The sequence below is a fragment of the Aureibaculum sp. 2308TA14-22 genome, assembly GCF_040538665.1.
GTDB lineage: Bacteria > Bacteroidota > Bacteroidia > Flavobacteriales > Flavobacteriaceae > Aureibaculum.
In genome coordinates, this window is record NZ_JBEWXT010000001.1 from 3,485,393 (window position 1) to 3,543,063 (window position 57,671).

Here is a 57,671-nt window from a genome sequence, read left to right on the forward strand (position 1 = left end):
TAATGTGGGTAAACCTACGGTGTCAGATACATATTGTTGCAAATCTATCTTTTGAAGTAAATCGGAATTTCCAATCAAGTCTTCAACATTCTTTGTTACTTCTTTTGCCATTTTTGTAACAATACCATAACTTTCAGGATGAACTGCTGAATCATCCAAAGGGTTTTTAGCATTTTTAATGCGTAGAAACCCTGCTCCTTGTTCAAAGGCTTTATCCCCTAATCGAGAAACTTTTTTAATTTCGTTTCGTGATTTAAATGCACCATTTTCATCGCGATAAGCGACAATGTTTTCTGCCAATTTTGGACCGATTCCTGAAACATAGCTTAGCAAAGGTTCACTTGCGGTGTTTATGTTTACACCAATGGTATTTACACAACTTTCTACGACGGTATCTAAACTGTTTTTTAGTTTGGTCTGATCCACATCATGTTGGTATTGACCTACACCTATGGATTTCGCATCAATTTTTACCAATTCTGCCAAAGGGTCGGCCAATCTTCTACCAATAGAAACCGCACCACGCACGGTAACATCATAATTCGGAAATTCATCACGGGCAATTTTAGAGGCTGAATAGATAGAAGCACCCGCTTCACTTACCACAAAGACCTGAATGTCTTTGTTGAATCTTATTTTACGAATCAATCGCTCCGTTTCTCTTGAGGCGGTTCCATTTCCTATGGCAATGGCTTCTATCTTATAAGCATCAACCAACGAACTTATCTTTTTAATAGCACCAATGCTGTCGTTTTGGGGAGCATGCGGATAAATGGTTTCGTTGTGCACCAATCCGCCTTGAGCGTTTAAACACACAACTTTACAACCCGTTCTAAAGCCTGGGTCAATGGCTAAAATATTCTTTTCACCTAACGGTGCACCTAATAATAATTGTTTTAGGTTTTTAGCAAAAACCTGTATGGCATTATCATCTGCTTTTTCTTTGGCGATGTTTAGAATTTCATTGGACAAGGTTGGAAAAAGCAAACGCTTATAACTATCTTGAATGGCTAATTGTATTTGTTCTGCAGATTCACCATCAGAACGAACAATTCTGTTTTCAATGTTAGACAATACTTTATCATTGTCAATTTCAATTTTTACACGGATAAAACCTTCTTTTTCAGCTCTTAAAATTGCTAATAAACGATGTGAAGGGCATCGACTCAAACTCTCTGACCAATCAAAATAATCTCTAAATTTTTGAGCTTTTTCATCCTCTTTTTTGGCTGAAATTACTTTGGTCGAAAGCTGGGCGTGACGCTCCAGTTGACGACGGAGGTTGTTCCGTATATCCGTACGTTCGTTGATCCATTCGGCAATGATATGCCGTGCTCCCCTCAAAGCATCTTCAACTGATGACACTTCATTATTTAGGTAGTTGCGGGCGATGGATTCAATATCTGTTGCCCGCTGGCCCATGATGATTTTTGCCAAAGGTTCCAGTCCATTTTTTCTGGCGGTTTCCGCTTTGGTTTTTCGTTTCTTTTTAAAAGGTAAATAGAGGTCTTCTAAAGTAGTTAAGTCCTTGGCGGATTCAATTTTTTGTTTGAGTTCGTCGGTCAAAACCTCTTGTTCTTCTAACGACTTTAGTATGGAAAGTTTACGTTTTTCAAGCGTTTCGAACTGTTCTTTATACTTGACAATTTCGCCTATTTGAACTTCGTCCAAATTGCCCGTGGCTTCTTTTCTGTAACGCGAAATAAACGGGATGGTGCAATCTTGATTTAGTAATTCAATCGTGTTTTTAATGCCTTTTTCAGGAAGATTAATGTGAGATTCTATATACGTTAACATTGAATAGTTTAAGGACGTGCAATATAAAAACTATCTAGCAGAAAAGTGGTTATTCGTAGAAGTTATGCCACTTCTTTGAGCAAATCAAAACAAGGACATTTTTTGCAACGCTTCTGCTCTCCTTTTTTATATTTTTTACAGCAATCATTTTTTACTTTTTCAGGAATCAACCCTAACTTTTGTAATTTTTTAATTGCTTTCTTTTTCTTCTTTTTACCCAAAACGTTAGATGATAAAATAACGGGATAAATTTAGTTATTTTTATTCAATCTAAATAAGAATTGATGCAATTTTTTTTGATAATTAATACTTCATTCAAAATAAGCTACCTCAAACTTAGCCAAAGGTGCCATTTTCGCTTTATTCAACATCAAGGTTTCACCATCCAAAGAATAATTATCAGCTTTACTGAGAACTTCTAAAAATTGTTTTTCGGTTTCCATGTTTGAGCAATACATTTTGGTAGCACCTAGTTGCGAAAAAGTAATTTGATTACCTTCTTTAAGTTCAAAAGTACCGAAGAAGCGATTACAACCCGCATTCCCATAAACCTTGTTTTCTTCATCGGGTCTTAGTATAAGATAAGGTTGATTACCCTTTTTCTTATCGTACGCTACTTTTTTACCATTTAGTTCTACCAATTTCCAATGGCGGTCGGTGAGTTGAATTTGTTGTTTATTAAAAATATAGTTTTGGGCTAAATCACCAGTAATTTTATAGCCATCTTTATCCAATTTCCAAATCCTATTTTCCCCGATAAAATATTGTTGTGATTTATCGTTATTAAGCATTATCACTTGCCCATTACCCGCCCAAGCAAATTTTCCTTCAATTTTAAAAACAGTATCTTTTTTTTCTAAGTGTTTCGATTTTTTAGTAAATGTTAAATCGTCATTAATCTTAAGAATTGTTTTAATACCCTCACAGTCTGAGCAGGGTAAAGTAGCTTGATACGTACCGTTCCAATCCAACGCATTCATACTGTTATGCATATCAACTACTGTTTCATTGGCTTTTTCAGCATTATTGTTATTTTTTTTCTTTGTTTTACAGCTAAATAGAACAATAGCAAGTAAGATTATTAGATGTGTTGATTTCATATTTTTTTTATTAATAATAAATCCCCTTCCCTTTGGGAAGGGCTAGTCCTGATAGCTATCGGGAGGGCTTTCCTAACTAACTTTCCCACCATTCTCAACCTCTCCATCATGCTCGATAAAACTTAACTTTCCATCAGGTGTATCGCACATTAAAATCATACCTTGACTTTCTACACCACGAATGGTTCTTGGAGCTAAATTGGTCAATACCGTAACTTTCTGTCCAATAACTTCCTCGGGGCTAAAACTCTCTGCAATGCCCGAAACTATGGTACGCACATCTATGCCAACATCTACTTTTAATTTTAACAGTTTTTTTGTTTTCGGGACTTTTACAGCTTCTAAAATTGTGCCAATTCTAATGTCTAATTTGGTAAAATCCTCAAAGGCTATCGTATCTTTTTGAGGTTCAACGGCTTTATTTTCTTGTTCATTAGCTTTTTTGGAAGCAGCTAGTTTGTCCAACTGTTTTTGAATTTCAGCATCTTCAACTTTGTTGAATAATAATTCCGCTTTGCCTATTTGGTGACCCGTTGGAAGAAGAACTTCTTTTTTAGAAACATCTTTCCAAAACATCTCTTCGGAGCCTGTGCCGAGCGGAGTCGAGGTGCTCGATGTGACATTCAGTATAGCTTTCAATCTATTGGAAGTAAAAGGCAAAAACGGTTCAGATAGAACGGCCAATCCTGTTGCAATTTGAAGTGCAACAAACATAATCGTTTTTACACGTTCTTCATCTTGTTTGATGACTTTCCAAGGTTCTTCATCCGCCAAATATTTATTACCCAAACGAGCCAAATTCATCAATTCCATTTGAGCTTCACGAAAGCGGTATCTTTCAATTGATTTTGATATGATTTGCGGATATTTTTTTAGCATCATTAGCGTATCCTCATCAACTTCCGAGAATTTTCCTGCCGCTGGTACTTGTCCATCATAATATTTATGGGTTAACACCACAACACGGTTTATAAAATTTCCAAAAATGGCAACCAGTTCATTGTTGTTCCTTGCTTGAAAATCTTTCCAAGTAAAGTCATTATCTTTAGTTTCTGGGGCATTTGCGGTTAATGTATAACGCAATACATCTTGCTTGTCAGGAAACTCTTCTAAATATTCGTGTAACCAAACCGCCCAATTTTTTGAGGTAGAAAGTTTATTTCCTTCTAAGTTTAAAAACTCATTTGCTGGGACATTTTCAGGTAAAATATAAGAACCTTCCGCCTTGAGCATGCTCGGAAAAATAATACAGTGAAACACAATATTATCCTTGCCAATAAAATGTAATAATTTAGTGTCTTTATCTTTCCAATACGGTTGCCAATCCTTGCCTGTTCGTTCTGCCCATTCTTTGGTGGATGAGATATATCCAATAGGGGCATCAAACCAAACATAAAGCACTTTACCTTCGCCACCATCAACTGGTACGGGAATTCCCCAATCCAAATCACGGGTAACCGCTCTGGGTCGCAATCCGTCATCTAACCATGATTTTACTTGCCCTAATACATTAGGTTTCCAGTCCTGGGCATGTCCTTCAACAATCCAGCTTCGTAACCAATCTTGATAGTCGTCCAACGGCAAAAACCAATGTTTGGTTTCCTTTAACGTAGGCGTATTTCCGGTAATTGCCGATTTTGGATTTATCAAATCTGTCGCATTATGGCTTGTTCCACAATTTTCGCATTGGTCTCCATAACTCTCTTCAAATCCACATTTTGGGCATGTACCTATAACAAATCTATCCGCCAAAAAATGGTTGGCATCGGCATCATACAATTGAGCATTGGTTTCCTCTATGAATTTTCCGTCTTTATATAATTTTTTAAAAAATTCAGAAGCCATATCATGATGTACTTTAGCAGAAGTACGTGAATAGTTATCGAATGAAATTCCAAATTCCGCGAATGATTTTTTAATCATCTCATGGTATTTATCAACCACTTTTTGCGGCGTTATGCCTTCTTTTTTTGCTTTTATGGTAATGGGTACACCGTGCTCATCTGATCCACAAATGTAAAGCACATCATGACCTAGCAAACGTTGGTAACGTGCATAAATATCTGCTGGTACATAAACACCCGCCAAATGACCAATATGGACAGGGCCGTTTGTGTAAGGTAATGCTGCGGTAATGGTGTATCTTTTGCGTGTGCTCATTGCTGATTTTTAGTGTCACAAAAATAAGAAAAACGCCTTATAAGACTAGTTATATTTGGCATTTTATCTATTTTTACGAAAATCCTTAGTAATGAAAACTATAATGAGTAAAATTTTTAGCATTTTTTTTCTTTTTTTGATGTCAATCACCGCATTAGCTCAGAACGATAGCAATAGATCATTGATTAAACCTCCAAGTCTGCAAAAAGGAGATACGGTGATGATTTTAGCACCAGCTGGAATAGTGAGAGATTCTACGGGCGTTAACAATGGAATAACCTTGCTAAAAAAATGGGGATTAAATGTGAAATTGGGAAAAAATTTATTCAGCCAACATTTCAAGTTTGCAGGGACAGATGCCGAACGTTTAGCAGATTTTCAAAAAGCTTTGGATGATGATAATATAAAAGCCATTTGGTGTGCAAGGGGTGGATATGGAGCAATCAGAATTTTAGATGACCTTAATTTTACTAAGTTTAAGCAAAGCCCAAAATGGATTATTGGTTTTTCGGATATTACTGCTTTTCATAACGAAGTCCATAATATGGGTATTGAAACCATGCATGGTATAATGCCTTTGACTTATAAACCAGATAATAAAGAACAGAGATACGCCATAAAATCATTAAAAAAAGCCTTTTTTGGAAAGCGAGTAAGATACAGGGTTGCGGAGTCTGATTATAATCGAGAAGGGAATGCAGAAGCTGTTGTTGTTGGAGGAAATTTATCATTAGTATATAGTATGTTAGGATCTAAATCGCAAATTGATGTTAGCGGAAAGATCTTGTATTTAGAAGAGGTTGGCGAGGCATTATATCATATTGACAGAATGTTAATTAGCCTTAAAAGAGCTGGTTATTTTGAGAATTGCAAAGGTTTAATAATTGGTGGAATGTCGGGCATAAAAACGGAGCCTTCCGAATTTGGTATGACCTATGAAGAAATAATTTTAGATGCAGTTAAGGATTATGATTTTCCTGTAGCATTTGATTTCCCCGCTGGGCATATTACAGATAATAGAACATTGATTTTAGGAAGAGAGATTAAAATGAAAGTGAAAGGAAGTAAAACCGTGGTTAAGTTTGAACGATAGATGGCTAATCACAACGAATTAGGAAGGAAAGGAGAAGAGTTAGCGATTGCTTACTTAAAGAAAAATGGTTATAAAATTCGTGATATTAATTACAGGTATTTAAAAGCAGAAATAGACATAGTTGCACAAAAAGAGGATGTCTTAGCTATTGTTGAGGTAAAAACACGTTCTACTCGAGATTTTGGATTACCGCAAGATTTTGTAAGTAATAAGAAAATTAAATTATTGGTTATGGCAGCAGACCATTATGTAATTTCTAAAGATTTAGACGTAAATGTGCGGTTTGATATCATTGCTATTGTAAATAACAACAACAAATTTGAAATTGAGCACTTAGAAAATGCTTTTTATCATTTTTGAATAATGAAATTTATTTTTCCTCAAAAAATACTTTCACTTCCTCAACATCATTGGGTTTTCCAATAATTTTTTTATCAGCATCTAATATAAAATAAGTGGGTGTAGAGTTAATACCAAATTCTTGTGCAACTTTATTTTGCCATTTATTAGCTCCGTAAACATTAATAAAAGCAGGATAGTTTAAAATTAATTTTTCCCAAATAGGTTTGCTAACTTCTTCTTCCATCCCAAATGCAATAACTTTTGTATTCGTTTTATCTTTTAAAGATTCATATAAAACAGGGATTTCTTTAAGGCAATGCCCACATTGCGAACTCCAAAACACGATTACATAATTGTCGAAACCCGATAGGTTGTAAAGGTTGTCATCTGCCCATTTAATATTTGGAACTTTGTTACCCAAAGCGGTTTTTATTTTAGCTTCAACATCTTTTTTAAAATCTAAATCTTGATATTGAGGTGGTAATTTGGAATAGTAGTTCTCTAAAATAAATTTTACAACAGGTACATTTTGTTGTTGGGTAAAATTGTACAGCAATACTTCTTGAATATCTTTTGCCAAATTGTAATTATTACCAATTTTTATCATTACGGTTGTAATGGCTTCTTTTTTAAGTTGCGTATTAACATTTGTATCTTCAGAGGCATTAAGGTAAAAAATATAGTCGTTTATTTTATCGGTAATAAAGGTAGAATTTAATAGTGTTTCATTGTTAAAATCTATAGTATCAAAAAAATGGGTTTTTGTACTTTTTAGATAATCTGCGGGTTTTTCAATGGGCTTTTCGGCATTAAACCTGCTACTGGCTTTTATAAAATGATTAGCAAGTTTTCCTTTTGATTTTTCCTCAAATTGCTGTTGGATGTTGGATAGGTCAGTCTGTTTTTTTTGATAGAGCGAACTGATTTTAACCTTATCGGATGCGTTAAAATATGCCACTTGCAAGGAATCCAATTGATATTGCGGAACGGCGGTGCTATTTAAATAGTTGTAATACAACTTGTTTTCTTCAGAAGTTGTAAATTCAATTTCCCGATTGGGGTTATTGGGATTAAACGTAAAAGATATATCCTCGTTATTGTAAATTACATCCACAAAAAGCTGGTTTTGCAAATCGTAAACGAGACGATAAACCCCAACATCCAAACTATCTGCCAAGTTAAAAGAAAACTCACCCGCAGTAATATCCGCATTGGCGATATAATTTTGTTTTGCTCCCTGCATATGGTATAAAATCATCCACTCATAATCTCCTTTGGGGTGCATTTTACCGTTAAGGGTATGTTGGGCATTTATAAAAGTGGTTGTCAGTAAAATTAAAAGTAGGAATTTCTTTAGCATTGTGAAATCATTTGATATAATCCTGTCAAAAACTGAACCAAAGGTAGTTAATCTATTATAAACGTTATGGGTACAGTGTACATAACATTTACGGGTTTGTTTCTTTGGGTACCGGGAATAAAATCTGGCAAATCGGCAAATAATTTATTGATTTCAGTTTTTATTATCGGATATTTTGCTCTTGTTTTTATGTCAGTTACTCTTCCTAAACTATCTATTTTAAATGATGCATAATTCTTATATTTCCCCGCTGGAACGGTTTTTCGGATATTTTTCAAATCTAAGTTGGAATTGATAAATTCGACCATTTTTTCGTTAAATTCTTTTTTTATTTCGGAATTGGTTTTAGCGGTTGATTCTTTATACCTAGGGGGAGTTTCTATAACAATACCAAAAGCCACTTCACCATTTGTCACTGGCGGAGTAGGTGGAATTTGTATAGTTTCTTTAATTAGTGAATCGTTTTTAATTTCAAAAATACTATCAGTTGTTTCTTCTTTTGTTATTGCATCCGTTTTTCTTTCTCCAAAATTTTCAGGATTGGTAGCACTATCCAACACAATCACTTGATTAATTTTCTGTTTTTTGCCATTGCTATTGCAACTCATTAAGGTTGCTCCCATAGCTATGATTAAAGCGAGTAAAAACATTCTAGAAAATGAAACTTGCTGTAACAAAACTTGTTCAGGAATTTCAATAGTAATGGAGTCTAATTGGTTCTGTTGAAAACGTCCACAAACTTTTTGTCCTTGATTTTCAATAAAGAACGCTTGTATTTCTTTTACCGATTTTTTGGTGAAATCGACCACGGTCTTTGCACAAGTATTACAAAATTTACCTTGTTGGTTGGGTGTCATTTTCTGCCAATCTTCATGACAAGGTTTGGGAATAGAAATGTTGTGCTTATTTTTCATGGTTGATGCTTTTTAAAAAAGCATCAAACTTTGTACCGAAAAACTGTAGCTTACTTTTAATACCGCATCCAACCACATTCGCCATCATTGCATATACTATTTGCAAGTTTTGGATTGTCCAACACATCTTTTACAAAATAAACTTTGTTGTTAATGAGCATTTTTTCATAAACCAACCGTATACCGTGGCTGTAATCTACATACCAATCCACATGGCCAGTATATAAAGGCTGTATGGGTTTTCCATTTAGTTTATGCCAACCATAAATTGCAACTCTATTTGGTTTCGGATTCTTTAGAACTGCCTTAGATTGCACTACATCTTTTTTTATTCCCGCAACAATGTCCGAAGGTATTTTTCCGTCAAGCTGCTCTTGAACTAAATGATGATGTTTTACAAATGTTGGTTGGGAATCTCTATGTTCTGTTAATGGGATGGGAGGTAGTTTTATGTGGGCTGCTTCGTATATTTCATCTACCATCTTTGTAGTGGGCAAAACACAACCAAACTGATCTGCTAATAATTGTGCCGATTGAGGCGTAAGCGGCATTCTCACAAAATCTTCATTCGTTCCTATAGACAAATAATCTGGTGAGGTCCAAAAACTGATTTTATATTTTTCACCTTTAGCATTTTTGTGTTCATATGTAACCCTTTTAAATTGAAAATTATAAGAAGGCATAAAGCCGTTGGACATATACTTAATAAGTGAATCTTCCCGTTGTCTTACATTTAAGTGCGATAAATTTTTTAGCAATGAATCAACCGAGCTTGAATTAAAATTGAAATTTTCTGTAAAGGAGTCAACTTGTTGTTTTATTTCTTCCTCAATTATTTTTGAAGAGCTACAGGAGATTAGCACAACACTAAAAACCATGTGAAGAAAAATTCGACTAAACTTCATTTTTAATTTAAAGCTAATAGTAATATAGGGAAAGTGACTTAATACTTCCAATTATCATTTAAAAAATAAATTTTTGCTGATTCCTCTAGTTCGCTCCCCAAACTATCATCAAACTTAAAATTTTGGACCTGCCATATATCCTTTGGTTTATAAAGAATTAATGTAAATCGTAGAGGCTGTCTATCGTACTTTGCGAGGTAACTGATAAGTTTAAGGCTTTGCCCAACTGATTTCTCAGTTATTTTTTCAAATTCGTTAAACTCACCAATAAGTTCTAACGAATTTTCTAATTGATTTTTTAAATTATCAAGACCATCTTGATTTCTACTCATCCATTTATTGGTAGAAAACACATAATTTATACCCTCAATAGGATCTTTCTTGTATTCCTCTAAAAATTTATCAATTATCTCATGATACTCTTTTTGAGCAAATGTAAAATTTAGTGATGTAACAAGAAGTAATAGAGAAATAATTATTTTAAGCTTCATGTGTATAGTTTTAAGTTAATATTATATTTTTGATAATGATTCCAACGCCTTTTCAATGGAATTGATTTTAGGAAATGTCAACAACAAACGCAATCCACTTCGGGTTTCTTTTTCTTTCATGGTGCAACTAGCTGTATTTTGCTGTACAAATTGTAACACCTTAGTGAACGTTTCTGTTTGGTAATAGCTAGACTGGTTGTCAGAAATAAAATAACCAATCATTTTTCCTTTCTTTAAAATAAGACGTTCAAAACCAATATTTTTTGCCAACCATTTAACGCGAATACTATTTAATAAATCTTCTGCTTGAACTGGCAATTCGCCAAAACGGTCAATGAGCTGTTTTTCAAAAGTTTTTAATTCTTCTTCCGTCTTCAGTTCGTTCAACTCTTTATACAAGTTCAGCCTTTCGGTAATGGAATTGATATAATCGTCAGGGAAAAGTAGTTCAAAGTCGGTATCAATTTGGATGTCTTTTACAAATGTTTTTGGTTTATCGGAAGAGTCTTTATACAATTCCTTAAATTCATTTTCTTTAAGTTCTTCAATGGCTTCGTTTAAGATTTTTTGATAGGTGTCAAAACCAATATCGTTTATAAATCCACTTTGTTCACCTCCTAATAAATCTCCTGCACCACGGATTTCCAAATCCTTCATGGCAATGTTTAATCCGCTTCCTAGGTCTGAAAAAACCTCTAAGGCCTGAATTCGTTTTCTGGCATCATCGGTCATCATATGGTAAGGTGGTGTAATAAAATAACAGAATGCTTTTTTATTAGATCGCCCCACGCGACCTCGCATTTGATGTAAGTCCGATAAGCCAAAATTATTAGCGTTATTTATAAAGATGGTATTCGCATTGGGTACGTCTAATCCACTTTCCACAATGGTGGTAGAAACCAATACATCAAACTCATTATTTATAAAGGAAAGCATCAATTGCTCTAATTTTTTACCATCCATTTGTCCGTGACCAATCGCAACTTTTGCATCGGGTAACAAACGCTGAATAAGCCCAGCCACTTCTTTAATATTTTCAATTCGGTTATGAATAAAAAATACCTGTCCGCCTCTAGAAATTTCATATTGAATGGCATCTCTAATAGTTTCTTCACTAAAGCGGATAACATGTGTTTCTATAGGATGCCTGTTGGGAGGCGGAGTACTAATAACCGATAAATCGCGAGCCGCCATCAACGAAAATTGCAAAGTTCGTGGAATAGGCGTGGCGGTCAAAGTCAATGTATCTACATTTGCTTTTATAGTTTTGAGTTTATCTTTTACGCCAACACCAAATTTTTGTTCTTCATCAACAATCAATAAACCTAAATCGTTGAATTTTACCTTTTTATTGACCAATTGGTGCGTGCCAATTACGATGTCTATTTTACCAGCTTCCAAACCTTTAATAATTTCGTTCCGTTGTTTGGTGGTTCTAAAGCGGTTCATATAATCGATGACCACGGGAAAATCTATTAACCGTTCGGTAAAGGTCCTAAAATGTTGGAATGCCAAAATGGTTGTGGGTACTAAAACGGCGACTTGTTTACCATTATCTACTGCTTTAAAGGCCGCACGTATGGCGACTTCCGTTTTACCAAAACCAACATCACCACATACCAATCTATCCATTGGTTGTTTACTTTCCATATCAGATTTTACATCTTGTGTAGCCGTTAATTGGTCAGGTGTATCTTCATACATAAAACTCGATTCTAGTTCTAATTGGATGTAACTATCGGGTTTGGATTGAAACCCTTTTTGTAATTTTCGTTTGGCGTATAATTGAATAAGGTCATACGCAATTTGCTTAACGCGGGTTTTAGTTTTCTGCTTGAGTTTTTTCCAAGCACCAGAGCCTAACTTATATATTTTGGGTGCTTTACCTTCCTTACCATTAAACTTATTGATTTTATGCAACGAATGAATGCTGATATACAGCACATCTCTATCACCATAAACCAATTTAATGGCTTCTTGTTTTTTGCCCTCAACATCAATTTTTTGGAGTCCACCAAACTTGCCGATACCATGATCCATGTGGGTAACGTAATCGCCAATTTCAAGATTGGTTAGTTCTTTAAGCGTAATCGCTTGTTTTTTAGAAAAACCGCTTTTAAGTCTAAATTTATGGTAACGTTCAAAAATTTGGTGATCGGTATAACAGGCAATTTTCAGATCACTATCTACAAAACCTTGATAGATGGGAAAAACTAAGGTTTCATATTTCACATTTTCATCAATATCTTTAAAGATATCATGAAAACGTTGAGCCTGTTTTTCGTTGGCACAAAACAAGTAGTTTGTGAAGCCATTTTTCGTGTTTTGGTTGAGATTGTCGATTAGCAGATTGAACTGTTTGTTAAAGGATGGTTGGTGTTTGACTTGAAATGAAATTTCAACATCGTTATGAGATGCTGAAACAATCCCGAAAGCTTTCGGGACAGCATGACGCTTTTTGTCAAAAGCAACCAAACTAAAACCCTCAAGTTGATTTTTTATCAAATCACCATCACAAAACAGTTCTTTAGGTTCAGCTAATTTTAGGGTCTGTTTTTGTTCAGAAAATTCTGTTTTTGCTTTTTCAAATAATCCGTTTAAGGTGTCAAAAATTAAGTCTGTGTTTTTCGCAAAAACAATAGTTTTACTAGAAATATATTTTAGAAAACTTTCACGTTTTTCTTGAAGTTTTTTGTTTTCAACATTGGGCAGAATGCTTATTTTTTTTAACCTTTCTAGGGATAATTGTGTTTCAACATCAAAAGTTCTAATGCTATCTACTTCATCTCCAAAAAATTCTATCCGATAAGGTTCATCATTGGAAAAAGAAAAAACATCCACAATACCGCCCCTTACTGCAAATTCTCCGGGTTCAGTTACAAAATCAACACGATTAAAATGATATTCAAAGAGCATTTCGTTTACAAAATCGAGTGAAATTGACATCCCGACACTCAATTTTAACGTATTTCTGTCCAACTCGCTTTTGGTAACCACTTTTTCAAAAAGAGCATTAGGATAGGTTACAATTACAGCTGGTTTTTTCCGAGAATTAATGCGGTTTAGCACTTCCGAACGCAATAAAATATTTGCATTATCAGTTTCCTCTATTTGATATGGTCTTCGGTAAGAACCCGGATAAAAAAGTACATTTTTATCACCCAAAAGTTGTTCTAAATCATTTAAGTAATAAGCAGCTTCTTCTTTATCATTAAAAATGAGCAAATAAGGTTTTTCAACAACAGAAAACGAGTTCGAGATAACAAAAGACAATGAAGATCCAGCCAAATGCGATAAAAATAGCTTTTGGTTTTCTTGCTGAAGTAGTGTTGCAATCTGCTTTACGTTATCGGATTGCTCATAAAGTTTAACAATGGCTTGTTTGCTCAATTGTTTTAATTTTATGCAAAGATAAAATTATAAATAACCCTATAATAACATCACTAGTTTTTTTATATTTGGCAATTCAAAAATTAGTTATGTCGATATCAAATTTATACTCTAGTGAAGCTCATAAAAACAACCTAAGTCATTTTGCAAATATTGTTAAATTGGCCTTAGCAGATGAAAAATTAGATGATTCAGAAAAGGAGTTACTAAATAAATTAGCAAAAAGATTTCAAATAGGAGAAGAGAAATTTCAAGATATTTTAAATAATGCTGACAACTATACTATTCGCCCTCCTAATAGTTATGATGAGCGGATCGAACGCTTATTTAAATTAACTCAAATGATTTTTGCTGACGATGAAGTTACAGGTTCTGAAATGATTGTATTGCGTCGTGTGGCCATTGGTTTAGGATTTTCAACAACTAATGCAGAGAAAATTTGTGATGAAGCGGTACATTTAGTGCTTAACGAAAATGATTTGGAAGAATTTACAGAAGCTATTAAAAACGTAAATAAAAGCGAGTAGATTAGTTAAAAGCAACTTACAAACTTCTTAAAATCTTCTTCAGAATTATAAACATTTGGAGAAACTCTAATGGCATCTCCACGATAAGAAACATAAATTTGTTGTTCTTTAAACTTGGGTTTTAAGTCTTGTAAATCAATATGTTTTGGTAAATATACACCAAATAAATGTTTGCTTCTGAACGGATCATCTTCAATAAAACAACCTAGAGTTCGCAGTTCTTCAATATGTTTTTTAGAAATGACATCACAATAATTTTGAATACGCTTTGGTTGCCATTTTAATATCTGATTAATACTTTCAGTTAGCATAGCTACTTGAATAAAATTACTGCACTCACCCATATTATATCGACCTGCTTTGGGTTGATAGTCTTCATTATAATTTACCAACTGGGTAAAATCTTCACTTTTGTCTCTGCTGATCCAGTTATTTTCTATGGGTTCGCCATCGTTAAAAGCATCAGAATAATATGCCATTCCCAATCCATATGCACCCATTAACCATTTATATCCAACGGTGATTACCGCTTCAGGTTGAATTTCTTTAACTGAAAAGGGAGCGGCACCAATAAATTGGGAGGCATCAATAATCAACGCAGCATCATTAAGTTTCGATTTTTCTCTTATCGCTTTTAAATAAAATAAAGTGCCATCTGCCCAGTGTGTAGGACCTAAAGTTACTACAGCAGTTTTACTATTAATCGCGTCTAAAATGTTTTTGTTCCATTGTTGCCCTCGATTTTTAAATTCTGAAGGAGGTGAAATAATCTTGATTTTAGCTTTTTTCTGTTCCGCAACTTTCTGCCAAGCATACACATTACTTGGAAATTGTGCATCTACAATAATAATTTCATCTCCAGCCTCCAGTTTTACATTATTGGCAGCATTGGCTAAGCCATATGAGGCAGAAGGAATTATAGCCGTATTGTTAAAATCAGGAGCATCAATTAGTTTGGCAAATGTCTTTTTTAATTTTTCTGGACCACTAAAAAAGTCAGCAGCACCAATTTCATGTGGAAAACATTTTTTAGAAATCGCTTCGTGTCCTGTCTTTTCTACACTTCGCAATTGTGGTGCCATGTAAGCTCCGTTAAGATAGGTAATAGTTTCTGGAAGCTTGAATAAATCCTTTTGATTAATTAGCATGGTTAATTAAAATTTTGATTTCAAAGATAGGATTTAAATTAAAAGCACACTATTTTTAGTCTTGTCTAAAAATATTTTTATATTTGTAAAAATTTTATCATGTTATCGCAAGCAGAAGAAAATTATGTAAAGGCAATTTATGCGTTGGAAAATGATACTACAACTAGTGTCAGTACTAATTTAATTGCTGAACAGATGCATACCAAGGCATCTTCAGTAACAGATATGATTAAAAAATTATCGGAGAAAAGATTGGTAGCCTACAAAAAGTATCAAGGCGTTCAACTTTCTGATAAAGGTAAAAATGTAGCGACTTCAATCGTCAGAAAACATCGTTTATGGGAATGTTTTTTGGTTGAAAAATTAAACTTCTCTTGGGATGAAGTCCATGATATTGCAGAGCAATTAGAACACATACAATCGGAAGAAATGATAGATAGATTAGATGCTTACCTAGACTATCCGAGTGTTGATCCGCACGGAGATCCAATTCCCGACAAGGATGGTAACATAACTAAAAGAAAGAAAATTCAACTTTCTAAATTGAAAGAAAACCAAGAAAGTGTTTTGCTGGGGGTTAAAGACTCCTCGGATGAGTTCTTAAGGTATTTAGACAAAAAGAAAATAGCCATTGGCAATAAAATTAAAGTGATAAGTATTGAATCGTTTGATAAATCAATGCAAATTATAATGAATAACAAAGAGTTAACTATTACTGAAGCGGTTGCCCAAAATTTATTTGTACAAGAATAGATGAAAAACAATTCAAAATATTACAGCTTTTTATTCATCTTTTTAGTAATTAAATTATCAGCACAAGAGGATAATAATACAACAGATTTTGGAGCATTGGTTACCGACAGACCCGACGCTACAGAAGCATCTTCAACTGTTGGTAAAGGGATTCTTCAAATAGAAACAGGAGGATTGTATGAGTCTTTTGAAGATAATAACGTAAAATTTGAAAGTACTACTTTTAATTCAACGTTAATTCGTTACGGTTTGCTTAGTAATATGGAAATACGCTTGGGTTGGGACTTTGTTGAAGGTGTAACAAAAGTAAACGGAAATAAATTAAATAATGTTACCAGCGGATTTACACCTTTTTTATTAGGGGTTAAAGTTGATATTGCCGAAGAGAAAAATGGATGGCCAGAAATTGCATTGATTGGTCATGTGTTTCCTTTATTTACGGCTTCAAATGATTATCGGCCTGAATCTACAGGAGTTGATTTTAGATTTTCTATGTCGCATACACTTAGTGAAAAATCGAGTTTAGGTTATAATTTAGGTGGTGAATGGAAGGATGATTCCAACAAAGCGGCAGGTATCTACACGCTTGCTTATGGTTACAGTATTTCAGAAAAATTTGGAATGTATCTGGAGCTATATGGCGATTTACCTGAAGATAATAAGGCTAATCATTATTGGGATGCAGGACTAACCTATTTGGTTTCAAACGACTTACAATTAGATGTTTACACCGGAACCAGCATTACTAAAGGTCAAGATATTTTAGTGGGTTTGGGGCTTAGTTATAGAATCAGAAAAAAATAATTTTAAATATGAAAAAAGGGATAACTATACTAGCAGTTTTAGTATTGATTTTCAGTTGCAAAACTGACAAGAACGAGAATGGAAAACTAAATGTTGTTACCACTACGACTATGATTACTGATTTGGTAAAAAATATTGGTGGAGACCTTATCAATGTACAAGGTTTAATGGGCAGTGGTGTAGATCCACATCTGTATAAGGCAAGTGAAGGCGATGTAACCAAATTGGCAAATGCCGATATTATTTTCTATGGCGGATTACACTTAGAGGGAAAGTTGGTTGAAGTTTTTGAAAAAATGGAACATCAAAATATAAACACGGTTGCCTTATCAGATGCTTTAGATCAAGAAAAGTTGATAGGCTCTGAATACTTTCAAGGCAACAAAGACCCACATGTTTGGTTCAATATCGGTTATTGGAAAACGATTACTAGCTATGTAGTAAAAACACTTTCCGAAGCCAATCCGGAACATGAAGAAGCATTTGAAGTCAATGGAAAATCATATTTAGATAAACTCAATACTTTGGAAAAAGAAGTTAACTCAATTATCGAAACATTGCCTAAAGAAAAACGAATTTTAGTAACCGCCCACGATGCTTTCAGTTATTTTGGCGAGGAATACGGATTTAATGTAGTTGGTCTTCAAGGGATTTCTACTGCAACGGAGGCTGGGGTAAAAGATGTTCAAAAATTGGCTAATTTTATTATTGATAACAAGGTCAAAGCGATTTTTGTTGAAAGTTCAGTACCAAAAAGAACTATTGAAGCACTTCAAGCAGCGGTAAATTCAAAAGATCACCAAGTGGAAATTGGAGGAACACTTTACTCTGATGCCCTAGGAAATGCCGGTACCGTTGAAGGTACGTATATCGGAATGTTTAGGTATAATGTGAATACTATTGTAAATGCATTAAAATAAATGGAAAATTCAATCGCAGTACAAGTAGACGATTTAACTGTAGCTTATAACTATAAACCTGTACTTTGGGATATTGATTTGGAAATTCCCGAAGGTGTTTTAATGGCTATTGTAGGGCCAAATGGAGCCGGCAAATCTACACTTATAAAATCTATTTTAGGTATTTTAAATCCCATTGCTGGAAGCGTTTCTATTTATGGAAAACCCTATGAGAAACAACGTGATTTAGTAGCTTATGTCCCGCAAAAGGGTAGTGTGGATTGGGATTTTCCCACAACAGCATTAGATGTTGTTACTATGGGCACTTATGGTAGTTTGGGCTGGATTAAACGCCCTGGACAAAAAGAAAAAAAAGCTGCTTTGGAAGCCTTAGAAAAAGTAGGAATGTTATCCTTTCAAGAAAGACAAATAAGTCAGTTGTCTGGTGGTCAACAACAACGTATTTTCTTGGCCAGAGCATTGGTACAAGATGCTTCTATTTATTTTATGGATGAACCTTTTCAAGGTGTAGATGCTTCTACGGAAATAGCAATTATCAATATATTAAAGGAGTTACGAAAAGCGGGCAAAACAGTGATTGTTGTGCATCATGATTTACAAACGGTACCCGAATATTTCGATTGGGTTACCTTTTTAAATGTAAAGAAAATTGCAACAGGACCTGTTAAAGATATTTTTAATGATGACAATTTAACAAAGACATACGGTATTAATTATAAGGTTAGTATTCAAGAATAGTAGTTAGTTCTTAGAGGTTAGTAATTAGTAAATTAAAAGTGATGAAAGAACATAAGTTCAAATTTGAAGATTTAAAAGTTTATCAAAAGGCTCTAGATTTTGTGGATTTAGCATATGAAACATGCAACGAATTCCCAAAAACAGAAAGGTTCGGAATATCATCTCAATTTACTCGTGCTGCGGTTTCTATCGCTCTAAATATTGCAGAAGGTTCTTCAGATACCGATAAGCAGTTTAATAGATTTTTACAAGTGGCACTAGATTCTGTAAATGAGTGCGTTGTATGCTCAACTGTTTCACAAAGACGGAATTATATTTCAATTGAAACGAATAATGAAATAAGAAATAAACTGGTCGAACTATCAAAAATGATAACTAGTCTCCAAAAATATCTAAGATCAAAAACTAATGTCTAACCTCTAACAACTACAATCTAATAGAAATAACAGAATACATAAAACTAGTCTTTTCTGACTATACGTTGCGAACCATAACACTGGGAACCGCAATTCTCGGAGCGGTCTGTGGTATGCTAGGTAGTTTTGCTGTGCTGCGAAAAGAAAGCCTGTTGGGCGATGCCATTTCTCATGCCGCCTTACCAGGAATTGCTATTGCTTTTTTAATTACAGGGGCAAAAGAGAGTAACACTTTACTTTTTGGTGCTTTAATAAGTGGACTTATAGGTACATTTTGGATAAGAGGTATCGTAAATAAAACCCATTTAAAAACCGATACCGCATTAGGACTTATTTTATCATTATTTTTTGGGTTTGGAATGTTATTACTCACATTTATTCAAAAACAACCCAATGCCAACCAAGCTGGACTGGATAAATATTTATTTGGACAAGCCGCAACTTTGGTAGAAAGTGATGTATGGTTAATGGCAATTGTTACGGGTGTTTGTCTGTTTGTAGTATTGCTGTTTTGGAAAGAGTTTAAAATACTATTGTTCGATTCCGATTATGCACAAACATTGGGTTTCAACACAAAATTTATCGATGTTTTAATTACTAGTTTTATTGTGTTGGCAATTGTTTTAGGGCTACAAACCGTAGGTGTTGTTTTAATGAGTGCAATGTTGTTAGCTCCAGCGGCGGCGGCAAGACAATGGACAAACAGTTTAGGAGTTATGGTCACTTTAGCAGCAATATTTGGAGCTTTTTCGGGTGTTTTTGGTACGGCAATAAGTGCAAGTCAAAATAACCTGTCAACAGGTCCAGTCATTGTAATTGTGGCAAGCGTTTTTGTATTGTTTTCCTTTATTTTTTCACCAAGTAGGGGCTTGTTGTTCAGACAAATTCGTTTTATTAAAAACCGACGCGATTTACAGTTACATAAGACCTTGGCGTTTATGTATAATATTGCTGAAGATCATGAAAATATTTCGCATCCGCATACTATTAAAATTTTGAATAATTTTCAAGGGTTTACAAGAGGTACACTTCAAAAATTGGTCGATAGAAATTATGTAACATTAGATGGTAACATGTGGAGTTTAACCAAAGAAGGGTTTAATACCGCGGCCAATTTGTACAATCAACAATCCAATAATAATGAGTAGTGCACAACTTGAAATACAACTGATTGCGAGTCTTGTGGCTATTGCCTGTGCCATTCCGGGTACGTTTTTAGTGCTCAGAAAAATGGCAATGATTAGTGATGCCATCAGTCACTCTATTCTTCCAGGAATTGTAATTGGGTTCTTTTTTACACATAATTTGAACTCACCATTATTGATAATATTAGCAGCGTTAACTGGTGTTATTACAGTTTTTTTAGTTGAATGTATTCAAAAAACAGGCTTAGTAAAAGAAGATACCGCCATTGGTCTGGTATTTCCTGCTTTATTCAGCATTGGTGTAATTTTGATAGCAAAAAATGCAAATGATGTTCACTTAGATGTTGATGCTGTGTTATTGGGCGAACTCGCTTTTGCACCTTTTGATAGAATTATAATTGAAGACATAGATCTTGGTCCAAAATCACTTTGGGTTATTGGTATCATTTTATTGCTAACGATAATATTACTTTTCACTTTTTTTAAAGAGTTAAAAATCAGCACCTTTGATAAAGGTTTGGCAACATCTTTAGGGTTTTCACCAATTCTCATTCATTACGGATTAATGACCGTTTCCTCAATTACTACAGTTGGGGCGTTTGACGCCATCGGTGCCATTTTAGTAGTTGCATTTATGATTGCACCAGCAGCAACAGCTTATTTATTGACTACTGATTTGAAAAAAATGTTAGGCCTAGCCATTCTATTTGGTGTGCTTAGTGCGATTACTGGCTATTGGGTTGCACATTGGTTGGATGCTTCTATTGCGGGATCAATAACCACCATGTTAGGCATTTTATTTTTACTTGTTTACTTGTTTGCTCCAGCGAAAGGATTGTTTGCTGTATTATATAGAGAAAAACAGCAACGAACAGAAGTTTCTTTACTTACATTTCTCTTACACTTAAAAAATCACAACGAAGAATCTGAACGTCATGTAAATCATCTTAACGAACACATCAATTGGCAAAAAGTCCGCTCAAAAACTGTATTAGATTTAGCCATAAAAAATAATATGATTAATATCGATAAAAATATCGTTTCCTTGACGGATAAAGGCGATAAATTTACATCACTCGCCATAGATTATATTATTACTAACGAAGATGCTCAAATAGAAGATATGAAGAAGGATTTCTTTTTGTTTAGAGGGTAAATAAGTTAGAAGACCGAAGGCTGAAATTTGTACGTCCCTGATTTAGGTTAGCTGTTTTTAAAAAACTAAACACTAACCTCTAAGAACTACCGACTATTTCATACTTTTATAAAAATTTTTTCAATTGCAACAATCAACATTTCAAGTTTATAATGCTTCTGCTGGTAGTGGTAAAACATTTACGCTCGTAAAATCGTATTTAAAGCTATTATTAGAAACGGAAGATATGTTTCGATTTCAACATATTTTGGCAGTAACCTTTACCAATAAGGCCGCTGCGGAAATGAAAACACGAGTTATTGAAAGCCTTCGTGCGTTTGCTGAATCTGAAATTTTACAAGATAAAACAGATTTGTTTAAGGCAATTGAAAATGATTTTTTAATTGAAGGAAAAGATGTGGGTGATATTATCATTCACAAACGTTCCAAGAAAATTGTAAATGCCATTCTTCAAAACTACTCTGCGTTTAACATCACTACTATTGACAGTTTTACGCATCGGTTAATACGTAATTTTGCTTATGACTTGGGCTTGTCGCTCAATTTTGATGTGGAGATGGATGCCAATTCTCTATTGGATGAAGCTGTTGATCAGCTCATCTCCCAAATAGGAGAAGATGAAGAGCTCACTAATATTCTAATCGACTTTTCATTGCAAAAAACCGATGACGACAAGTCTTGGGATATTTCAAGAGAATTAAAAGAGATCGCTAAAATTTTATTAAACGAAAACAACAAAATACAGCTTGAAAAAATTGAAGAAAAACCCATAAAAGATTTTGTTGATCTAAAAAATCAATTGTTAAAAGAGCAGAAACTGCTCGAAAGTCAATTTAAGGAAATAGGGGAAGAAGGATTGCGGATTATTGATAGCTTAGGATTAAATTTCAATGACTTCTATAGATCAATGCTGCCCAATCATTTTAAAAATATAGCTTACAATTTAAATAATGCCAAGTTTTTTAGCACAAACACTTTACGAGAAAAAGTTACCAATCAAGAGTTCTATGCAAAATCGAAATCACCCGATGTTAAAGCTGCTATTGATGGTGTTGCAACTGAACTAAGTTCTCTATATTTTGAGTCTGAAAAATTATATCAACAATACACATTAAACGGACTTTTCCTAAGCAACTTAATTCCACTCGCGGTATTAAGTCGCATTAACAAAACCCTGAATGAAATAAAAGAAGAAAATAATATTCGTTTAAATACCGAGTTTAACCAACTCATCAGTAAAAATTTACAAGATCAACCCGCACCTTATATTTACGAACGTATTGGCGAAAAATTCAAGCATTATTTTATTGATGAAATGCAGGATACTTCCTTGTTACAGTGGCAGAATATTATTCCGTTGATAAAAAATGCCTTATCTCAAGAACATACTGGGTTACTTTTAGTGGGCGACACCAAACAATCCATTTACCGCTGGCGAGGTAGTGAACCCGAACAGTTTTTAAAATTAACTCAACAAGGAGACTCCAGAGCTCATAACCCATTCCATATAGAAAAAGAATTATTGTCTTTAGACACCAATTATCGGAGTTATACGGAGGTTATTGACTTTAACAATAGTTTTTTTCAGTATCTATCAAACCACTTTAATAAGACAGATTATACAGATATTTATTTTAAAGAGAACCAACAAAAACAGACGGATAAAGAAGGTGGTTATGTGGAAATTTCTTTTGTAGAAAAAGGGCTTTCCGCCGAGGGAAAAGATGCAGAATATGCTAAGAAAGTATTAAAAATCATTCAAAATTGTGCTGAAGATTTTCAGTTGAATGAGATTTGTATACTAACAAGAACCAGAAAACAAGGTGTTATCCTCGCCAATTTTTTAACGGAACACAATATTGATATTATTAGTTCAGAAACTTTGCTGTTACAGAATTCTGAAAAGGTAAATTTTATGATTGATGTGCTGACTTATCTTCAAAACAACAACAATAAAGAAGCGAAATTTAATCTGCTTTATTTTTTATATGATTATTTAAAAATAGATAGTGATAGACATTTGTTTTTAAAGGAATTAATCGACTTACCTATCGATGAATTTTTCAGAAATCTCAATGACTTTCAAGTTGAACTTGACCCCAAAGAAATTACACAATTACCGTTTTACGAAAGTGTTGAATATATTATTAGAAGCTTCAATTTTAATAAAATTTCTGATGCGTATATGCAATTTTTTTTGGACGAGGTGTTGAAATTTTCACTCAAAAAATCTACTGATACTAGGGCGTTTTTAGAATTCTGGGAAGATAAAAAAGAGAAACTGAGTATTGTGGTTCCAGAAGAAAAAAATGCCGTTCAAATTATGACCATCCATAAATCGAAAGGGTTAGAATTTCCAGTCGTTATTTTTCCCTATGATTTGGATATTTACAGAGACAAAAACCCCAAAGGATGGTATCAGATAGAAAACCCTGAGAGCTTTAATAATTTTGAAACCTTATTGGTCAATTACAACAAGTCTTTAGAACAAGTTGGTGATTTAGGTCAGCAATTGTACCAATCTTATCGTGACGAAAAAGAACTGGACAATATTAATTTACTGTATGTTACATTTACACGAGCTATTGAACAATTGTATATTTTAGCAGAACACAAAAGCATAAAAGACAATCCTAGCACTTCCTCACAATTTCTAATTGATTTTCTCGATAAAAAAGGCGAGTGGTCGGAATCTAAATCCACCTATAATTTCGGAAATAAAGAAAGGATTTCCGAGAAACAGGAAATCAATAAAAACACAGTTCAATTTAATCAATTATTGAGCACCTCTTGGCAATCACACAATATCGCCATTGTTGCCAATTCGGCGTTATTATGGGATAATGAACGGGGAGAATCTATCGAATACGGTAATTTAGTTCACGAGCTAATGGCTCAAATCAAAACTGCTGATGACATTGAAGAAGTGATTGAAAAACATATAAGTTTAGGAAACATTGCTGCGTCAAAAAAAGAAATTATTAGTAATTTAATTCATGAAATAGCAGCACATCCAAGCCTCAAAAGTTATTACCAACAAAATAATATGGTCTATAATGAACGTGAAATTTTTATGGAAACGGGTGAAATAATTATCCCTGACCGTCTGGTTATTGACAATCAAAATAATGCGACAATAATAGACTATAAAACAGGAAAGCCAGAAAAAAAACATCACCATCAGTTAAACAACTACGCTAGAGCAGTTTCTCAATTAGGGTTCAGTGTTGATAAAAAGATTCTGGTTTATATAGAGGGTGAAGTTACAGTTCAAGAAGTAATATAATTATCTAAAGATTAAAATTAGTAATAATATTAAATTTCAAATCTTTACTTTTGGGTTTTAAACACTAACCAATGAATACTTTAGATATAATATTAGCGGCTTTATTACTTTTCGGATTGGTTCGTGGATTTATGAAAGGTTTTTTTGTAGAAATAGCCGGATTGGCTGCAATGGCTTTAGGTTTATATGGTGCTATCCATTTTTCACATTTTGTTTCCAATTACTTAGAAAATAGTGTCTCATGGGGCGAAAAACAAATTCAAATCATTTCTTTTGCTATAACTTTTCTCATAATAATCATTGCTATTTCATTGGCGGGTAAATTATTGACTAAAATAGCTGATGCTGCCGCTTTGGGCATTTTCAATAAAATATTAGGGGCGGTATTTGGAGCAGTCAAAATAGGATTGATTTTGAGTGTAATTTTAGTAATTTTTAGCAAATTAAATAAAACCATTCCATTTGTAAGCAAAGAACAAATAGCAGAATCGCAACTTTACGAACCTGTCAGAAAATTGGTCCCTCTAATTTTTCCTAACATTGTCAAAGAAGAAAATGAGAATACAATAAATGATGACCAAGAATAAAAAACTGAATCATTCACACTTTTTAGTAACAGGTTTTCCCTATTTTTGAAATCGTATTAACAATAGTCCTCCTAAAACTATGTCAACCGCAAAAAAAGAATACAAAAGAGTTACCACTAAATCTCTGGTAGAGATGAAACGTAACCAACAAAAAATTGCCATGCTAACTGCCTACGATTATACCATGGCAACAATTATTGATAATGCAGGTATAGACATTATTTTAGTTGGAGATTCTGCTTCAAACGTAATGGCTGGTCATGAAACTACGTTGCCTATTACCCTAGATCAGATGATTTACCATGCCTCTTCGGTAATCAGGGCCATTGAAAGATGTTTGGTAGTGGTTGATTTACCATTTGGTAGTTACCAGGGAAATTCTAGAAGTGCGTTAGAGTCGGCAATAAGGATTATGAAAGAGTCTGGAGCACATTCGGTTAAAATGGAAGGTGGTGAAGAAATTTCTGAATCTATAACTAGAATTTTATCCGCAGGCATTCCAGTTATGGGTCATTTAGGTTTGACGCCTCAATCTATTTATAAATTTGGAACGTACACCGTTAGGGCAAAGAAAGATTCAGAAGCTGAAAAATTGAAAGAAGACGCTAAATTATTGGAAAAACTGGGTTGTTTTGCTGTAGTTTTGGAAAAAGTTCCCGCTAAATTAGCTGAAGAGGTTGCAAAAAGTTTAACCATTCCGGTAATTGGTATTGGAGCAGGTGGAGGTGTAGATGGGCAAGTGTTGGTTACTCATGATATGCTTGGTATGAATAAAGAATTCAGTCCACGTTTTTTACGGAGATACCTAGACTTATCTAGCGAAATGGATGGTGCCTTTAAAAAATATATTGATGATGTAAAAAGCGGTGATTTTCCTAATGACGAAGAGCAGTATTAAAGAAAATTTTAACAATTACAGATAAATCAGCTTAAAAATTTCCTAAATTCTTTTGAACCCCCTTATTTTAACCAAATTTTAACAACAAAACCCTTGCTGAAACGCTAAGTTTGCTAACCGTAAAACAAAGGTAATCCTTTGCTATAAACTTTTATAATATATGGAAGAACAATACCCTACTGTTGATATTAGAGCTATCAACGAAAAAATTGAAAAAGAAAGTGCTTTTGTAGAGTTGCTAACACTTGAAATGAAAAAAGTAATTGTTGGCCAAAAGCACATGGTGGAACGTTTGCTAATAGGCTTATTAGGTAACGGACACATTTTGTTAGAAGGTGTACCTGGTTTGGCAAAAACATTGGCCATAAATACACTTGCTAAAGCTGTAAAAGGTTCATTTAGCAGAATCCAATTCACTCCTGATCTATTGCCTGCTGATGTTATCGGTACTATGATCTACAATATGAAAGAGAATGACTTCTCTATCAAAAAAGGGCCAATTTTTGCAAATTTTGTTTTAGCTGATGAAATTAATAGAGCCCCTGCCAAAGTACAATCTGCTTTGTTGGAGGCTATGCAAGAACATCAAGTTACCATAGGTGAAACTTCATTTAAATTACCTGAACCATTTTTGGTAATGGCTACCCAAAACCCAATAGAGCAAGAAGGAACGTATCCGTTACCAGAAGCACAGGTTGATCGTTTTATGCTAAAAACAGTTATTGACTATCCAAAACAAGCCGAAGAACAATTGATTATGCGTAATAATCTAAAAGGAAGTTTTGAGAAGGTAAATCCCGTAGTTAGTCTTAAAGAAATTTTAACTGCCAGAGAAGCAGTTAAAGAGGTTTATATGGATGAGAAAATTGAAAAATATATTTTAGATATCATCTTCGCAACCCGCTCTCCTGAAGATTACAGATTACCAGATTTAAAACCACTAATTAGTTTTGGTGCTTCGCCAAGGGGAAGTATCAATTTAGCCATGGCCTCTAAATGTTATGCCTTTATCAAACGTAGAGGATATGTTATTCCAGAAGATGTTAGAGCAGTTGTACACGATGTGCTTAGGCATAGAGTGGGTATTACTTATGAAGCCGAAGCTGAAAATATTACTTCGGTTGACATCATTAACAAGATTGTAAACGAAGTAGAAGTACCTTAAAATAAGTCTTCAGTATACAGTCTTTTGCTTCAGTCAATTTCCCTTTTCTAAACGACTGCCAACTAAGGACTGCCAACTGATAAATGCTGATTAAAAGTGGATACTAAAGAAATACTTAAAAAAGTTCGTAAGATTGAGATTAAGACACGACGGTTGTCTGATCATATCTTTTCAGGAGAATACCATAGCTCCTTTAAAGGACGAGGTATGACTTTTTCCGAAGTGCGTCAGTATCAGTTTGGAGATGATATACGCTCTATCGATTGGAATGTTACCGCTCGTTATCACGAACCTTTTGTAAAAGTTTTTGAAGAAGAACGAGAATTGACCATGGTATTGATGGTAGATGTAAGTGGATCCGAATTTTTTGGTACAACCGAACAATTTAAGCGAGAAACCATAACAGAAATTAGTGCTACGTTAGCTTTTTCTGCCATACAAAATAATGATAAGGTTGGGCTATTATTGTTTTCTGATGAAATAGAATTATTCATCCCGCCAAAAAAGGGGAAGACTCATGTGCTAAGAATAATTAGAGAGCTAATAGAGTTTCAACCCAAAAGTAAAAAGACAAATATAACACAAGCCTTACGGTATTTTTCAAATGTAATGAAGAAAAAAGCCATTGTTTTTATATTGTCTGATTTTATGGATGATGATTATGACAATGCCTTGAAAATTGTAGGAAGAAAACATGATGTTACGGGCATAAGGCTTTATGACAGATACGAAGAAAAATTGCCTTCGTTGGGTATGGTACCAATGTTAGATGCCGAAACTGGTAAAACGGTATTGGTTAACACTTCTTCCAAAAAAGTAAGAAATAATTACAAGGCAAATTATCTAAAAACAGTAGATCAGTTTGAAAATTCGTTTAGAAGAAGTGGTGCTGGAATTATCAACACACGTATTGATGAAAGTTATGTAAAGAAATTATTAGGATATTTTAAACGCAAAGGAGCTTAGTGAAAGATAGATTTAAAATATTATTGGAAGTGAAAGTTCCCCAGTTGAGAGGGACTAGAGGTATGCTTTTCATGCTAGCCTTATTAATCAGCATATCAACATATTCACAAACGGAACCCAAGGTATCTGTAAAGACAGATACCACAAAAATTAGGATTGGCGAACAAATCAATTATCAAATAGAGGTTGATAATGTGGGTACTGGCGTTACATTTCCAGAATTGCAATTGGACCCTACAGGTAAAATAGAAATAGTAGAAGACTTAAACATTGATACCTTAAAAAATAGGTTGGTCAGAAAATATTTACTAACAAGTTTTGATAGCGGTAGCTATACCATTCCACAACAAAAAATTATGGTTTGGAGTCAAGAATACCTGACAGATTCTGTAGTTGTTGATGTAGCCACGGTTGCGGTTGACACGTTAAAGCAAAACATGTTCCCGATCAAAGCGGTACAGAACGAACCCTATACTTTTGATGATTTTAAAAGTTATTTGTGGTGGATTTTAGGAGCATTATTACTACTAGCAATCATTCTATATTTTGTGTTTAGAAAAAAGAAAACACAGGAAGAAATTGAAGCTAAAATTCCGCCTTACGATTTGGCTTTAAAACGTTTAAAAGAACTGGATAACAAACAACTGTGGCAAAAAAATAAAATAAAACAATATTATGTTGAGTTGACAGATATCATAAGGTCATATATAGAACGCGAGTTGAATATACCCGCTTTAGAATCAACTACCAATGAACTCATGGAAACCATTACGGACTTTAATAGTTCAAGTTCTTTAAATATTCCAGATGAGACTATCAAAAAATTACAAAGTTTGTTAAAAGACGCCGATTTGGTAAAGTTTGCAAAGTATGTTCCGTTATCTAATGATATTGAATTGCACAGAAATGATGCCGAGGAAATTATTGAAGTTTTACATCCAAAAATAAAAATTGAAGATGAAGCTGTGGAATAACTTAGAATTGACAAACCCAGAATTTCTGTGGTTATTCCTGCTAATACCATTATTAGCGGTTTGGTATTTTTTTGTACGTAAAAAAGATAAAGCAACATTAACCATTTCAAATACTAAGGGTTTTGGAGGTTCGTCACTTTTGGCAAAATTAAAACCATTATTGTATGTATTACGATTATTGGCATTGTCGCTATTAATCTTAGCAATGACAAGACCTAGAAATGTTGAAGTAAGTAAAAAAACGAAAACAACTAGCGGTATAGATATCGTAATGGCCATTGACATATCGGCAAGTATGTTGGCAAAAGATTTACGTCCAAACCGATTGGAGGCTTTGAAAGACGTGGCAAAATATTTTGTAAACCAACGCCCAAATGATAGAATAGGTATTGTGGTTTATGCTGGTGAAAGCTTTACACAAACCCCAATAACTAGTGATAAACGTATCGTTATAAATACCATTAACAGATTGCAATGGGGCGATTTAGATGGAGGAACAGCCATAGGTATGGGGTTAGGTTCGGCCGTCAATAGACTAAAAGATAGTAAAGCTAAAAGTAAAGTTATTATTCTGTTATCTGATGGTGTAAATAATTCGGGGTTTATAGATCCAAAAACAGCTACCGAATTGGCTAAAGAGTTAGAAATTAAGGTGTATACCATTGGAATTGGTACCAATGGAACGGCTCAATTTCCGGTGGCAAGAGATATCAATGGACGTTTAGTTTTTAAAATGCAACCTGTAGAGATTGATGAAGAACTATTAAAATTTATTGCCAACGAAACCGAAGGAAAATATTTTAGAGCAACCAATAATGAAAAATTAGCATCAATTTATGATGAAATAAACAAATTAGAAAAAACAGAGATAGAAGAATTTAAGTATTATAATTATCAAGAAAGATATCGCTCATTAGTATTATTGGGGGGCTTTTTAATTTTATTTGAAATGCTATTGCGTTATACGGTATTTAGAAGTTTTATATAGAAAATGTATCAATTAGAAGAAAAGACTTATTTTTATTATTTCGCTGTTGTAGCAGTGCTTTTCTTGGCGTATTTGTTAGTTTCTTTATGGAAAAAACAAAAGCAAAAAGCATTTGCCGATAGTATCTTATTGGAAAAATTAAGTCCAGAGATATCGCCTTTCAAGTCTTTTTTTAAGACGTTAATGGTAGCCTTGGCATTATCTTTTTTAATTGTTGCATTGGTAAATCCTAAAATGGGAACAAAGCTAAAAACCATTAAAAGAGAAGGGGTTGATGTTGTTTTTGCATTAGACGTATCCAAAAGTATGTTGGCGGAAGATGTTGCCCCGAACCGGTTGGAAAAAGCAAAACAAATTATCTCAAGAATTATAGATAAATTAGGCAGTGATAGGGTAGGAATTATTATTTATGCGGGCAATGCCTATCCGTTATTACCAATTACAACTGACCAAGCTGCGGCTAAAATGTTCTTGCAAAATGCCGACCCTAACATGGTTTCATCACAGGGGACTGCCATAAACGAAGCCCTAAAACTAGGGAAAAGTTATTTTGATGATGATGAGCAGACCAATAGGTATTTATTTCTAATTTCTGATGGAGAAGACCATGAAGAGAATGTAAGTTATATAGCTGATGAAGCTACCCAAGAAGGGATTAAAATATTTACCATTGGAGTAGGTAGTGCAGATGGCGGCCCTATACCTATGAAAAGAAACGGCACCCTTGTTGGATACAAAAAAGACAGAAAGGGCGAAGTTGTAATTACTCAACTGAACAATCAAACCTTACAAAAAATTGCATCTGAAGGTAATGGTGAATATATGTATGGAAGCAACACAACCGAAACGGTAGATTATATTAACGATTTACTATTAAAAGCAGATAAAAAAGAATTTGAAACAAAACAGTTTTCTGATTTTAAAGACCAATTCCAATGGTTTTTAGGGTTGGGAATTTTATTCTTGGTGCTTGATGCTTTAATGTTCAATAAAAAAACAAAATGGATTCAGAAACTGAATCTCTTTAACGAAAATAAAAAGAAATGAAGAAGATTTTAATGATTTTACTGTTAACAGGCAGTATGGTAGTTTTTGCACAAAAAAAGGAACAAAAACCTAAAATTGAGCAAGAAGAAAAGGAAAGTATAAGAACGGGTAATGAACTTTACCAACAACAGAATTATGAAGAAGCTGAAGCCAATTACAGAAAAGCGTTGGAGCAAAATCCTAATTATGAAAAAGCTAGTTATAATTTAGGGAATGCCATATATCAACAAAATAAATACAAAGAAGCTTTACCAATGTACGAATTGGTTTCAAAGACAACCGAGAATAAGTTAACTAAGGCTGAGGCATTTCATAATATGGGTAATGCCATGTTAAAGGAAAAACAGTATGCCCAAGCTATCGAAGCGTATAAAAACGCATTGAGAAATAGCTCTAAAGATGATGAAACTAGGTATAATTTAGCATTAGCTCAAAAATTATTAAAGAAAGAGCAAAATCAGAAACAAGATAATAAAGACGATAAAGACAAGGACAAAAAGCAGAACGATAAAAATGAGGATAAGGATAAGGAGAATAAGGATAACAAAGACGACAAAGATAAAGACAAGGACAAGGACAAAAAAGGCGATAACAAAGACGAAAATAAAGATCAGAACAAAGACAAGAAAGATGACAAAGGCGATAAGGATAAAGATGATAAGCAACCTAAGCCTAGTCAATTATCGCCGCAGCAGGTAAAGCAACTGTTGGAAGCAATGAATAATGAAGAAAATAAAACTCAGAAAAAAGTAAATGCCAAAAAAGCTAAAGGAAAAAAAGTAAAACGGGAAAAAGATTGGTAAAAAAAGTAAATGTTTAAAAAAGTAAACATATTAATATTACTTCTAACGGTAAGTCAGTCTGTACTTACTCAAGAAACCTCATTTAAAGCCTCGGTCAGCAAAGACAGATTAGGCGTAAATGAACGTTTGCGTATTACTTTTACGCTTAACAAACAAGGGGGTGACAATTTTACTCCACCTGATTTTAAAGATTTTAAAGTATTGGCTGGTCCAATGCAATCTACCAGTTTTTCATCTTTTAATGGTAAAAAATCTTTTGAAATGGCGTATTCCTATACATTGCAGCCCAAAAGAAAAGGCATTACAACAATTTCTTCTGCCAGCATTGAATTAGATGGAAACGTTGTAAAAAGTAACACTGTAAAAATAACAGTTACCGATGCTGTTGAAATACCCAAAGACCCTAATGACCCAAAATATATAGCTTCCCAAAATATTCATTTAGTTGCTGAGGTGTCTAATTCAACACCTTATGTTGGAGAAAGTATTTCGGTAGTTTATAAAATTTATGTTGATGTAAATAAGGTAAGTGTTAGAAGTTACAATGAAACAGAATCGCCATCTTTCAATGGTTTTTGGAGTCAGAATATTGAAATAAATCAATCTGATACCAAAGAAAGCTCTTTTCAAGGAAGAACACACCGTTATGCTATATTACGTAAGTTCGTTTTAATTCCTCAAAAATCAGGCAAACTAACCATTGGCCCTTTAGAAATGGAAATAGGAGCTGGAATCCCTGTTGGGAGGCGTGATCTTTTCGGGAATATGATTACCAGAAATTTTAGCTTTGTTACCACTACCGGCCAACGTACTATAAATGTGAAACCGTTGCCGTCAGAAAATAAACCCATAGATTTTACGGGTGCGGTTGGCGATTATGGTTTCAAGGTTACCACCAATAAAAATGAGTTAAAGGCCAATGAAGCTGCCCAAATAAAAGTTGAGGTTAGAGGTAAAGGAAATTTAAAAATGGTTGAACTCCCTGAGATTGAAACTCCCGCTGGGCTAGAAAAATATGAGCCTGAGCATAAAGAGAATATTAGAACTTCCTTAAACGGATTTACAGGAAGCGTTTATGACCAATATACAGTAGTACCTCAGTTTAGGGGCAAATATAAAATCCCTTCAACAACTTTTTCTTATTTCAGTTTAAAAGATAAAACCTATAAAACAATTACTTCTGACGCCATTATAATAAATGCACCAGAAGGAAAGGTAGCAGCTGATGAAAATGCAGTTTTAACCACAAAGAAAAATGTGATCTCTAATGCTAGAGACATCCGATTTATTAGTACTAATGCCGATTTAAAACCAACTGTAAATACTAAAGATTTCTTTAAATCTAACTTGTTTTATTTATTGTTGATTTTGCCTTTATTAGCTATTCCTTTTGGGATTTTTATTGGAATTAAAAAGCAAAAAAGAGATAGCGATGTAGTAGGAAATAAAAGACGAAAAGCAGATAGACTGGCCAAAAAATACTTGTCAGAAGCCAAAAAACAGTTAGGCCATAAAGAGAATTTTTACGAAGCTTTGGAAAAAGCTCTACATAATTATTTAAAAGCCAAATTACAGGTAGAAACGACTGATATCAGTAAAGAAAAAATTAGGGAATTATTGCAAGAATGTAATGTGAATAGTGAAACCATCAACAGTTTTATTAATGTATTTGATAGTTGTGATTATGCTCGTTATACACCAACTACAAACGTAATGATGAAGCAAGAATATGAAGCCGCCAGAAAAGTGATCGTTAAAATAGATAAACAACTATAAAATGAGGAATATTATTTTATACATATTGTTATTATCGTCAGTTGGCATTTATGCAAACCAAGCGGATAGTCTATTTGTAAAGGCAAATAAACTCTATCAGAGCGAAAAATATAGTGAGGCTCTAGATTTGTATAAAGAGATTGAAAAGCATAATATAAGTTCTGACGATTTGCTTTACAATATGGCAAATACTTACTATAAAATGAACAAAGTTGCCCCTGCAATTTATTACTATGAAAAAGTCTTGCAACAAAGTCCGAACCATACCGATGCTAAATTTAACTTAGCCTTTGCCAAACGTATGGCAATTGATAATATTGAACCATTGCCGAAAACATTATTGCAAAAAATAAATCAAGCTGTGGTTATGAAATTAACCTATAACACTTGGGCTTGGTTAGCAGTAGGGCTATCATTTTTATTCGCAGTATTGTTTTTACTATATCACTTTTCGTACAGTACAGGCAGTAAACGGTTGTACTTTATAACCAGTTTTGTCAGTGCCTTTTTAGCGTTGTTAACTATTGCTATTGCTTATAAGAACTACGACTATATAAGCTCCAATCAAGAGGCAATAGTTTTTGCTCAACAAACCGAGGTGAAAATAGCACCTACGGTATCTAGCGAAGTTAGTTTTGAGTTGCACGAAGGCACCAAAGTAAAAGTTTTGGAAAGCTTGGACAATTGGAAAAAAATTAAGATTGCCGATGGTAAAATAGGCTGGATAGTAGCGGATGATATAAAAGAGCTGTAATTAAATGCCTCAATTTTTTAAAATAAAGATAAGTACGAATTTCTTGTTACGTACTTGTCTTTTACTTATTTAATATTTGTCGATTAAGCGTAAGGTATTTAACACTAAAAAGTAGGACAAACCTACAATACCTACAATTAATATAAAAAGTTGTGGGATTCTTATCATAGGATCTTTCTTTGTCAATACTCTAAAGAACTTTCGGAAGCCCATAAAAATGATACCACCTATAATTATTCGTAAGATTAAATACAAAATGAGCATTAGGATATCCATAATTTTTTGTAAATATTAAGCTAAATACTAACTTTTACGAATATATGAATAAAAATAACAATCTAGTTTTAGACAATAGTTACTTAGAGCAAACCGGCAAAATCTCACCCTTCATTAATCGATATTTATCCATTTCAGTTTCAGATAATTTTTCAGAGTAGTTTACTTCATCAACGTTAAAACCAACAGCTCTAAGTCGCTCAAAATAATCGCTTCCATAAACACGTACATGGTCGTACTGTCCAAAATGTTTAGCACGTTCTTCGGGAGTAGTTATTGAAAAATCTTCGTATGTGGTTTTCCGTGAATAATCTTGTGGAATTTGAAAAATACCCATACCTCCAGATTTTAAAACCCTATATAGTTCTTCCATAGCCTTTTTGTCGTCTTCTATATGTTCTAATACATGATTGCAAAAAATCACGTCAAAGCTATTATCCTCAAAAGGAAGGTTACAAATATCAGCTTTAACATCAACAATTGGCGAGTAGAGGTCTGCAGTAATTAACTCAATGTGACTTAACTTCTTAAACCGTTTTAAAAAACATTGCTCAGGAGCCATATGCAGGACTTTTTTTGGTTTGGAACCATCAAAAAAATCGGTTTCGTTTTGTAGATATAACCATAACAACCTATGCCGCTCTAATGATAATGTACTCGGCGAAAGTACATTAGGGCGTTGTGTGCCATAACCGTAGGGTAAAAATTTCCGAAAACTTTTACCATCAATCGGGTCAATATAGTTTGACCCTTTTAAGTACCAAGCCAATATAGGACGAATCCAATAACTTGCTTTTATCAAAAAAGGACGGGGAATAGTATTTAATATGTATTTAAAAATGGTCACGGTTTATTTATAATCTTCTCTGACCGGACAGAATATGTCGATTACTTTACATCTTGTTAGTGCTTTTCCGGAGTGTTTGGAATTAGACTGTATTATAGCCACCATACCCGGTTGAAGAATTTTAGTTACTCCATCAATGGTCATTTCAAGTTTACCTTCTGTTACTTGAGTAATTTGTTCTTGAAAATGTGAATGTTCAGGTAAAATGGCATTTGCTTTAATAGTAACATAAGAAAACGTTACGTTTTCTGTATGAATTAATTTAGCTTTAAAACCATCGAGAATTTCTTTTGAAGGTAGCTTAGAAATTTCTTTAACGTCCATTTTAATGTGCTAATTTTTTACTTCTGAACTCTTCCTCTTCATCGCTCTCAATTCCTAGAGCATCGTAAACATATTTAAAAGTGGAAAGTAACTCGGGCTTCCCATCAACAATAGCAACATCATGCTCAAAATGAGCAGAGGGCTGTCCATCTTGTGTAAGTATAGTCCATCCGTCTTTCAATTGTTTAATTCTGTGCGTACCCATATTAATCATAGGTTCAATGGCAACGGTCATCCCTTCTCTAAATTTTTTTCCTCTACCACGTCTGCCATAATTTGGCATTTCTGGTCCTTCGTGCATTTTTCTGCCCAAACCATGGCCTACTAACTCTCTAACCACTCCATATCCATGGTTTTCACAATACTCTTGAATGGCGAACCCTACATCACCAACGCGATTACCTGCTCTAAACTCGCGAATACCTACATACAAACTTTCTTTAGTAACTTTCAACAGTTTTTTAATGTCTTCTTCTACCTCCCCAACTTCAAAAGTGTATGCATGATCTCCATAAAATTCATTTTTTATAGCACCACAATCAATGGAGATTATGTCGCCATTTTTTAAAGGGTCGTTGGTAGGAAATCCATGTACAACCTGAGCATTAGGGCTCATGCAAAGTGTATTTGGAAAATCATACAGACCTAAAAAACCAGGAACCGCTCCATGGTCTCTGATAAATTCTTCGGCCAATTTATCCAGCTGTAATGTAGTGACACCTGGTTTCACCTCTTTGGCTAACATACCCAATGTTTTTGAAACGATTAATGCACTTTCTCGCATCAACTCAATTTCTTCTCTCGTTTTTATTTTAATCATTACGTTGTAATAAAGTGCAAAGGTAATTTAAAAAATAGAATGAATAAAAAATGTTTTAAAACATGACTTTTAGCATGTTTTTTAATACTGTTAAATTATAATTTTGTTACTAAATTATAATATATATGTATAAAGCATTAACCGCCCAGGAAGCAGTAAAAGTTATAAAAAGTAATGATAGAGTATATGTGCATGCGGCTGCGGCTGCACCTCAAGCACTAATAAATGCAATGAGCGATAGAGCAGATGAATTAAGAAATGTTGAAGTATGTCATTTGCATGTTGAAGGGGAAGCTCCATATGCAGATCCCAAATTGAAGGACAGCTTTCATGTAAATTCTTTTTTCATCGGTAAGAATGTTAGACATACCTTAACTGCTGGAAATGGATCTTATACTCCTGTTTTTTTGAGTGAACTGCCATTATTGTTTAAAAGGAATACTTTACCAATAGATGTAGCATTAATACATGTTTCACCACCTGATAATCATGGATATTGCTCTTTAGGGGTTTCAGTAGAAGCTACTTTGGCAGCAATTGATAATGCCAAGCATGTCATAGCTCAAGTAAATCCAAAAATGCCAAGAACTCATGGTGCCGGAATTATCCATATTTCTGAACTAGATGCTTTTGTAGAGGTGGACTTAGATTTGCCAGAAATGTCTGCCGCAGAACCCTCTAAAATTGAAAGCAAAATAGGCGATTATATAGCTGAATTGATTGATGATGGTAGCACGTTGCAAATGGGAATTGGAAGTATACCCAATGCTGTTCTAAAACGCCTTACAAATCATAAAAATTTGGGTATTCATTCTGAAATGTTTTCCGATGGCGTAATAGATTTGATATTAAAAGATGTTATCAACTCTAATTTTAAAGGAGTAGATCAGGGAAGGGCCATGGCAACTTTTTTAATGGGTTCTAGACGATTATATGATTATGTAGATGATAATCCTTTTATAGAAATGCGTGGTGCAGATTATGTTAATGATGTGTCGATTATTAAGCAGAACCCTAAGATGGTAGCTATAAACTCAGCAATAGAAGTAGATATAACGGGGCAAGTTTGTGCTGATTCTATTGGGTCTAGAATGTTTTCAGGTGTTGGTGGTCAAATGGATTTTATTAGAGGAGCTTCTTTGAGTAAAGGTGGAAAAGCGATTATTGCCTTGCCATCAACAACAAGTAAAGGAGTAAATAGAATTGTACCTTTTTTAAAACAGGGAGCAGGTGTAGTAACTACCAGAGCACATATACATTACATAGTTACCGAATACGGAGTGGCTCATTTATACGGAAAAACGCTAAAACAAAGAGCAAAAGTATTATTGGATATTGCACATCCCGATTATAGAGAACAATTAGAAAGAGAAAACTTTACAAAAGCTTAAAATTTCCAAAAGCTTTTTTTCTTTTTTTTCGGAACTTCGGCGTTGGGGTTGTTTTTTATGATCTTGTAGATTTCGCCCCAACCTAACATGCCGCCAATATTTCTGTCATCAATAAAAAGATCGGCATTGATTTTCCGGCTTACTTTTCCTTGAAATTTTTCTTCGGGATAGTTTTTATTTACGGCATAAAACTTTATTCCGTTCTCTTCACAAAAGTCAACGGCATCTTGAAGTCGTTCTCCATATCGATAAGTCCAGAGAATTAATCGATGTCCATCTTTTTGCAATTCTAATAAGGTTTCAATTGCAAAGATTTTTGCCTTACCAACTTTAGGATAAGCATCTTCTACAATAGTACCATCAAAATCAACAGCAATTATTAAGGGGTCTTTAGGAATCATTTAGAGTTATTATAATTTGTGCAAATTTAAGTCAATATTCTATTATACAACATACTAAACTAAAATCTGGGTATTTTAGTATTTTAAAAACGAATAAATCAACTTTTATCGTAAGAGTGTTTGTAAGGTTCTCCTTTTAGAATTTTTAGAATATCTTTTTCTAAGGTTTCTCTGGCATATTCTACATATCTGCCAATTTCTTTATCTTTTTTATAAAAAATAAAAGTAGGTACTCTTATAATAGTAAAACCTTCTTGAAGGTTATCAGCTGTTTTTTTTCTACGATTAACAGCAATCATTTCTAAATCATTTTCATCAAAACCAACCTTTCCCAATAATTTGTAAAAATGAGGAATCTCTAGTCTGCTATCACCACACCAAGTACCCATAAAAGCTTTAATGGTTACTCCTTTTATATTTTTCTTAATTTCTTTTACTGTAGCCTCATCTAGCTTGTAATTGTCATAGTTTCTATTAAACCATGTATTGTAGGGAGCTTCTTTAAAAACATCTTGTGCAATTACTCCTTCTAAATAATTGGGTTTAGTAATGGTTTCTTTTTGCTGAGCAAAAGTACATCCGCCAAAAACAAACATACAGCTTACAATAAAAATTAATTTTTTCATAAATATTTTTTAGCGAATATTTAAATTAATGACTCTCTATTCATTACCTCAGGTTTATCAATGCCTATTAATTTTAGAATCGTTGGAGCAATATCTGCCAAAATACCATTCTTAACCGATTTAATATCCTTATCAACAATAATTATTGGAACAGGATTGGTGGTATGTGCTGTATTTGGAGAACCGTCTTCATTAATCATAGTTTCACTATTACCGTGATCTGCAATAATAATGCCAGTGTAATTATTTCTTAGTACACTTTCAATAATACGTTCAGTACATTTGTCAACTGTTTCAGCAGCTTTTATGGCAGCAGACATAACACCAGTATGGCCTACCATATCGGTATTGGCAAAGTTTAGGCAGATAAAATCGGCTTCTTGCTTATCTAATTCAGGTAGAATTGCCGCTGTAATATCATTGGCACTCATTTCGGGTTGTAAATCGTAAGTAGCTACTTTTGGAGATGGACACATCAATCTTTTCTCACCAACAAACTCATCTTCCCTACCACCAGAAAAGAAAAATGTTACATGTGGGTATTTTTCTGTTTCTGCTATTCTAATTTGCTTTTTGTTATGTTTTTCTAGAACCTCACCTAATGTATTTGATAAATCATCTTTATCATAAATGATATGGATATTTTTAAACTTATCATCGTAATTGGTCATGGTTACATAGTACAAGTTCAACTTTTTCATGCCAAATTCTGGAAAGTCCTTTTGTGATAAAGCCTCTGTGATCTGTCGTCCTCGGTCTGTTCTAAAATTGAATAGCACCACTACATCATCTTCTTTTATGGTAACGACAGGTTGCCCATTGTTATCAACCATAACTATAGGATTGATAAATTCGTCCGTAACATCATTATCATAGCTATCCTGGATACTCTCCACAGCATTGTGCGATTTTTCACCAATACCATTTACCATGGCGTTATAAGCTAATTTAACACGCTCCCAACGTTTATCTCTATCCATACCATAATACCTACCGGTAATAGAAGCCAATTGGGCATTATTCTGAGATAAATGATTTTCTAAGTCTGCAATAAATTCCTTGCCAGAATGTGGGTCAACATCCCTGCCATCTGTAAAACAGTGCACATAAGAATGTATACCAAAATTATTAGCAGCGGTAACCAATCCTTTTACATGATTTATGTGAGAATGTACACCGCCATTAGAAACCAATCCTACAAAATGGACATTTTTGTTATGCTGTTTAGCGTAGGTAAAAGCCTTTTGCAATTCTGGTTCGTTGGCAATACTTCCATCTGCTACTGCATTGTTAATTTTCACCAAATCTTGATAGACAATTCGACCGGCACCCAAGTTCATATGACCTACTTCGCTATTGCCCATTTGACCTTCAGGCAGACCAACATGTAATCCGTCAGTACGTAAACTGGCATTGGGGTATTTTTTTAAAAGAGAATCAATAAAGGGTGTATTAGCCTGTGCTATTGCAGATACTTCAGGGTTTTGTGTATTACCCCATCCGTCAAGTATAATTAAAATAACTTTCTTGTTCATAATGAAAAAATTGAACCACAAAATTAAGGATTTTTAAAGCGAATTAGCCATAAGAATACTATTAATAACAATAACGTTATAGTTGGTTTTAACACTGCTAAAAAAGCAATAACATTTTTTTAAGATACGGTTAAACTTAGGTTAATTACTGTTAATAAGAGTAACAATATGCATAAAGGCATCGTCTTTTATACTGTAACTTAAAACTAATATATTATGAAAAATCTAATTCTATTATTCGCATTCGTTTTTGGACTAACAGTAAATGCAAATCCAATTAAAGACACTACTAAAAACGCTAAAATTGAAAAAGTTGAAAGTAGTAAGATGAACCTTAACATTGTTTACAGTACTAGTGTTAGTACTTTTTGCAAATTAATCACTACCGGAAACTATGATGCAGTAAAAAGTATGATTAATGCCGGTGTAGATATCGATAAAAAATCGATTGGAATGACGCCCCTAATGTATGCCGCAAGATACAATAAAGTTGACATTGTTAAGCTATTAATTGCTAATGGTGCAGATTTGAAAGAAAAATCTAACAAAGGATATACAGCTTTAAAGTATGCTAAAATTTCAAAAGCAAAAGATACTTACAACATTATAGCCGAGGCTTTGGAAGCTCAAAAAGCGGAGCGAAAAGCAAAGAGAAAAAGAAGTTAACTTTTTCAATATTTCCCTTTTCTTCCCCAACGGTTTCCGTTGGGGATTTTTTTGTGTCAATAACTTTCCTCTCTATAAGGGAAACTCATTACTGTTTAAACTTAATTACGTTTAGTAAAATAATAATTAGGGTAAATGAAATAACAAAATAAAGTATGGTTATAATAAGTCTTTTTCTATTTTCTTTTTGAAGTTTTTCTCTGATTTCTTTTAGTTGTTGTGGTGTAGTTTTTTTATCAATTGTACCTTTTTTGTATTTTGTTTTAGGTTTTGATGACTTGAAATTTTCAATGTTTTTTCGTCTCAAGTTATTTCTGATACTACCAATCATTGCAGAGGCGTGACTAGAAAGACTTCCCAAAGCATTAAAATCACGACCTCTCATAACCTCTATTTACGATATTTCTCAATCGCTTCTTTAATTTTCTCAATCCTATTTTCAGGGTCAGGATGTGTACTTTGCATTTCAGGAACTCTATTTGGGCCTGCTGCTGCCTTTAGAATTTGCATAACCCCAATCATTTCTTCTGGTTGATAACCAGCGTCAAGCATAAACCGTACACCCAGATCATCACTTTCTAATTCATCTCCACGACCATATTTCATATTAATTACGTTACCAATCATAGCAGCCATTTGTCCGGTGCCATCACCACCACCAACTAAAACTCCAGAAATTATACCTTGTGTTAATCCTTGTTTGGCAATGCGTTCAGCAGAATGCCTACCTACAACATGCCCAATTTCATGACCTAAAACACCAGCTAATTGGTCTTCATTTTGTAATTGAGAATATAATGCATACGTAATAAATATTTGTCCACCTGGTAAAGCAAAAGCGTTTATGGCTTTAGGGTCTCTTAATAAATGAAAATCATAACGATAAGGTGTTTCCCTCGCTATACTATTATTTACCAGAGCATTACCAACTCTATCTACAATATCTTGATCTTTTTGGCTGGGGTACAGACCACCATGTTGTTGTGCCATCTGAGGGGCACTTTTTAATCCTAATGCAATCTCTTCTTCAGCAGATAATGCTATACTTTGTTTTTTCCCTGTATAAGGGTTTGTCTCTCTTTTAGAATAATAATTAAATAAGGTAAAAAGAATAATTCCTGCACCTATAAGTAATCTGATTTTGAGTCCGCCTCTGCCTCTCATAATAATAGTATTTAAGTTTTGTCGGACTAAATATACAATTAATTTAAAAAAAGTCTCCTTAATGTTCTCAAAGGAAGAATTTTTTTACATTTTCACTAATACAAATGCTAATAAAATATATTCTAATACATAATAATCATATATTGAGGTTATAATTGATAAAAATGTAAAATTTGATAAAACAAATTGATTAACTTTACAATTCCAATTACTAATAGTTTAAATGAACTTTAAGTCAAACAAAATAATTGCGAGATTGCCCAAGCATTTACAATCTTTTGTAATACGCCAACCGTATAATGAATATACATTTCAAAACCAAGCGGTTTGGCGTTATGTAATGCGGAAAAATGTAGATTATTTGTCAAAAGTTGCTCATGAATCTTATATTAAGGGTTTAGCAAAAGCTGGGATTTCTGTGGATACCATCCCTAAAATGCAAGGTATGAACCGAATTTTAAAAGACTTGGGTTGGGCTGCAGTATCTGTTGATGGATTCATCCCGCCAAATGCCTTTATGGAATTTCAGGCCTACAATACGTTGGTTATTGCCGCAGATATTAGAACTATAGATCATATAGAATATACGCCAGCTCCGGATATCATTCACGAGGCCGCAGGTCATGCCCCGATCATTGCAAATCCTGAATATGCAGAGTATCTCAGACGTTTTGGAGAAATTGGAAGCAAAGCCATTTCTTCTGCCAAAGATTATGAATTGTACGAAGCTATCAGACATTTATCTATCATAAAAGAAGATCCAAATACAGATGAAACAGCTATAGCTAAAGCGGATGAACGTGTTGCCGAAGTTGCCAATAGTATGACGGAACTGAGTGAAATGGCCAAGATTAGAAATTTGCATTGGTGGACAGTTGAATATGGACTTATAGGCACATTGGATAATCCTAAAATTTACGGAGCGGGTCTGCTGTCCTCAATTGGTGAAAGTCAGTGGTGCATGAGCGATAAGGTAAAAAAAGTTCCTTACTCTATTAAAGCTGCCGATACCGATTTTGATATCACCAAACCGCAACCACAATTATTTGTAACACCTGATTTTGCCCATTTAAGCATGGTGCTTGAAGAGTTTGCCAATAAAATGGCATTGCGAAAAGGAGGATTAAAAGGCATAAAACAACTAATTGATTCTAAAAATTTAGGAACTATAGAACTGAGTACAGGTATTCAAATTTCGGGTAATTTTAATAAGGTGATTGCGGATGAAAATAATAGGGCTGTTTATTTCAATACTGTCAGAGAAACCGCTTTGGCTTATAAAAACAAAGAACTTATCGGCCACAGTAAAACGCATCACGCTGATGGATTTGGCTCTCCAATTGGTAAACTAAAAGGGATTAATATTGCTATTGAGGATATGTCGCCTACCGATCTGGAAGCCTATGGTATTTATGAAGGGAAAACCGTAAACTTAAAATTTGAAGGGCAAGTGTCGGTTACGGGAGAAATTATTACGGGCAAACGCAATTTGCAAGGTAAAATCATTTTAATTTCATTCAGAAATTGTACCGTAAGGCATAAAGATAAACTCTTGTTTCATCCCGATTGGGGTATTTATGATATGGCCGTTGGTAAGGAAGTGGTCTCTGCATATTCCGGTGTGGCCGATGCTGAGAATTTCGGATTGGTATTTGAGCCGCCCAAAGAAAAAACACATAAGATTATATATGCTGAAAAAGATAAAAAACTACATGGTTTATATGAAGAGGTCAGAAAGATCAGGGAAAAAGGAAAATTAAACCCAATTCGGCTTGAGGAAATATTTATCCTACTGAAATTGAAATATCCCAATGATTGGCTATTGCCATTAGAAATTGCCGAATTGATGTTTCATGAAAAATCTCAACTCAAAAGAAACCTAATTAATTATTTAGAGACGTTGGCGGAAAACAAGCAAATAACCCATTTAATTAAAGATGGGATTGAGTTGTTGGAAAAAGATATGAAAAGGATTATTTAAACAAGTTTGCTAAAACTCTAACTCGAAAAGCTCTTCCTTGTTCGTAATGGCGTTTTCTTCATATTTCAACGTCCATCCCAGTGAATTGGTCAATACATAAAAGTTGGTAAGTTCTTCTAACAAACGTGTTTTGGCGTTTTTTTGAAGGTCGGATTTTTGTAGTTTTTTAATTAACGAAGATTTGACAGTCTCTTTTATTTTGTTATAATCATCGGCCTCGAACGGATTAAAATAATCTGCTTGGATGTCGTAATACTCCAGATCAGGGTTAATGGAAATCTCTTCTTTCGGAATATTGGTAATGTGCAGTATTTTGTTTTCTTTGTCAATATTATATTCAATTTTACTAAGGTCGTAAGATATGGTTACATCTGCATTAACAACCACTAGTGCCTTTTTATCTGCTGTAAAATAATCTGTAAATAAGGCTTTGGAATTCTTATAATTAAAAACCTCGCTAAAATGGCCTTCGGTAACTACAAGTTTGCCCACATTTTTGATCTGTTTTTGAATCAACATGGAACTTTCGTACAAAATGGATTTGTCTTCTTTCTTGTTTTCACAATATCTGAACACAAAAAAGAACACAACCGCAATGAGAATACCGAGAAGGACTTTTTTCATTGATTCCTTAGGTTATTAAGTTTTTTTTGAATAATAAAACATATAGTCTTTAGACACTTTAATTTCATATTTAATCATAATAATGACGCTGCGTAAAACACCCCTAAAGTCCCCTCTAGGGGACAACACTCATGCTCAATACACATAACAAAAATATTCGTCTTTCATTTCCAAACTTCCAGATTCCGATGCAAAAATATTTCCTTCCGTCTTCGGTCTTCCGACTTATTCAATCTGACTAACTCTTAACGTATTTACCATACCCTTGGCTTTCACGGGCATGGAAGTAAGGTTAATTATATAATCACCTTTTTTTACATAGTCTCTTTCCAAGGCTATTTGGTTGATATCTTCAACGGTATCGTCCGTACTTTTCATTTCATCATAAAAATGTGCTTTTACCCCCCACAATAAATTAAGCATTGCCAAAATTCTTCTGTTATCAGAAAATGCCATAATATGTGTTTTTGGTCTCCAAGCGGAAATTTGAAATGCCGTATAACCACTATTGGTGAGTGTGGTTATAGCCTTAGCTCCAATATCATCTGCCATTAGAGCGGCTTGATAACAAATGGTTTTAGATATAAAACGTTCATTAACACTTCGAATAAAAGTTTTTGATGGTGCAATCAGCGGTGAATCTTCAACATTTTCAATAATTGAACGAATCTTTTGAATAACTTCCACGGGGAATTCTCCCACCGAAGTTTCACCGGATAACATAACGGCATCAGCACCGTCCATGATAGAATTGGCAACGTCATTTACCTCAGCTCTTGTGGGTACCTGACTGGTAATCATGCTCTCCATCATTTGAGTTGCTATAATTACAGGAATTCTAGACTTTTTAGCTTGAATCACTAATTTTTTCTGAATTAAAGGTACTTTTTCCATATCTACTTCAACACCCAAATCACCTCTGGCAACCATAAGCCCATCGCAGTGAGGCGTAATACTACCAATTCTTTCTACGGCTTCTGGTTTTTCAATTTTAGCCATTATCGGAATTCTAAAATCAGAATGTTCAGTTATTAGTTCTCTCAATTCAATGAGATCTTCAGCATGTCTCACAAAAGAAAGTGCTATCCAATCTACCTTCATTTTAATAGCAAAAAGAGCATCTTTTTTATCTTTCTCTGTTAAAGCGGGTTGAGAGATATTGGTGTTAGGGAGATTAACCCCTTTTTTAGATTTTAGTTTACCGCCTCGTAATACTTTGGTAAGTACTTCGTTTTTACCATTGGTGCTAATGACTTTGAACATTAATTTACCATCATCAACTAAAATATTTTCACCCGGTTTTACGTCTTTCGGAAACTGTTGATAGGTCATAAATGCCCTTTCTTTTGTGCCTTCACATTCATCGGTAGTAAAAATAAATTGATCTCCTTTTTCCAATTTTACTTTTTCAGCCATTATCCCAACACGTAATTTAGGGCCTTGCAAATCGGCTAAAATGGCTACATTATAATCTAATCTTTTATTTATTTCTCTTATCATTTTTATTTTCTCAGCAACATTTTCATAATTAGCATGAGAAAAATTCACTCTAAAAACATTAACACCAACAGTCATCATTTCTTCAATAATTTCATACGTGTCACAGGCAGGACCCAAAGTGGCTACTATTTTTGTTTTTTTACGATTTCGCATATATATTAAAATATTAAATAATCCTTAGACTTTAAAGTTTGTGGAATAATATGAAAAGAAGCTATTACCCCTTTTATATTTTTTATTTTTTTAGTAATTTGAAATTCATCTATATCAATTTCTCCATTTATTTTTAGAAAATAATCAATTTCTTTTTTTTCGTTAATTAAATAATTCATTTTTGATTCTTCTTTAAATAAATCATTTACGTTACTGTTAATTGATGTATAAATGTGTTTGTTAGCTAATAATGACCATGAGCTAAAATTAATATTACATTCATAGTTATAAAAAGTAAATGTACAATCTTTATCCTTGAAAGAAAGTCCTTTAGGCCGGCAACTCAGTTTTATATCAAACTCTTTATTCAATAAATAAGCTAGTCTATAATCTTCTAAAGTACTATTTATAGCTATTAAGGTATAATCATGTTCAAATTCAAACCCTAATGGAAGTACCTTTACCATAAACCAAACAATTTATGCGAAAATAACGATTGTTTTATAAAAAAGAGAAAGTTTTAACGAAATCGTTATCGTAATATCTTATGATTAATTAATCAGATGGAAATAACATCTTGTAATCTGTAATAAGCCCGCTTTGAAGCTATTTCTTCTGCTTTTTTCTTGGAAGTGGCTCTGCCTTTAGAGAGAATTTTATTATCTATAAATAACTTTACGCTAAAGTGTTTTATGGTGTCATTTCCGGTATCTTCGTAAACCTCATAATTAATGTGCTTTTTAACCTTCTGACACCACTCTATTAGTACACTTTTGTAACTGGTTATTTTACCTTCTAAACGCTCAATATCTACATAGGGTTCAATTACCGTTCTGTTTATAAATTTATGACAGGCTTCATGTCCCTTATCTAAAAAAACGGCACCAACCAAGGCTTCAAACATATTTCCGTGAACATTATCTCCGAAGTTTTTTTTGGGAACATTACTGTCAATCAAGTTTATTAAGGCTAAATCTCTACCAATTTCGTTTAAGTGTTCCCTGCTCACAATTTTAGAGCGTAATTGTGTTAGATCACCTTCAGAACCTGTAGGTATTTCTTTAAATAAATAAACCGCAATAGTAGAGCTTAAAATAGCATCACCTAAAAATTCTAATCTTTCATAGTTAAGGGGTTTACCATTTTCGGTTGTTTTTTTTACCGAACTATGCGTAAATGCTTTTCTATAATATTTAAGGTCGTTAGGTCTAAAACCTATAATTTTTCTTATTGTAGCCAGGAATACCTCGTCTTGTTCAGATCGAGATTTTAAGATGTTGCTAATAAAACTCATTGTATCTTAAGCATCTAGCTTTTTGAAAACCACACAAGCATTATGGCCACCAAAACCAAAGGTGTTGCTCATAACTACTTTAACATCCCTTTTTTGGGCTTTATTAAGTGTTAGGTTTAAACTAGGGTCAATATTTTCGTCAACAGTAGAGTGATTTATTGTAGGAGGCACAATTCCGTGCTCTATTGATAAGATTGAAGCGATTGCCTCAATAGCACCAGCTGCTCCCAATAAATGCCCTGTCATGGACTTAGTTGAGTTGATGTTGATATTTTTGGCGTGGTTACCAAAAACTTCTTTTATAGCTTTAAGTTCAGCTACATCGCCCAATGGAGTAGAAGTTCCATGCGTATTAATAGCATCAACTTCTTCAGGTTTTAAACCTGAATTTTCTAGGCAATTTTTCATTACTACAATTACACCTTTTCCTTCAGGATGTGGTGCAGTCATATGATAAGCATCAGAAGATAAACCACCTCCAATAACTTCGGCGTAAATTTTAGCTCCTCTTGCTTTAGCGTATTCGTATTCTTCTAAAATAATCGCTCCTGCACCTTCGCCTAATACAAAACCATCTCTTGTCGCATCAAAAGGTCTTGATGCCGTTTCTGGGCTTTCGTTTCTGGTCGATAGGGCATGCATGGCATTAAAACCACCCATTCCTGCCATGGTTACAGCAGCTTCGCTACCACCAGTAACAATAACGTCACAATGTCCTAAACGAATAGTGTTTAATGCATCAAACATAGCATTTGCTGATGATGCACAAGCAGAAACAGTCGTATAGTTTGGACCCATGAAACCATTCTTGATTGAAATGTTTCCAGGAGCAATATCTGCTATCATTTTAGGTATAAAAAAAGGGTTGAATCTTGGAGTGCCATCACCACTACCGTAATTCAGAACTTCATTTTGAAACGTTTCAAGCCCACCAATACCGGCTCCCCAAATTACGCCAACACGTTCTCTGTTTATATTTTCTAAATCCAATCCAGAATCTAAGATAGCTTCATCTGAGGCTACCATGGCATACTGCGTAAACTTATCCATTTTACGTGCCTCTTTTCTATCTAAAAAATCAGTCGGATTAAAATTTTTAACTTCACATGCAAACCGAGTTTTGAATTTTGTTGCGTCAAAATGGGTAATGGGTGCAGCACCGCTTACTCCATTTACTAAACTTTCCCAGTAGGCATCAACGGTATTACCAATTGGTGTTAAAGCCCCTAGTCCTGTTACAACTACTCGTTTTAATTCCATATGAATAAGTAGGATTCGATTATTGATTATAAAAACTACGAGCAAACCACAAAAGTGTTGCTCGTAGCGTATTATTTAAGTATCTTTAGATTACTTTTTAGCTTCTTCTATATAGCTGATTGCTTGACCAACAGTTCCAATGTTTTCTGCTTGATCGTCTGGTATTTGAATATCAAATTCTTTTTCAAATTCCATAATTAATTCCACAGTATCTAAAGAATCTGCTCCTAAATCGTTAGTAAAGTTAGCTTCATTAGTTACTTCATTTTCGTCAACGCCTAGTTTGTCAACGATAATGGCCTTTACTCTTGATGCAATGTCTGACATAATTTTTCTAATTTTTAATTTAAATTTGGGCAAAAATATAAAACTTTAAGTTAAATACCTTATTTGCCACGAAAATATGAGGACTAATTTAAAAAAAATAGTTTAACTTTTAAATTATTCCACAGTATTTGTTAATAATAATTCTTTTTTTTGTGATATAATTTACATTTTAATAATGAAGAGAATTGTTATTTTGGCTTCAGGTTCCGGAACCAACGCCGAGAATATAATCAAGTATTTTCAAAAAAGCAATGTTATAACTATAACACATGTGCTTTCAAACAATAAGGATGCCAAAGTTCTGAAACGAGCTAAAAGGCTAAAAATCAGCAATTCAAGTTTCAATAAAGATGACTTTTTTAATACGGATAAGGTGTTGAATATATTAAAAGATAAAGCTGATTTTATTGTTTTGGCAGGGTTCTTATGGAAAATACCCAAAAATATTATCAATGATTTTCCTGATAGAATCATAAATATTCATCCGGCTCTATTGCCCAATTATGGAGGGAAAGGAATGTATGGCGATAACGTGCATAAAGCAGTTGTTATTAATAAGGAAAAAGAAACGGGAATAACCATCCATTATGTAAATGAGAATTATGATGAAGGAGCGATTATTTTCCAAGCAAAAGTTGAAGTTGATGAGGGCGATAGTTTTGAAGATGTCGCACAAAAAGTACATCAACTAGAATATGAACATTTTCCGAAAGTGATTGAACAAACACTACTTAAAAATGGCTAAAAAGAAATTTTATGTAGTTTGGAGGGGGAACAAAACAGGTGTTTTTACCACTTGGGATGCTTGTAAAAAACAGATAGAAGGTTTTACAGGGGCAGAATATAAATCTTTCACTTCTGAAGAAGAAGCTGAAAAAGCTTTTAGAGGAAATTATGAAGACTACAAAGGCAAAAACACCAAAAAAGTAAAACTTTCTGAAACCGAATTAAGACAAATTGGAAAACCGATTGTACCTTCCATTTCTGTAGACGCGGCTTGTAGCGGAAATCCTGGTAAAATGGAGTATAGAGGTGTAGAAACTCATTCAGGCTCGCAATTATTTATTCAAGGTCCTTTTGAAAAAGGCACAAATAATATTGGCGAATTTTTGGCTTTGGTGCACGGTTTAGGATATTTAAAACAAAAAAAGATTGATTTACCTATTTATTCGGATTCTAGAATCGCCATGAGCTGGATAAAAAAAGGGCAATGCCGTACCAATGTACAAATTACAGACGAAAACAAACCTTTATTTGAATTAATTAAACGTGCCGAAAAGTGGTTAGAAGAAAACCCTACCTACGTAAAAAACGCTACTATTTTAAAATGGGAAACCAAAGCGTGGGGAGAGATTCCTGCGGATTTTGGGAGGAAGTAGTTACTTATTGGAAGGGTTTTTATTCGAGAATTTTTAATTGGTATTATTCGATGAAAAGCTGCTATGTCTTTTAGTAATACCCAACTTTTTAGTTTACTTTTGTGAATATCACAGTGAAAATCCAACCTTAAATAATAATTGTGATGGTCTTAGAAGAAAGTTTGTTTCAATGTAACTGATGTTATTAATATTTACTGTTCGGTAATTATTTGTATTAAAAATGTTATTCCATTTGACTTCAAAGTCTATATTTTTCTTTTTCCAACTATAGCGATATATTAAATCAGCAAACAGGTTATTAGCTGCTTCTGAAAATAGATTGTTCTTAATATATTCGGTTCTTATAGCAAAATATTGATTTTCATTCGGATAAATATTGACGTTCAATTTATGTAATTGTTGCTTTATGGTTTGATTATCTTGACCTTGTATCCGATTGTTAGAAAATTGCCACATAGATATTATTTCAGTATTCAGCCAATCTGATATATCAGTATCTATTTTACCAGTTAATAGCCAGTTTTGGTTGGCTATATCTGTAATTTCAGAATTGATAATTTGTTTAACATCTTGAAAACTATAATTCGTGCTCAATGATAAGTTAGTTTTAATATTGCTTAAATATTTGCTTGTTGTCATCATTAAATTATGACTTAAACGCTTATTTTTATTTGCAATAGCTTGTAATACGATTGCACCATTTTCTAAAATGTTACGATCGTAAAGTAAATTTTTTTCTGTTGTACTATTGCTGTATATTAGATTAATAAATATCGATTTAATAGGGTTTCTATAGCCAATGGAGGCACTATAAATTAAGTTATGCTTCTGTGGCAAAGGAGCATCAATACGTTTAATATTTCGGTAATTTTGTAAAATATAAGCGTAATAGACTTGTTGAATAGCACCAAATTGATTGCTTATATTGGCAGAAGTTTTAAGATGCCAAAATGAATTAAGGTCATAATTAACAGATAGTTTAGGTTCAAAAGTCAGTCTTGAAACATCCTGTTTGCTTTTTAAGTTGGTGTCTTCCAAACTATAGTCATATAGATTAATTGGGGTTGTTAATTCAACACGCCATTTGTTTTTTTTATATTGAGTTCTTAAATCAAAATATATCTTAGAACGAATCCAATCTAAATTATTAGTAAATATTTTATCATTGTTTTGTGTTGATACAGTTGTAATAGTACTTCCTAAATTTTGTTTTTCAAATTGAATTCCAATTTTAGGACTAAAGCTAAATTGTTTAAACCCTTTAGTGATCGTTAATGAGTTATTTGTGTAAAAAGTTTGTAAGTCTATTTCTTGGGTCACTTCATCATAATCATTTCCATTATTAAGCAAGTCTTTAAATTGTCCAGGATTTAAGCTTAAATATTGTGGTGTTCTATTAATAGTGAAATAAGAATTAAGTGTTAACACCTGTTTACCCAACGGAAACAATGTTTTAAAATTATTTGACAGTTTAAAATACTTATTACTTAAATCTTCAAGTACATTATTAGTGTTTAAGTCTATTCTACCTCGTTGACTGTCCCAAAATCCCTGAAATTGTATTGTGTTTTTTAAAAATTTTTCACCTATATTTTTTTGAAGCGTTAAGGTAGTTTCTAATGTATTTGTAAAAAGTTGATTATACTTGTTTTCAAATATAGCAATAGTATCATCACTTATTAAAAATCGTGTATTTGTAAAGCCCTGCCTTTGCTGATAGTCGTTGAGGTAAGATACATTCAACCGTAATTCATAATCGGATTTTAGCTTTTGTAAATAGTTAGTAGTTATTAAATGAGTGTTATTATCTAGCCAACGACTTTTTGAAAAACTAGGTTCTCTTAATTTAACAATATCCAACCAATTTTTTTTTTCATCGTTGCGTTCAAACTGTTCCAAAAGATCATTGAGAGTAAACGTTTTTAATTGTAAGCTCAAATCATCACCACTATTATTAGCCTGATAAGAACTAATCATTTGTTGTTTTTTAGAAAACAACATTGGCGTAATATTGACATTCCACAACAAGGGATTAAAACCGCTACCTAATTCGGCTTGCCCTGTAAAAGTATATTTATTCTTTAGTTTAATATTAATTGCTGCTTGCTCTGAAGACACCAAACTATCTAAAATTTTTATTGGTTGATGGTTTTCTAAAACTTGTACTCTTGAAACTTCCTTGAAAGGTAGATTATTATTGGCTAAATTATACTTGCCCTCTAATAAATCCATACCTTCAATATAGTATTTATTAATTGGCCTACCTAGATAGAGGATTTTCCCATCCGACAATACCTCAATACCAGGCATATTTTTTAACACGTCTCCTATAGTTCTATCTTCTAGTTTAGAAAAAGCATCTACTGAATAATTAATTGTATCACCATTATGAGTAATCGGTCTTGATTTTATTACAACTTCTTTTAATTTTGTTGCCTGTTCGATTAAGACAATGTTTTTAGTTTGACTTTTGTTATCGATAACTTCCGTCACACTTTTATACCCCATAGCACGAATATTCAAATGTAGTTGCTCAGGTTTACTATATAAAGTAATTGAAAAATACCCATTGATATCAGATATATCATAAGCATAAGTACCGCTTGAATCAATTTTTTTAATAATAACACTTGCCCCGACAATTGATTTTCTATTTTCAGTTTTTAAATATCCTTCTATAGTGGTTTGCGAAAAGCATGAAAAAGATAAAAGGAAAAAGAAACATAATGTTATTAATAACCTCATTGATCGTTATCGTTTAATTCAATTGGGTTATTTTTCTTATTAAGTTTTACTTTTATTTGTTGTTTGTATTCTTCATCTACAGTAAATCCAGCCTGTGAAGCCCTTTCGAATATGTTATTTTTGAACTCTTTGAGTTTTTTGAAAAATGTTGATTTGTCTGTTATAAAAAGTTTATCTTTTGTTTTTAAAGACGGATATGTCATGCTTATGTTAACTTTTTCTATTAACTCAAAAACATAATGATTCTCTACATCTGAAATTTTAATAATCAGACCAGGAAGACCACTAAATTTATAAGGCCCATCAGAAATGGGTATTTCACTAGAAAACCAAGCTTCATATTTTCTTCCAGCATAAAAGGTGGTTGCTTTTTGGCTTTCAAAACCATTTATAGTCATAGTGTCGGATTTAATTTCCCATTTAATATTTTCTTTACTTTCGTCATATCTAAAGTTGTCAATAAAGATTTTTTCAAAAACTATTAAGCTATCATGGTTAAAGGTTTTGATTATCTTGAAACTAAATTGAGTTTTTGGAAATGAAGAAATGTTTGATAGACTAGAATTTTGTTTTTCTGGATTATTTTTTAATTCGAGCAACATTGAGTCTCTAACAAATCCATTATAACTTTGGAATATTGAACCGTCATTACCCGTAAAAAGAAGCATTTTTTCACTCTGCTTGCTGTTGATGTTGGTGGAATCCGATTGATAAGTTAGATTATATATAAACTTGTGATTCAATATGCTTTCTTGAGCATATGACATATTGACTGAAATTAGTAGTATAAATATAAAAGTTAGTTTTGGATTCATAATTATTAGAATTAGAAATGTTTATAAATAGAAACACCTATCTTTAAAGAGAGGTGTTTCTTTGAATTTACTATGAACAAAACTGTTGTTCAGCCCACAAAACTTTTGCAATGATTTCCGAAGTTGTTTCTCCACAAGCAAAACCTGTAATTCCACAAGATAAGGTAAAAGGAACACATTCCCATTCATGGTCTTCAGTGGCCTGATTAGGCATCTCATCATCAGACATCTCATCAAAAACCTCATTAGATATTTCATCAGAAATATCATTAGAAATCTCAATAAATATTTCATCAGAAATATCATTAGGAATAACTGTGGCAAAACTGAATGACGTAGTACAAACTAGCACTAATATTAATAATATTTTTTTCATTTTAATAATTTTTTAAAACCTGTCTATTAACAGGTAAGTTTAATACTATAATTTTTCCGTGAAAATCTTTACCTCTTTTTTCCAAAGCGGGTCGTAAATTTTGAAGGCATTTTCTATACAAAAAATAGTATCTTTGCACTTCCTCCAGTGGGGCTGGTTAACTTACATAGGCAACTGGTTTTAAATTAAACATTTCGAACTGTTTTTATTTTATTTACCTCAACTGGAGGTTATTTGTGCTGTCCCGACGCTTTGGGAGTTTCAGCATCTTTTGCTTTATATTTTCACTATTTATTTTACCCAATTTTATAATTTAAAATCAGACGATATTTTATTTGTGCTTAAAACTATACCTAGTTTAAACATTATTATTTTAGCAATTGTATTTTGCGAACTACAATCGCTCCAAAAAATTGTTCACTTATTACTATCTTCAGAATTGAAGAACTTTCCTATTAAAAGCTAATTTAGAAAAAAAAAAAAAAGGAATTGGCAAAATATTTTAACATTTTTTTAAAAGTGTGTTAAAATTGCAGCCAAAATTAAAAGTTAAAGTTACAAAACTTACCTCCCTTTAAGGGGTTAGAGGAGGTCAACTCAACATCTCCTTTGCTTTTTTAACTGCTTCCACCAATTTATCAACTTCTTCTTTGGTATTATAAAAAGCAAAAGACGCTCTCACAGTTCCGGGAATGTTATAAAAATCCATAATAGGCTGTGCACAATGGTGTCCAGTACGCACAGCAATACCTAATTTATCAACTATAGAACCAATATCATAGGGATGAATGCCTTTTAAATTAAAAGAAATAACTGAAGTTTTGTTTTCCAACTTTTCCGGCCCGTAAATTTTTAAACCGTCAATGGCGAGCAATTTTTCGGTGGCGTATTTTAATAATTCATGTTCGTAATTGGCGATGTTCTCAAAACCGATGCCATTCATATAATCAATAGCAACACCAAGAGCAATGCCACCACATACGTTGGGAGTACCAGCTTCAAATTTATGCGGTAAATCTGCATAAGTTGTTTTTTCGAAGGTAACTTCTGCAATCATTTCACCACCACCTTGGTAGGGTGGTAATTTATTGAGCCATTCCTCTTTTCCATAGAGAAATCCAACTCCAGTCGGTCCACACATTTTATGGGCAGAGGCTACATAAAAATCGGCATCTAAAATTTGTAAGTCAGCTTTGATATGCGGTGTAGCTTGTGCTCCATCAATTAAAACCGCAGCATCCATACGATGTGCCAAATCAATAATCTCTTTTATTGGATTAATTGTACCCAAAGCATTAGAAATATGGTTTACAAATACCAATTTGGTGTTTTCAGAAAGTAAATTTTTGTAAGCATCCATTAATAGTTCACCATCTTCATTCATCGGAATTACTTTGAGTGTAGCTCCTGTTCGTTCACAAAGCATTTGCCAAGGCACAATGTTTGAATGATGTTCTAAGGCTGAAACAATAATTTCATCTCCTTTTTTTAAGAGGGAAGAAAATCCGTTAGCTACTAAATTAATGCCATGCGTGGTACCCGAAGTGAAAATAATTTCGTGGGCATTTTTGGCATTAAAATGATTTTGAATTTTTTGCCGAGCTTGTTCATACGCGTCAGTAGCTTCTTGACTTAAGGTATGCACACCTCGGTGAATATTCGCATTATAATTTCTGTAATAATCCGTAATTGCATCAATAACTAGCTGAGGTGTTTGTGAGGTTGCCGCATTGTCTAAATACACCAATGGATGCCCATTTACTTTTCGTTGTAGAATGGGAAAATCAGTTCTTATTTTTTGGATGTCTAACATATTTTTTAGTCAGCTTACAAAAGTACAAAACTCAACCTTAAATCGTTTGATTAATTTATATTTGTTCTAATTTCAAACACAAAACTAAAACATGTTCAAAAAATCAATAAAATACATCCTTTTACTTGGTCTATTGGCTCTTATTTATACCATATATGCCAATTATCCAAGATTAAATATTTTAGCAGGATATTCAGCAAAAAATATGGCATCTTCTGTATTTTTAGCAGATAGAAGTGTAAAATATACCGATGAAGTAGATAATGCTTTTACACCTATTAATTTGGCTGAAGATAAGGTTAGTAATAAAGAAAAATCAGCTACTGCTTCTGTTTATGGGTTATTAACTAGAAAAGCAATTTATAGAGAGGGTTTGGGTGCTGTTCTTGTCCCGAAGGATGCTGAAGGAAACCAAAACTATTTGGTGCCGAAACGCAATTTTAAGAAAACAGACACTCCTTTTCCTTACGGCGATGCTAAGCAAAAAGATACGGTTTTTGAAAATATAAATTATGATATGCTGAAAATAGCTGTTGACAGTATGTTTAACAACAATAAGGTAAAGCAGACAAGATCTGTTTTGGTTGTATACAAAGACCAAATTATTGCAGAAAAATATGCGGAAGGCTTTGATGCAACTTCCAAATTGTTAGGTTGGTCCATGACCAAAAGTGTTACGGCAACCCTGTTCGGTATTTTACAAAAAGAAGGGAAACTCAACATTAATGACAAAGCACCTATTGAAAGTTGGCAAGAAGATGAACGTGCGAATATTACCATCAATAATTTACTGCAAATGAATAGTGGACTGGCTTGGGAAGAGAATTACGAAAAAATATCAGACGTTACAAAAATGTTGTTTTTAGCCGACGATATGCCTAAGATTCAAGAAGAAAAAGCTTTGGCTGGCAAACCCAATGAAACTTGGAATTATTCATCTGGCACCTCTAA

At 33.5% G+C, this 57,671-nt stretch carries 55 protein-coding genes (2 of these 55 running past the window's edge); 27 read left to right on the forward strand and 28 right to left on the reverse strand.

The genetic code is table 11. From position 1 onward, the window contains the following. From U5A88_RS15550 to metG, 4 genes are all read right to left on the reverse strand, one after another. Positions 1-1,797, reverse strand: partial view of a Tex family protein gene (locus U5A88_RS15550; protein ID WP_354207983.1) — the 5' portion only. The gene continues 321 nt to the left of window position 1, outside the view; only the first 1,797 of its 2,118 coding nucleotides appear in the window; it begins with the start codon at positions 1,795-1,797; its stop codon lies off the left edge, out of view. A 62-nt stretch (positions 1,798-1,859) separates the two neighbouring features. Further along, the gene (locus U5A88_RS15555; protein ID WP_354207985.1) at positions 1,860-2,018 is read right to left on the reverse strand and encodes a hypothetical protein; all 159 of its coding nucleotides are present in this window, start codon (positions 2,016-2,018) and stop codon (positions 1,860-1,862) included. A 90-nt stretch (positions 2,019-2,108) separates the two neighbouring features. Beyond that, positions 2,109-2,897, reverse strand: coding sequence for an META domain-containing protein (locus U5A88_RS15560; protein WP_354207987.1), 789 nt, complete (start codon positions 2,895-2,897; stop codon positions 2,109-2,111). Between the two features lie 72 nt (positions 2,898-2,969). After that, positions 2,970-5,057: a methionine--tRNA ligase gene (gene metG / locus U5A88_RS15565; RefSeq protein ID WP_354207989.1), complete on the reverse strand. Its 2,088-nt coding sequence runs from the start codon at positions 5,055-5,057 to the stop codon at positions 2,970-2,972. A gap of 91 nt (positions 5,058-5,148) precedes the next feature. Between metG and U5A88_RS15570 the strand changes: the two genes are divergently transcribed. Both U5A88_RS15570 and U5A88_RS15575 read left to right on the forward strand, forming a co-directional pair. Beyond that, positions 5,149-6,150 carry a S66 peptidase family protein gene (locus U5A88_RS15570; protein ID WP_354207991.1) on the forward strand — a complete coding sequence of 334 codons (1,002 nt, stop codon included), beginning with the start codon at positions 5,149-5,151 and terminating at the stop codon, positions 6,148-6,150. Next, the gene (locus U5A88_RS15575) at positions 6,151-6,510 is read left to right on the forward strand and encodes a YraN family protein (RefSeq protein WP_354207993.1); all 360 of its coding nucleotides are present in this window, start codon (positions 6,151-6,153) and stop codon (positions 6,508-6,510) included. 10 nt (positions 6,511-6,520) lie between these two features. Here U5A88_RS15575 and U5A88_RS15580 read toward each other — a convergent pair whose 3' ends face one another. From U5A88_RS15580 to mfd, 5 genes are read right to left on the reverse strand one after another with little or no spacing between them, the layout of a single operon-like run. After that, on the reverse strand, positions 6,521-7,852 hold the full coding sequence (locus tag U5A88_RS15580; protein WP_354207995.1) for a TlpA family protein disulfide reductase: 1,332 nt from the start codon (positions 7,850-7,852) through the stop codon (positions 6,521-6,523). Positions 7,853-7,899: 47 nt separating this feature from the next. After that, on the reverse strand, positions 7,900-8,766 hold the full coding sequence (locus U5A88_RS15585) for a hypothetical protein (protein WP_354207997.1): 867 nt from the start codon (positions 8,764-8,766) through the stop codon (positions 7,900-7,902). Between the two features lie 56 nt (positions 8,767-8,822). Next, positions 8,823-9,671, reverse strand: a complete 849-nt coding sequence (locus U5A88_RS15590; protein ID WP_354207999.1) for a hypothetical protein — start codon at positions 9,669-9,671, stop codon at positions 8,823-8,825. A gap of 38 nt (positions 9,672-9,709) precedes the next feature. Then, positions 9,710-10,162 (reverse strand): hypothetical protein, encoded by a 453-nt coding sequence (locus U5A88_RS15595; RefSeq protein WP_354208001.1) that lies wholly within the window; start codon positions 10,160-10,162, stop codon positions 9,710-9,712. Between the two features lie 21 nt (positions 10,163-10,183). Then, on the reverse strand, positions 10,184-13,552 hold the full coding sequence (gene mfd / locus U5A88_RS15600) for a transcription-repair coupling factor (protein WP_354208003.1): 3,369 nt from the start codon (positions 13,550-13,552) through the stop codon (positions 10,184-10,186). Between the two features lie 89 nt (positions 13,553-13,641). On the opposite strand from mfd, the gene U5A88_RS15605 reads away from it, so the two are divergent. Beyond that, positions 13,642-14,079, forward strand: coding sequence for a TerB family tellurite resistance protein (locus tag U5A88_RS15605; RefSeq protein ID WP_354208005.1), 438 nt, complete (start codon positions 13,642-13,644; stop codon positions 14,077-14,079). 5 nt (positions 14,080-14,084) lie between these two features. Here U5A88_RS15605 and U5A88_RS15610 read toward each other — a convergent pair whose 3' ends face one another. Then, positions 14,085-15,227 (reverse strand): aminotransferase class V-fold PLP-dependent enzyme, encoded by a 1,143-nt coding sequence (locus tag U5A88_RS15610; RefSeq protein ID WP_354208007.1) that lies wholly within the window; start codon positions 15,225-15,227, stop codon positions 14,085-14,087. Between the two features lie 99 nt (positions 15,228-15,326). Here U5A88_RS15610 and U5A88_RS15615 point away from each other — a divergent pair, with 99 nt between their 5' ends. The 18 genes from U5A88_RS15615 to U5A88_RS15700 all read left to right on the forward strand — a co-directional run bounded on the left by U5A88_RS15615 (position 15,327) and on the right by U5A88_RS15700 (position 34,403). Next, positions 15,327-15,980 (forward strand): metal-dependent transcriptional regulator, encoded by a 654-nt coding sequence (locus U5A88_RS15615; protein ID WP_354208009.1) that lies wholly within the window; start codon positions 15,327-15,329, stop codon positions 15,978-15,980. Next, a complete protein-coding gene (locus tag U5A88_RS15620; RefSeq protein ID WP_354208011.1) occupies positions 15,981-16,784 on the forward strand; it encodes a transporter in 804 nt (267 codons plus the stop codon). It begins immediately after the preceding gene. Between the two features lie 8 nt (positions 16,785-16,792). After that, a complete protein-coding gene (locus U5A88_RS15625) occupies positions 16,793-17,704 on the forward strand; it encodes a metal ABC transporter solute-binding protein, Zn/Mn family (protein ID WP_354208012.1) in 912 nt (303 codons plus the stop codon). Beyond that, positions 17,705-18,442 carry a metal ABC transporter ATP-binding protein gene (locus U5A88_RS15630; RefSeq protein ID WP_354208014.1) on the forward strand — a complete coding sequence of 246 codons (738 nt, stop codon included), beginning with the start codon at positions 17,705-17,707 and terminating at the stop codon, positions 18,440-18,442. It begins immediately after the preceding gene. A gap of 41 nt (positions 18,443-18,483) precedes the next feature. Beyond that, positions 18,484-18,858 carry a four helix bundle protein gene (locus U5A88_RS15635; protein ID WP_354208016.1) on the forward strand — a complete coding sequence of 125 codons (375 nt, stop codon included), beginning with the start codon at positions 18,484-18,486 and terminating at the stop codon, positions 18,856-18,858. Between the two features lie 65 nt (positions 18,859-18,923). After that, the gene (locus U5A88_RS15640) at positions 18,924-20,006 is read left to right on the forward strand and encodes a metal ABC transporter permease (protein WP_451963445.1); all 1,083 of its coding nucleotides are present in this window, start codon (positions 18,924-18,926) and stop codon (positions 20,004-20,006) included. Next, a complete protein-coding gene (locus U5A88_RS15645; protein WP_354208018.1) occupies positions 19,999-21,159 on the forward strand; it encodes a metal ABC transporter permease in 1,161 nt (386 codons plus the stop codon). The genes U5A88_RS15640 and U5A88_RS15645 overlap by 8 nt, the downstream gene beginning before the upstream one ends. 124 nt (positions 21,160-21,283) lie before the next feature. Then, positions 21,284-24,445, forward strand: coding sequence for a UvrD-helicase domain-containing protein (locus U5A88_RS15650; protein WP_354208020.1), 3,162 nt, complete (start codon positions 21,284-21,286; stop codon positions 24,443-24,445). Positions 24,446-24,516: 71 nt separating this feature from the next. Further along, positions 24,517-25,032 (forward strand): CvpA family protein, encoded by a 516-nt coding sequence (locus U5A88_RS15655; RefSeq protein WP_354208022.1) that lies wholly within the window; start codon positions 24,517-24,519, stop codon positions 25,030-25,032. A gap of 79 nt (positions 25,033-25,111) precedes the next feature. Then, the gene (gene panB, locus U5A88_RS15660) at positions 25,112-25,930 is read left to right on the forward strand and encodes a 3-methyl-2-oxobutanoate hydroxymethyltransferase (RefSeq protein ID WP_354208023.1); all 819 of its coding nucleotides are present in this window, start codon (positions 25,112-25,114) and stop codon (positions 25,928-25,930) included. A gap of 160 nt (positions 25,931-26,090) precedes the next feature. Continuing rightward, positions 26,091-27,095: an AAA family ATPase gene (locus U5A88_RS15665; protein ID WP_354208025.1), complete on the forward strand. Its 1,005-nt coding sequence runs from the start codon at positions 26,091-26,093 to the stop codon at positions 27,093-27,095. 96 nt (positions 27,096-27,191) lie between these two features. Beyond that, entirely contained in the window at positions 27,192-28,061 is an 870-nt protein-coding gene (locus U5A88_RS15670) for a DUF58 domain-containing protein (RefSeq protein ID WP_354208027.1), read from the forward strand. Continuing rightward, positions 28,061-29,035, forward strand: a complete 975-nt coding sequence (locus U5A88_RS15675) for a hypothetical protein (RefSeq protein ID WP_354208029.1) — start codon at positions 28,061-28,063, stop codon at positions 29,033-29,035. Before U5A88_RS15670 ends, U5A88_RS15675 begins: the two co-directional genes overlap by 1 nt. Continuing rightward, on the forward strand, positions 29,019-30,023 hold the full coding sequence (locus tag U5A88_RS15680) for a vWA domain-containing protein (protein ID WP_354208031.1): 1,005 nt from the start codon (positions 29,019-29,021) through the stop codon (positions 30,021-30,023). The genes U5A88_RS15675 and U5A88_RS15680 overlap by 17 nt, the downstream gene beginning before the upstream one ends. Positions 30,024-30,026: 3 nt before the next feature. Next, the gene (locus U5A88_RS15685) at positions 30,027-31,070 is read left to right on the forward strand and encodes a VWA domain-containing protein (protein WP_354208033.1); all 1,044 of its coding nucleotides are present in this window, start codon (positions 30,027-30,029) and stop codon (positions 31,068-31,070) included. Continuing rightward, entirely contained in the window at positions 31,067-31,873 is an 807-nt protein-coding gene (locus U5A88_RS15690; RefSeq protein ID WP_354208035.1) for a tetratricopeptide repeat protein, read from the forward strand. Before U5A88_RS15685 ends, U5A88_RS15690 begins: the two co-directional genes overlap by 4 nt. A gap of 9 nt (positions 31,874-31,882) precedes the next feature. Further along, complete coding sequence (locus U5A88_RS15695) at positions 31,883-33,649, forward strand: BatD family protein (RefSeq protein WP_354208037.1); 1,767 nt, start codon at positions 31,883-31,885, stop codon at positions 33,647-33,649. A gap of 1 nt (position 33,650) precedes the next feature. After that, positions 33,651-34,403 carry a tetratricopeptide repeat protein gene (locus U5A88_RS15700; RefSeq protein ID WP_354208038.1) on the forward strand — a complete coding sequence of 251 codons (753 nt, stop codon included), beginning with the start codon at positions 33,651-33,653 and terminating at the stop codon, positions 34,401-34,403. Between the two features lie 355 nt (positions 34,404-34,758). Here the strand turns inward: U5A88_RS15700 and U5A88_RS15705 are convergent, their stop codons facing one another. Genes U5A88_RS15705 through map form a run of 3 tightly spaced genes read right to left on the reverse strand, consistent with a single transcriptional unit; the run spans position 34,759 to position 36,670 of the window. After that, positions 34,759-35,526 carry a class I SAM-dependent methyltransferase gene (locus U5A88_RS15705; RefSeq protein ID WP_354208040.1) on the reverse strand — a complete coding sequence of 256 codons (768 nt, stop codon included), beginning with the start codon at positions 35,524-35,526 and terminating at the stop codon, positions 34,759-34,761. 3 nt (positions 35,527-35,529) lie between these two features. Next, positions 35,530-35,850 carry a cupin domain-containing protein gene (locus U5A88_RS15710; RefSeq protein WP_354208042.1) on the reverse strand — a complete coding sequence of 107 codons (321 nt, stop codon included), beginning with the start codon at positions 35,848-35,850 and terminating at the stop codon, positions 35,530-35,532. Position 35,851: 1 nt separating this feature from the next. Then, on the reverse strand, positions 35,852-36,670 hold the full coding sequence (gene map / locus U5A88_RS15715) for a type I methionyl aminopeptidase (RefSeq protein ID WP_354208044.1): 819 nt from the start codon (positions 36,668-36,670) through the stop codon (positions 35,852-35,854). A 125-nt stretch (positions 36,671-36,795) separates the two neighbouring features. Between map and U5A88_RS15720 the strand changes: the two genes are divergently transcribed. Beyond that, positions 36,796-38,061: an acetyl-CoA hydrolase/transferase family protein gene (locus tag U5A88_RS15720; RefSeq protein ID WP_354208046.1), complete on the forward strand. Its 1,266-nt coding sequence runs from the start codon at positions 36,796-36,798 to the stop codon at positions 38,059-38,061. On the opposite strand, the gene U5A88_RS15725 is transcribed toward U5A88_RS15720, so the two are convergent. From U5A88_RS15725 to gpmI, 3 genes are all read right to left on the reverse strand, one after another. Then, complete coding sequence (locus tag U5A88_RS15725; RefSeq protein ID WP_354208048.1) at positions 38,058-38,462, reverse strand: BT0820 family HAD-type phosphatase; 405 nt, start codon at positions 38,460-38,462, stop codon at positions 38,058-38,060. The two genes, U5A88_RS15720 and U5A88_RS15725, sit on opposite strands and share 4 nt — an antisense overlap. Positions 38,463-38,560: 98 nt before the next feature. Beyond that, entirely contained in the window at positions 38,561-39,088 is a 528-nt protein-coding gene (locus U5A88_RS15730; RefSeq protein WP_354208050.1) for a thioredoxin family protein, read from the reverse strand. A 20-nt stretch (positions 39,089-39,108) separates the two neighbouring features. After that, positions 39,109-40,623, reverse strand: a complete 1,515-nt coding sequence (gene gpmI, locus U5A88_RS15735) for a 2,3-bisphosphoglycerate-independent phosphoglycerate mutase (protein WP_354208052.1) — start codon at positions 40,621-40,623, stop codon at positions 39,109-39,111. Between the two features lie 216 nt (positions 40,624-40,839). On the opposite strand from gpmI, the gene U5A88_RS15740 reads away from it, so the two are divergent. Continuing rightward, positions 40,840-41,289: an ankyrin repeat domain-containing protein gene (locus tag U5A88_RS15740; RefSeq protein ID WP_354208054.1), complete on the forward strand. Its 450-nt coding sequence runs from the start codon at positions 40,840-40,842 to the stop codon at positions 41,287-41,289. 88 nt (positions 41,290-41,377) lie between these two features. Here U5A88_RS15740 and U5A88_RS15745 read toward each other — a convergent pair whose 3' ends face one another. Together U5A88_RS15745 and U5A88_RS15750 are read right to left on the reverse strand one after the other, a co-directional pair. Then, positions 41,378-41,674 carry a hypothetical protein gene (locus U5A88_RS15745; protein WP_354208056.1) on the reverse strand — a complete coding sequence of 99 codons (297 nt, stop codon included), beginning with the start codon at positions 41,672-41,674 and terminating at the stop codon, positions 41,378-41,380. A 5-nt stretch (positions 41,675-41,679) separates the two neighbouring features. Next, positions 41,680-42,453 (reverse strand): M48 family metalloprotease, encoded by a 774-nt coding sequence (locus tag U5A88_RS15750; RefSeq protein WP_354208058.1) that lies wholly within the window; start codon positions 42,451-42,453, stop codon positions 41,680-41,682. A gap of 223 nt (positions 42,454-42,676) precedes the next feature. On the opposite strand from U5A88_RS15750, the gene U5A88_RS15755 reads away from it, so the two are divergent. Continuing rightward, positions 42,677-44,434: an aromatic amino acid hydroxylase gene (locus tag U5A88_RS15755; RefSeq protein ID WP_354208059.1), complete on the forward strand. Its 1,758-nt coding sequence runs from the start codon at positions 42,677-42,679 to the stop codon at positions 44,432-44,434. 9 nt (positions 44,435-44,443) lie between these two features. Here U5A88_RS15755 and U5A88_RS15760 read toward each other — a convergent pair whose 3' ends face one another. The 6 genes from U5A88_RS15760 to U5A88_RS15785 all read right to left on the reverse strand — a co-directional run bounded on the left by U5A88_RS15760 (position 44,444) and on the right by U5A88_RS15785 (position 49,592). Beyond that, on the reverse strand, positions 44,444-45,058 hold the full coding sequence (locus U5A88_RS15760) for a DUF4230 domain-containing protein (protein ID WP_354208061.1): 615 nt from the start codon (positions 45,056-45,058) through the stop codon (positions 44,444-44,446). 225 nt (positions 45,059-45,283) lie between these two features. Next, positions 45,284-46,711, reverse strand: a complete 1,428-nt coding sequence (pyk, locus tag U5A88_RS15765) for a pyruvate kinase (protein WP_354208063.1) — start codon at positions 46,709-46,711, stop codon at positions 45,284-45,286. A 5-nt stretch (positions 46,712-46,716) separates the two neighbouring features. Next, positions 46,717-47,178 (reverse strand): IPExxxVDY family protein, encoded by a 462-nt coding sequence (locus U5A88_RS15770; RefSeq protein ID WP_354208065.1) that lies wholly within the window; start codon positions 47,176-47,178, stop codon positions 46,717-46,719. 92 nt (positions 47,179-47,270) lie between these two features. After that, positions 47,271-48,005: a ribonuclease III gene (gene rnc / locus U5A88_RS15775; protein WP_354208067.1), complete on the reverse strand. Its 735-nt coding sequence runs from the start codon at positions 48,003-48,005 to the stop codon at positions 47,271-47,273. Between the two features lie 6 nt (positions 48,006-48,011). After that, entirely contained in the window at positions 48,012-49,265 is a 1,254-nt protein-coding gene (gene fabF / locus U5A88_RS15780) for a beta-ketoacyl-ACP synthase II (protein ID WP_354208069.1), read from the reverse strand. 90 nt (positions 49,266-49,355) lie between these two features. Beyond that, complete coding sequence (locus U5A88_RS15785; protein ID WP_117883955.1) at positions 49,356-49,592, reverse strand: acyl carrier protein; 237 nt, start codon at positions 49,590-49,592, stop codon at positions 49,356-49,358. A gap of 175 nt (positions 49,593-49,767) precedes the next feature. On the opposite strand from U5A88_RS15785, the gene purN reads away from it, so the two are divergent. Beyond that, positions 49,768-50,337: a phosphoribosylglycinamide formyltransferase gene (gene purN, locus U5A88_RS15790; protein ID WP_354208072.1), complete on the forward strand. Its 570-nt coding sequence runs from the start codon at positions 49,768-49,770 to the stop codon at positions 50,335-50,337. Continuing rightward, a complete protein-coding gene (locus U5A88_RS15795) occupies positions 50,330-50,971 on the forward strand; it encodes a ribonuclease H family protein (protein ID WP_354208074.1) in 642 nt (213 codons plus the stop codon). The genes purN and U5A88_RS15795 overlap by 8 nt, the downstream gene beginning before the upstream one ends. Positions 50,972-51,079: 108 nt before the next feature. On the opposite strand, the gene U5A88_RS15800 is transcribed toward U5A88_RS15795, so the two are convergent. From U5A88_RS15800 to U5A88_RS15815, 4 genes are all read right to left on the reverse strand, one after another. Then, complete coding sequence (locus tag U5A88_RS15800; protein WP_354208076.1) at positions 51,080-53,716, reverse strand: carboxypeptidase-like regulatory domain-containing protein; 2,637 nt, start codon at positions 53,714-53,716, stop codon at positions 51,080-51,082. Continuing rightward, positions 53,713-54,531: a GLPGLI family protein gene (locus U5A88_RS15805; RefSeq protein ID WP_354208078.1), complete on the reverse strand. Its 819-nt coding sequence runs from the start codon at positions 54,529-54,531 to the stop codon at positions 53,713-53,715. The genes U5A88_RS15800 and U5A88_RS15805 overlap by 4 nt, the downstream gene beginning before the upstream one ends. Before the next feature lie 70 nt (positions 54,532-54,601). Then, positions 54,602-54,883, reverse strand: a complete 282-nt coding sequence (locus tag U5A88_RS15810; protein WP_354208079.1) for a hypothetical protein — start codon at positions 54,881-54,883, stop codon at positions 54,602-54,604. A gap of 616 nt (positions 54,884-55,499) precedes the next feature. Then, positions 55,500-56,720, reverse strand: coding sequence for an aminotransferase class V-fold PLP-dependent enzyme (locus tag U5A88_RS15815; protein WP_354208081.1), 1,221 nt, complete (start codon positions 56,718-56,720; stop codon positions 55,500-55,502). Between the two features lie 91 nt (positions 56,721-56,811). Between U5A88_RS15815 and U5A88_RS15820 the strand changes: the two genes are divergently transcribed. After that, positions 56,812-57,671, forward strand: partial view of a serine hydrolase domain-containing protein gene (locus tag U5A88_RS15820; RefSeq protein ID WP_354208083.1) — the 5' portion only. It continues 484 nt past the right edge of the window; only the first 860 of its 1,344 coding nucleotides appear in the window; its start codon is at positions 56,812-56,814; its stop codon lies off the right edge, out of view.

Coding starts and splice junctions, on each gene's coding strand:
- U5A88_RS15605 (WP_354208005.1), top strand. CDS start 13,642: ATGTCGATATCAAATTTATACTCTAGTGAAGCTCATAAAAACAACCTA.
- panB (WP_354208023.1), top strand. CDS start 25,112: ATGTCAACCGCAAAAAAAGAATACAAAAGAGTTACCACTAAATCTCTG.
- U5A88_RS15760 (WP_354208061.1), bottom strand. CDS start 45,058: ATGAAAAAAGTCCTTCTCGGTATTCTCATTGCGGTTGTGTTCTTTTTT.
- purN (WP_354208072.1), top strand. CDS start 49,768: ATGAAGAGAATTGTTATTTTGGCTTCAGGTTCCGGAACCAACGCCGAG.
- U5A88_RS15615 (WP_354208009.1), top strand. CDS start 15,327: ATGTTATCGCAAGCAGAAGAAAATTATGTAAAGGCAATTTATGCGTTG.
- metG (WP_354207989.1), bottom strand. CDS start 5,057: ATGAGCACACGCAAAAGATACACCATTACCGCAGCATTACCTTACACA.
- U5A88_RS15815 (WP_354208081.1), bottom strand. CDS start 56,720: ATGTTAGACATCCAAAAAATAAGAACTGATTTTCCCATTCTACAACGA.
- U5A88_RS15720 (WP_354208046.1), top strand. CDS start 36,796: ATGTATAAAGCATTAACCGCCCAGGAAGCAGTAAAAGTTATAAAAAGT.
- U5A88_RS15575 (WP_354207993.1), top strand. CDS start 6,151: ATGGCTAATCACAACGAATTAGGAAGGAAAGGAGAAGAGTTAGCGATT.
- U5A88_RS15610 (WP_354208007.1), bottom strand. CDS start 15,227: ATGCTAATTAATCAAAAGGATTTATTCAAGCTTCCAGAAACTATTACC.
- fabF (WP_354208069.1), bottom strand. CDS start 49,265: ATGGAATTAAAACGAGTAGTTGTAACAGGACTAGGGGCTTTAACACCA.
- U5A88_RS15570 (WP_354207991.1), top strand. CDS start 5,149: ATGAAAACTATAATGAGTAAAATTTTTAGCATTTTTTTTCTTTTTTTG.
- U5A88_RS15785 (WP_117883955.1), bottom strand. CDS start 49,592: ATGTCAGACATTGCATCAAGAGTAAAGGCCATTATCGTTGACAAACTA.
- U5A88_RS15625 (WP_354208012.1), top strand. CDS start 16,793: ATGAAAAAAGGGATAACTATACTAGCAGTTTTAGTATTGATTTTCAGT.
- U5A88_RS15560 (WP_354207987.1), bottom strand. CDS start 2,897: ATGAAATCAACACATCTAATAATCTTACTTGCTATTGTTCTATTTAGC.
- U5A88_RS15695 (WP_354208037.1), top strand. CDS start 31,883: ATGTTTAAAAAAGTAAACATATTAATATTACTTCTAACGGTAAGTCAG.
- U5A88_RS15590 (WP_354207999.1), bottom strand. CDS start 9,671: ATGAAGTTTAGTCGAATTTTTCTTCACATGGTTTTTAGTGTTGTGCTA.
- U5A88_RS15800 (WP_354208076.1), bottom strand. CDS start 53,716: ATGAGGTTATTAATAACATTATGTTTCTTTTTCCTTTTATCTTTTTCA.
- map (WP_354208044.1), bottom strand. CDS start 36,670: ATGATTAAAATAAAAACGAGAGAAGAAATTGAGTTGATGCGAGAAAGT.
- U5A88_RS15645 (WP_354208018.1), top strand. CDS start 19,999: ATGAGTAGTGCACAACTTGAAATACAACTGATTGCGAGTCTTGTGGCT.
- U5A88_RS15770 (WP_354208065.1), bottom strand. CDS start 47,178: ATGGTAAAGGTACTTCCATTAGGGTTTGAATTTGAACATGATTATACC.
- U5A88_RS15725 (WP_354208048.1), bottom strand. CDS start 38,462: ATGATTCCTAAAGACCCCTTAATAATTGCTGTTGATTTTGATGGTACT.
- U5A88_RS15755 (WP_354208059.1), top strand. CDS start 42,677: ATGAACTTTAAGTCAAACAAAATAATTGCGAGATTGCCCAAGCATTTA.
- U5A88_RS15620 (WP_354208011.1), top strand. CDS start 15,981: ATGAAAAACAATTCAAAATATTACAGCTTTTTATTCATCTTTTTAGTA.
- U5A88_RS15580 (WP_354207995.1), bottom strand. CDS start 7,852: ATGCTAAAGAAATTCCTACTTTTAATTTTACTGACAACCACTTTTATA.
- pyk (WP_354208063.1), bottom strand. CDS start 46,711: ATGCGAAATCGTAAAAAAACAAAAATAGTAGCCACTTTGGGTCCTGCC.
- U5A88_RS15690 (WP_354208035.1), top strand. CDS start 31,067: ATGAAGAAGATTTTAATGATTTTACTGTTAACAGGCAGTATGGTAGTT.
- U5A88_RS15635 (WP_354208016.1), top strand. CDS start 18,484: ATGAAAGAACATAAGTTCAAATTTGAAGATTTAAAAGTTTATCAAAAG.
- U5A88_RS15595 (WP_354208001.1), bottom strand. CDS start 10,162: ATGAAGCTTAAAATAATTATTTCTCTATTACTTCTTGTTACATCACTA.
- U5A88_RS15805 (WP_354208078.1), bottom strand. CDS start 54,531: ATGAATCCAAAACTAACTTTTATATTTATACTACTAATTTCAGTCAAT.
- U5A88_RS15585 (WP_354207997.1), bottom strand. CDS start 8,766: ATGAAAAATAAGCACAACATTTCTATTCCCAAACCTTGTCATGAAGAT.
- U5A88_RS15700 (WP_354208038.1), top strand. CDS start 33,651: ATGAGGAATATTATTTTATACATATTGTTATTATCGTCAGTTGGCATT.
- U5A88_RS15730 (WP_354208050.1), bottom strand. CDS start 39,088: ATGAAAAAATTAATTTTTATTGTAAGCTGTATGTTTGTTTTTGGCGGA.
- U5A88_RS15745 (WP_354208056.1), bottom strand. CDS start 41,674: ATGAGAGGTCGTGATTTTAATGCTTTGGGAAGTCTTTCTAGTCACGCC.
- U5A88_RS15630 (WP_354208014.1), top strand. CDS start 17,705: ATGGAAAATTCAATCGCAGTACAAGTAGACGATTTAACTGTAGCTTAT.
- U5A88_RS15665 (WP_354208025.1), top strand. CDS start 26,091: ATGGAAGAACAATACCCTACTGTTGATATTAGAGCTATCAACGAAAAA.
- gpmI (WP_354208052.1), bottom strand. CDS start 40,623: ATGAACAAGAAAGTTATTTTAATTATACTTGACGGATGGGGTAATACA.
- U5A88_RS15710 (WP_354208042.1), bottom strand. CDS start 35,850: ATGGACGTTAAAGAAATTTCTAAGCTACCTTCAAAAGAAATTCTCGAT.
- U5A88_RS15680 (WP_354208031.1), top strand. CDS start 29,019: ATGAAGCTGTGGAATAACTTAGAATTGACAAACCCAGAATTTCTGTGG.
- U5A88_RS15750 (WP_354208058.1), bottom strand. CDS start 42,453: ATGAGAGGCAGAGGCGGACTCAAAATCAGATTACTTATAGGTGCAGGA.
- rnc (WP_354208067.1), bottom strand. CDS start 48,005: ATGAGTTTTATTAGCAACATCTTAAAATCTCGATCTGAACAAGACGAG.
- U5A88_RS15655 (WP_354208022.1), top strand. CDS start 24,517: ATGAATACTTTAGATATAATATTAGCGGCTTTATTACTTTTCGGATTG.
- U5A88_RS15685 (WP_354208033.1), top strand. CDS start 30,027: ATGTATCAATTAGAAGAAAAGACTTATTTTTATTATTTCGCTGTTGTA.
- U5A88_RS15795 (WP_354208074.1), top strand. CDS start 50,330: ATGGCTAAAAAGAAATTTTATGTAGTTTGGAGGGGGAACAAAACAGGT.
- U5A88_RS15740 (WP_354208054.1), top strand. CDS start 40,840: ATGAAAAATCTAATTCTATTATTCGCATTCGTTTTTGGACTAACAGTA.